The organism is Gemmata algarum (assembly GCF_034097035.1).
GTDB lineage: Bacteria > Planctomycetota > Planctomycetia > Gemmatales > Gemmataceae > Gemmata > Gemmata algarum.
The window spans coordinates 1-57671 of sequence record NZ_JAXBLV010000099.1 but is presented as its reverse complement, the minus strand read 5'-3'; the positions used below and the strand labels follow the sequence as shown (position 1 = coordinate 57671).

43 protein-coding genes, 1 tRNA gene and 1 pseudogene (1 of these 45 running past the window's edge) are annotated in these 57671 nt (G+C 67.8%); 25 read left to right on the top strand and 20 right to left on the bottom strand.

The features are described from left to right. Positions 1 to 1141 carry the 5' portion of a tRNA modification GTPase gene (locus tag R5W23_RS08995; RefSeq protein WP_320686047.1) on the bottom strand. Its footprint begins 65 nt before the window's first position, so the window shows 1141 of its 1206 coding nt (coding positions 1-1141); it begins with the start codon at positions 1139 to 1141; its stop codon lies off the left edge, out of view. A 317-nt stretch (positions 1142 to 1458) separates the two neighbouring features. Further along, positions 1459 to 2040, bottom strand: a complete 582-nt coding sequence (locus R5W23_RS08990; RefSeq protein ID WP_320686046.1) for a putative signal transducing protein — start codon at positions 2038 to 2040, stop codon at positions 1459 to 1461. Positions 2041 to 2118: 78 nt separating this feature from the next. Here R5W23_RS08990 and R5W23_RS08985 point away from each other — a divergent pair, with 78 nt between their 5' ends. The 3 genes from R5W23_RS08985 to R5W23_RS08975 all read left to right on the top strand — a co-directional run bounded on the left by R5W23_RS08985 (position 2119) and on the right by R5W23_RS08975 (position 5711). Continuing rightward, positions 2119 to 3636 (top strand): carboxypeptidase M32, encoded by a 1518-nt coding sequence (locus R5W23_RS08985; protein ID WP_320686045.1) that lies wholly within the window; start codon positions 2119 to 2121, stop codon positions 3634 to 3636. 155 nt (positions 3637 to 3791) lie between these two features. Further along, entirely contained in the window at positions 3792 to 4757 is a 966-nt protein-coding gene (locus R5W23_RS08980; protein ID WP_320686044.1) for a serine/threonine protein kinase, read from the top strand. Positions 4758 to 4859: 102 nt separating this feature from the next. Continuing rightward, entirely contained in the window at positions 4860 to 5711 is an 852-nt protein-coding gene (locus R5W23_RS08975) for a DUF1559 family PulG-like putative transporter (RefSeq protein ID WP_320686043.1), read from the top strand. A 421-nt stretch (positions 5712 to 6132) separates the two neighbouring features. Here R5W23_RS08975 and R5W23_RS08970 read toward each other — a convergent pair whose 3' ends face one another. Further along, positions 6133 to 6369 carry a YqaE/Pmp3 family membrane protein gene (locus tag R5W23_RS08970; protein ID WP_261186201.1) on the bottom strand — a complete coding sequence of 79 codons (237 nt, stop codon included), beginning with the start codon at positions 6367 to 6369 and terminating at the stop codon, positions 6133 to 6135. Between the two features lie 1417 nt (positions 6370 to 7786). Next, on the bottom strand, positions 7787 to 9232 hold the full coding sequence (locus R5W23_RS08965; protein WP_320686042.1) for a c-type cytochrome: 1446 nt from the start codon (positions 9230 to 9232) through the stop codon (positions 7787 to 7789). Positions 9233 to 9346: 114 nt separating this feature from the next. Between R5W23_RS08965 and R5W23_RS08960 the strand changes: the two genes are divergently transcribed. From R5W23_RS08960 to R5W23_RS08950, 3 genes are read left to right on the top strand one after another with little or no spacing between them, the layout of a single operon-like run. After that, on the top strand, positions 9347 to 13264 hold the full coding sequence (locus tag R5W23_RS08960; protein WP_320686041.1) for an outer membrane protein assembly factor BamB family protein: 3918 nt from the start codon (positions 9347 to 9349) through the stop codon (positions 13262 to 13264). Between the two features lie 39 nt (positions 13265 to 13303). Beyond that, complete coding sequence (locus R5W23_RS08955) at positions 13304 to 14353, top strand: AAA family ATPase (RefSeq protein ID WP_320686040.1); 1050 nt, start codon at positions 13304 to 13306, stop codon at positions 14351 to 14353. A gap of 12 nt (positions 14354 to 14365) precedes the next feature. Continuing rightward, the gene (locus tag R5W23_RS08950) at positions 14366 to 15247 is read left to right on the top strand and encodes a DUF58 domain-containing protein (RefSeq protein ID WP_320686039.1); all 882 of its coding nucleotides are present in this window, start codon (positions 14366 to 14368) and stop codon (positions 15245 to 15247) included. 22 nt (positions 15248 to 15269) lie between these two features. Here the strand turns inward: R5W23_RS08950 and R5W23_RS08945 are convergent, their stop codons facing one another. Continuing rightward, complete coding sequence (locus tag R5W23_RS08945; protein WP_320686038.1) at positions 15270 to 16424, bottom strand: hypothetical protein; 1155 nt, start codon at positions 16422 to 16424, stop codon at positions 15270 to 15272. 234 nt (positions 16425 to 16658) lie between these two features. Between R5W23_RS08945 and R5W23_RS08940 the strand changes: the two genes are divergently transcribed. The 10 genes and pseudogenes from R5W23_RS08940 (at position 16659) to R5W23_RS08900 (ending at position 29114) form a co-directional block, all read left to right on the top strand. Then, positions 16659 to 18284 carry a DUF1549 domain-containing protein gene (locus tag R5W23_RS08940; protein ID WP_320686037.1) on the top strand — a complete coding sequence of 542 codons (1626 nt, stop codon included), beginning with the start codon at positions 16659 to 16661 and terminating at the stop codon, positions 18282 to 18284. Next, the gene (locus R5W23_RS08935; RefSeq protein WP_320686036.1) at positions 18284 to 19531 is read left to right on the top strand and encodes a DUF1501 domain-containing protein; all 1248 of its coding nucleotides are present in this window, start codon (positions 18284 to 18286) and stop codon (positions 19529 to 19531) included. The genes R5W23_RS08940 and R5W23_RS08935 overlap by 1 nt, the downstream gene beginning before the upstream one ends. 407 nt (positions 19532 to 19938) lie before the next feature. Next, positions 19939 to 20009, top strand: a tRNA-Gln gene (locus R5W23_RS08930). 245 nt (positions 20010 to 20254) lie between these two features. Continuing rightward, entirely contained in the window at positions 20255 to 20593 is a 339-nt protein-coding gene (locus R5W23_RS08925; protein WP_320686035.1) for an ArsR/SmtB family transcription factor, read from the top strand. Further along, on the top strand, positions 20590 to 21066 hold the full coding sequence (locus R5W23_RS08920) for an SRPBCC family protein (protein ID WP_261186210.1): 477 nt from the start codon (positions 20590 to 20592) through the stop codon (positions 21064 to 21066). Before R5W23_RS08925 ends, R5W23_RS08920 begins: the two co-directional genes overlap by 4 nt. A gap of 1557 nt (positions 21067 to 22623) precedes the next feature. Then, the gene (locus R5W23_RS08915) at positions 22624 to 23580 is read left to right on the top strand and encodes an alpha/beta fold hydrolase (protein WP_320686034.1); all 957 of its coding nucleotides are present in this window, start codon (positions 22624 to 22626) and stop codon (positions 23578 to 23580) included. 237 nt (positions 23581 to 23817) lie between these two features. Continuing rightward, positions 23818 to 23922: pseudogene (locus tag R5W23_RS32605) on the top strand (type 1 glutamine amidotransferase domain-containing protein); the annotation flags it as partial. Between the two features lie 140 nt (positions 23923 to 24062). Then, a complete protein-coding gene (locus R5W23_RS08910) occupies positions 24063 to 24779 on the top strand; it encodes a DUF1295 domain-containing protein (RefSeq protein WP_320686033.1) in 717 nt (238 codons plus the stop codon). A gap of 253 nt (positions 24780 to 25032) precedes the next feature. Further along, positions 25033 to 25647, top strand: a complete 615-nt coding sequence (locus tag R5W23_RS08905) for a sigma-70 family RNA polymerase sigma factor (RefSeq protein ID WP_320686032.1) — start codon at positions 25033 to 25035, stop codon at positions 25645 to 25647. Positions 25648 to 25706: 59 nt separating this feature from the next. Continuing rightward, positions 25707 to 29114, top strand: coding sequence for a protein kinase domain-containing protein (locus tag R5W23_RS08900; RefSeq protein WP_320686031.1), 3408 nt, complete (start codon positions 25707 to 25709; stop codon positions 29112 to 29114). 60 nt (positions 29115 to 29174) lie between these two features. Here the strand turns inward: R5W23_RS08900 and R5W23_RS08895 are convergent, their stop codons facing one another. Beyond that, a complete protein-coding gene (locus R5W23_RS08895; RefSeq protein WP_320686030.1) occupies positions 29175 to 29759 on the bottom strand; it encodes a TetR/AcrR family transcriptional regulator in 585 nt (194 codons plus the stop codon). Between the two features lie 354 nt (positions 29760 to 30113). Between R5W23_RS08895 and R5W23_RS08890 the strand changes: the two genes are divergently transcribed. The 3 genes from R5W23_RS08890 to R5W23_RS08880 all read left to right on the top strand — a co-directional run bounded on the left by R5W23_RS08890 (position 30114) and on the right by R5W23_RS08880 (position 31518). Further along, positions 30114 to 30842: a sigma-70 RNA polymerase sigma factor region 4 domain-containing protein gene (locus R5W23_RS08890; protein WP_320686029.1), complete on the top strand. Its 729-nt coding sequence runs from the start codon at positions 30114 to 30116 to the stop codon at positions 30840 to 30842. Between the two features lie 251 nt (positions 30843 to 31093). Then, the gene (locus R5W23_RS08885) at positions 31094 to 31258 is read left to right on the top strand and encodes a hypothetical protein (protein ID WP_320686028.1); all 165 of its coding nucleotides are present in this window, start codon (positions 31094 to 31096) and stop codon (positions 31256 to 31258) included. Positions 31259 to 31299: 41 nt separating this feature from the next. Continuing rightward, the gene (locus R5W23_RS08880) at positions 31300 to 31518 is read left to right on the top strand and encodes a hypothetical protein (protein ID WP_320686027.1); all 219 of its coding nucleotides are present in this window, start codon (positions 31300 to 31302) and stop codon (positions 31516 to 31518) included. Between the two features lie 55 nt (positions 31519 to 31573). Here R5W23_RS08880 and R5W23_RS08875 read toward each other — a convergent pair whose 3' ends face one another. Then, positions 31574 to 32464 carry an HDOD domain-containing protein gene (locus tag R5W23_RS08875; RefSeq protein WP_261186219.1) on the bottom strand — a complete coding sequence of 297 codons (891 nt, stop codon included), beginning with the start codon at positions 32462 to 32464 and terminating at the stop codon, positions 31574 to 31576. Positions 32465 to 32893: 429 nt separating this feature from the next. On the opposite strand from R5W23_RS08875, the gene R5W23_RS08870 reads away from it, so the two are divergent. Both R5W23_RS08870 and R5W23_RS08865 read left to right on the top strand, forming a co-directional pair. Continuing rightward, positions 32894 to 33337 carry a hypothetical protein gene (locus tag R5W23_RS08870; protein ID WP_320686026.1) on the top strand — a complete coding sequence of 148 codons (444 nt, stop codon included), beginning with the start codon at positions 32894 to 32896 and terminating at the stop codon, positions 33335 to 33337. Positions 33338 to 33375: 38 nt separating this feature from the next. Next, on the top strand, positions 33376 to 34713 hold the full coding sequence (locus R5W23_RS08865) for a Gfo/Idh/MocA family protein (RefSeq protein WP_320686025.1): 1338 nt from the start codon (positions 33376 to 33378) through the stop codon (positions 34711 to 34713). Positions 34714 to 35072: 359 nt separating this feature from the next. Here R5W23_RS08865 and R5W23_RS08860 read toward each other — a convergent pair whose 3' ends face one another. The 4 genes from R5W23_RS08860 to R5W23_RS08845 form a co-directional block, all read right to left on the bottom strand. Then, positions 35073 to 37049, bottom strand: a complete 1977-nt coding sequence (locus R5W23_RS08860) for a PAS domain-containing hybrid sensor histidine kinase/response regulator (RefSeq protein WP_320686024.1) — start codon at positions 37047 to 37049, stop codon at positions 35073 to 35075. A gap of 532 nt (positions 37050 to 37581) precedes the next feature. Next, the gene (locus tag R5W23_RS08855) at positions 37582 to 39036 is read right to left on the bottom strand and encodes a CehA/McbA family metallohydrolase domain-containing protein (RefSeq protein WP_320686023.1); all 1455 of its coding nucleotides are present in this window, start codon (positions 39034 to 39036) and stop codon (positions 37582 to 37584) included. Positions 39037 to 39050: 14 nt separating this feature from the next. Beyond that, positions 39051 to 39908, bottom strand: coding sequence for a sugar phosphate isomerase/epimerase family protein (locus tag R5W23_RS08850; RefSeq protein WP_261186224.1), 858 nt, complete (start codon positions 39906 to 39908; stop codon positions 39051 to 39053). Positions 39909 to 40644: 736 nt separating this feature from the next. Beyond that, positions 40645 to 43185, bottom strand: a complete 2541-nt coding sequence (locus tag R5W23_RS08845) for a TolC family protein (protein WP_320686022.1) — start codon at positions 43183 to 43185, stop codon at positions 40645 to 40647. 334 nt (positions 43186 to 43519) lie between these two features. Here R5W23_RS08845 and R5W23_RS08840 point away from each other — a divergent pair, with 334 nt between their 5' ends. Continuing rightward, positions 43520 to 43729 carry a hypothetical protein gene (locus tag R5W23_RS08840; protein ID WP_261186226.1) on the top strand — a complete coding sequence of 70 codons (210 nt, stop codon included), beginning with the start codon at positions 43520 to 43522 and terminating at the stop codon, positions 43727 to 43729. 115 nt (positions 43730 to 43844) lie between these two features. Here R5W23_RS08840 and R5W23_RS08835 read toward each other — a convergent pair whose 3' ends face one another. Beyond that, positions 43845 to 44267: a holo-ACP synthase gene (locus tag R5W23_RS08835; RefSeq protein WP_320686021.1), complete on the bottom strand. Its 423-nt coding sequence runs from the start codon at positions 44265 to 44267 to the stop codon at positions 43845 to 43847. 132 nt (positions 44268 to 44399) lie between these two features. Between R5W23_RS08835 and R5W23_RS08830 the strand changes: the two genes are divergently transcribed. The 3 genes from R5W23_RS08830 (at position 44400) to R5W23_RS08820 (ending at position 48644) form a co-directional block, all read left to right on the top strand. Then, on the top strand, positions 44400 to 46667 hold the full coding sequence (locus R5W23_RS08830; protein ID WP_320686020.1) for an ATP-dependent helicase: 2268 nt from the start codon (positions 44400 to 44402) through the stop codon (positions 46665 to 46667). Between the two features lie 223 nt (positions 46668 to 46890). Further along, positions 46891 to 47433, top strand: coding sequence for a YceI family protein (locus R5W23_RS08825; protein WP_320686019.1), 543 nt, complete (start codon positions 46891 to 46893; stop codon positions 47431 to 47433). Positions 47434 to 47645: 212 nt separating this feature from the next. Then, on the top strand, positions 47646 to 48644 hold the full coding sequence (locus tag R5W23_RS08820) for a hypothetical protein (protein ID WP_320686018.1): 999 nt from the start codon (positions 47646 to 47648) through the stop codon (positions 48642 to 48644). Between the two features lie 27 nt (positions 48645 to 48671). Here the strand turns inward: R5W23_RS08820 and R5W23_RS08815 are convergent, their stop codons facing one another. From R5W23_RS08815 to R5W23_RS08780, 8 genes are all read right to left on the bottom strand, one after another. Next, on the bottom strand, positions 48672 to 49943 hold the full coding sequence (locus R5W23_RS08815) for a DUF1501 domain-containing protein (protein WP_320686017.1): 1272 nt from the start codon (positions 49941 to 49943) through the stop codon (positions 48672 to 48674). Between the two features lie 56 nt (positions 49944 to 49999). After that, positions 50000 to 51712, bottom strand: a complete 1713-nt coding sequence (locus R5W23_RS08810) for a DUF1549 and DUF1553 domain-containing protein (RefSeq protein ID WP_320686016.1) — start codon at positions 51710 to 51712, stop codon at positions 50000 to 50002. 585 nt (positions 51713 to 52297) lie between these two features. Beyond that, positions 52298 to 53068 carry a TatD family hydrolase gene (locus tag R5W23_RS08805; RefSeq protein WP_320686015.1) on the bottom strand — a complete coding sequence of 257 codons (771 nt, stop codon included), beginning with the start codon at positions 53066 to 53068 and terminating at the stop codon, positions 52298 to 52300. A gap of 193 nt (positions 53069 to 53261) precedes the next feature. Beyond that, the gene (locus R5W23_RS08800) at positions 53262 to 54806 is read right to left on the bottom strand and encodes an NADH-quinone oxidoreductase subunit N (RefSeq protein ID WP_320686014.1); all 1545 of its coding nucleotides are present in this window, start codon (positions 54804 to 54806) and stop codon (positions 53262 to 53264) included. 134 nt (positions 54807 to 54940) lie between these two features. Further along, positions 54941 to 56095, bottom strand: coding sequence for a TIGR02996 domain-containing protein (locus R5W23_RS08795; RefSeq protein ID WP_320686013.1), 1155 nt, complete (start codon positions 56093 to 56095; stop codon positions 54941 to 54943). Between the two features lie 18 nt (positions 56096 to 56113). Then, positions 56114 to 56374 (bottom strand): hypothetical protein, encoded by a 261-nt coding sequence (locus R5W23_RS08790; protein ID WP_320686012.1) that lies wholly within the window; start codon positions 56372 to 56374, stop codon positions 56114 to 56116. Continuing rightward, on the bottom strand, positions 56371 to 56616 hold the full coding sequence (locus tag R5W23_RS08785) for a hypothetical protein (protein WP_010034037.1): 246 nt from the start codon (positions 56614 to 56616) through the stop codon (positions 56371 to 56373). Before R5W23_RS08785 ends, R5W23_RS08790 begins: the two co-directional genes overlap by 4 nt. Positions 56617 to 56695: 79 nt before the next feature. After that, positions 56696 to 56905, bottom strand: a complete 210-nt coding sequence (locus tag R5W23_RS08780) for a hypothetical protein (protein ID WP_320686011.1) — start codon at positions 56903 to 56905, stop codon at positions 56696 to 56698. Positions 56906 to 57671 lie beyond the last annotated feature (766 nt).

Here is a 57671-nt window from a genome sequence, read left to right as displayed (position 1 = left end):
TCATTTCGCCGAGCGGCTCCAGGGCGCCGCGGAGCGCCAGCGCGAGCAGCTCGGGGTGCTCGCCGCGAGCCGCCAGGGCGTCCGCTTCGCGCAAGTGCTCCAGGCACGCGAGCACGTGCCCCCGGCACCGGCTCTGGCTCGGCGCGAGTGACGAGCGCGTCAGCGAGGTCGCGGCGTCAACCAGCGCGGCGCGCAAGGCGTCGGTCCCGCCGGGGGCCACAACCGAGCACGCGATCTGGCGGCCCTCCGAACCCGCGCCCGCCAGATCGCTTTTCGTTCGCACCCGGAGTAGCTCCGCCCCCGTCGCGCGAAGGCGGGCCTCGTCCCGAGCGTCGAACGCGCCCGACTCGTCGCACCACACGATCACGTCCGCCCGGTTCGTTTGGTCGGCCCCGAGCCGCTGCGCCTGCTCCTCGATCGTGTCCCCGGCGTCCTGCCAGCCGGCGGTGTCGATCAGTTCGGCCGGCACGCCCGCGAGGGCGAGCGGCTTCGTGAGGTAGTCCCGGGTGGTGCCGGCGATCGGGCTGACCAGCGCCGCGCCGCCCGTCAGTGCGTTGAACAGGCTGCTCTTGCCCGCGTTCGGTACGCCCACCAGCGCCACCCGCACCGGGCGCCCGGATACGGTGCGGTCTTCGAGCTGCTTGCGCACCGTTTCGAGGTGCTCGACTGCGCCGCACACCCGGGCGACGGTCGCGGCCTGTGTGACGAACTCGATGTCCTCGTCGGCGAAGTCGAGGGCGGCTTCCACGTCGGCGAGAAGGTTCAGCAGGTCCTCACGGAGGGCGTCCAGCGGGCGCGACACCCCGCCCGCGAGTTGCTCCAGTGCCGCCGAGAGGTCGGAGTCGGTGCCGGCCTCGATCACCGCCTGCACCGCTTCCGCCTGGGGCAGGTCCTTCTTACCCGCGAGGAACGCCCGCATCGTAAACTCGCCCGGCCGCGCCGGCCGGGCGCCGGCGGCCAGCAGGTCGCTAATGAGCCGCTCCACCAGCGGGGGCGAACTGATGAGGTGCAGTTCCGCCAAGTCTTGGCCGGTGTATGACTTCGGGCCGGCGAAGAAGTAGAGCACCGCGGGTAGCGGTGAATGCACCCCGCTCAGTTTCAGCACACCGCGGACGAGTCGGCGCGAAGCGGGGGAAGGCAACCTACCCCCCGACCCCCTCCCTGAAGGGAGGGGGAGTTCGAGCGCAGCCCCAAGCGTGTCCGGTGCGCAAGGCGATTCAAAAGGGTTTTCTCTCCCCTTCCCTTCAGGGAGGGGGCCGGGGGGTAGGTTGCCTTCTTCTCCCCCTCCCTTCTTAGGGGAGGGGATTGGGGGGAGAGGTTCCGCCGCGAACACCTTCCCCACAACCGTGCGCGTGCCGGGGCCGCTCACGCGGACGATCGCCCGCGCGCCGGGACCGGGCGCAGAGGACTGCGCCACGATGGTGTCGTCGGGGTGGGGAGCGGCGGGTGCGGTCAGGCTCACCGAAACGCCCCCCCGAACCCACAACACAACAGCGAACCGGTGCAAAACCCCAAACCCGTCAGCAAGCCGCCGACGAGCAGATTGAACCGCCCACGGGGGCTCAGCGGTTCCTCGCTGAACGCGGCGTGAATGAAGTAATACAGCGCGACGAACCACAACGGCGGGAACACCAACCCGAGCCACGCGGCAAAAAACAAAACGCGGGCATATTCCTCACGCGACCGCGCAGGAACGGGCGCTCCGGCAGCGGCAACGGCTTCCGGTGTGGTGCCGGGGGCAGGGACATTCGCGCCCGGTTCGTCGGCCTCATCCGCGGGTTCGTGTCCGGGCGCCGATGGTTCCCTGTCGGCGGGTTCCTTGCCGAACGCCTCGTCCAGCACCGCGAGCGCACGGTCGGCGTCCTCTTCCAGCACCTGAACCTTGATCCCGCCGACCGCCGTGGAGATGTGCCAGAGCATCGAAACCGTTTCTTCGTCCGTAACGACCGCGCGGATGGCGGCGGCCTCCAGCACGTTCTTCGCCTCGTGCGCCTGCCCGGCCGAGTCGAACGTGGCGATCGTGACCAGCTTACCCGCCATTCGATGCCCTCGGTGCTTCGCGCCTCGCTCCGTACACCGACATTACCCGAACGACTCGTGTTCGTACAGGAGCCGCAGATGACCGCCGCCGAAAGCTATTCCGAACTCCTCCGCCGCTCGAAAGAACTCGGCGTCCTGAACTCGTGCGCCGCCGCCCTCGGCTGGGACCATCAAACCTACATGCCCACGAAGGGCGCCGCGCTGCGCGGCGAGCAGATGGCCCTCCTGGCCGCTCTTTCGCACCAGAAGCTCACCGACCCCAAGAACGGCGAGCTGCTCGCGGCCGTCGAGGGGACGGACCTCGTCACCGACCCCGAGGGCGACGCGGGCGCGAACGTCCGCGAGTGGCGCCGCGGGTACGACCGCGCCACCAAGATCCCGCAATCGCTGGTCGAAGAGTTGGCCCGCGTGACCACCCAGGCCCAGCAGGTGTGGGAGCAGGCCAAGAAGAAGAACGACTACGCCAGCTTCCGCCCGCTGCTGGAGCAGGTGGTGAAGCTCAAGCGCGACGAGGCCGCCGCCGTGGGCTTCAAGGACCACCCGTACAACGCGCTGATCGAGGAGTACGAGCCGGGCACGACGGTCGCCGAACTGAAAGTGCTGTTCGCGGGCCTCACGGCCGAACTCGCGCCCCTGGTGAAGAAGATAGTCGCCGCACCGAAGCAGCCCGATAAGGGCGTGCTGGAGCGCGACTTCCCGATCGACCGCCAGAAGGTGTTCGCCGAGGCCGCCGCCGCGGCGATCGGGTTCGACTTCGCCGGCGGCCGGCTCGACACCACCGCGCACCCCTTCTGCTCGGGGTTCGGGCCGGGCGACTGCCGCATCACCACCCGCTACAACCCGAAGTTCTTCAACGAGGCGTTCTTCGGCGTGCTCCACGAGACGGGGCACGCGATGTACGAGCAGAACCTCCCCGCCGCGCACTTCGGCACGCCCCTGGGCGTCGCGTGCTCGTTCGGCATCCACGAATCGCAGTCGCGGTTGTGGGAGAACCAGGTCGGGCGCGGGCGGCCGTTCTGGGAGCACTTCTTCCCCCGGCTGAAGCAAACGTTCCCCACCGCCTTTGCCGACGTGGCGCCCGAGGCGTTCTACTTCGCCGTCAACGAGGTGAAGCCGTCGCTGATCCGCGTCGAGGCGGACGAAGCGACCTACAACCTGCACATCGCGCTGCGGTTCGAGCTCGAGTTGGCGCTGCTGTCGGGCGATCTGAAACCGGCCGACCTTCCCGGCGCCTGGAACGAGCGGTTCGAAGCCCTGTTCGGGCTCCGGGTTCCGGACGACGCGCGGGGCTGTTTGCAGGACATTCACTGGAGCTTCGGCGGGATCGGGTACTTCCCCACGTACACGCTCGGGAACCTCTACGCGGCCCAACTGATGGACGCGGTGCGGCGCGAGTTCGGCCCGGGGCTCGACGACGACTTCCGGCGCGGCGACTTCTCGCGCCTGAAGGGCTGGTTGAACCAGCACGTGTACGCTCACGGGCAGCGGTTCAGGGCCGGCGAGCTGTGCCGCCGCGCGACCGGCGCCCCGCTCTCGCCGAAGCCGTTCCTGTCATACCTGAATGAAAAATTCGGAGGGCTGTACGGAGTGTGCTAAACTTGAAGGCGAGCGGGAGTATTTACAACCGGCTTCCGGCGCGTCCCTCAACCTCTTCCGCAGCGCCGCCCCGCGGTGCGGTGTCCCGAGACCGGTACACGGTTGATCCTGGCCCGGTCGCACTCGGCCAACACGAACGCCCAAGCGCTTGCGAAATGCAGCCTCCGAAGAGCACCGAACCGCTGCCGCCGACCACCGTGACCGAGACCGCGGCCACCGCCGCGACGGACACACGGGCGCACCCGTTCCCGCACCGCGAGGTGCCGGGCGAGGGGAGCGCGCCGCCGCCCGAGGTGGGCACCGTCGTCGGGCCGTTCGTTCTTCAGGAGAAGCTCGGCGAGGGCGTTTCGTGCCACGTGTTCCGCGGCTGGGACCAGTACCGCTCGTCGCCCGTCGCGCTGAAGATCTTGAACTGGGCGAACGTGTACGACCGCACCGCGGCGATGAAGCAGCTCCGCATGGAGGCCGCGACGCTCGCCCGGGTCAAACACCCCAAGGTGGTGCGGTTCATAGACTTCGGCTTCGACCCCCGGTGGCCGTACCTGGTCACCGAGTTCTTCGAGGGCCGACCGCTGGGCGAGCTGCTTCGCGCCGGCGGCGCGCTCCCGCCCGAGTGGTGCCTGTTCCTGATCGGGCAAATGGCCGACGCCCTGGGCGCCGTCTGGCAGGCCGGGGTTGTTCACCGCGACATTAAGCCGGACAACATTCTTGTAGGGCCGAACGGCAGCGCGAAGCTGATCGACTTCGGCCTCGCGAAAGCGGACGTGCTCGCCGCGCGGGAGCGGACCGGTCCCGAGATGGCCGGCACGGCGGCGTACCTCGCCCCCGAGCAGGCCAAGGACGCGAGCACCGTGGACCACCGGGCCGACATTTATTCGCTCGGGGTCACGCTGTACGAAGCGCTCACCGGGCGGCTGCCGTTCGAGGGCCGCAACCGTGTGCAGGTGATCTTCCAACACCTCAACACCGCACCGGTGCCGCCGGCCGAGCGCGTCGAAGGGCTCCCGCCGCTCGTGTCGGACCTGTGCCTGTGGATGCTGACCAAGAACCCGGACGACCGCCCGCAGAATTACGCGGAGCTGCGTCAGGCCCTGGACACCGTCGTCGGCGTCCCGCGCTAACCGGCCCCACATCCCTCTCGCGGCTCACCAACTTGCGCGTTGGTGAGCCGCGAAACGTTTTGTACCCTGTTCGGTGTCACTTCCTCCGAACAGGAGCGTCTCGTGCGTCTTCACCTCACCCGCTCGGCGACGGTCGTCGCCGCGGCGCTGTCAGTCGGGCTGCTCGCGCTGCCCGCCTGCAAAAAGAAGAAGAGCCAGCCGACGGTCGCCGACACTCCGTCCCCTTCGGACCCCGCGCCGCCTCCGGGTCCGACCGGGCAAGTGCCGAACACGGGAAACGCGAACCTGCCCCCGCCGCCGCGTGCGCCGATCTTCCGCACTCAGAACCCGCGAGCGGCCGCAGTTCGGGCAATGGCCGAGAAGAACATGAAAGACGTGGTGATGGCGATCCAGAACTTCGAGGCGGCCCACGGCGCGCTGCCGGCCGGCTACGCCGACAAGGCGGGAAAGGCCGGGCTCAGTTGGCGGGTTGCGATTCTGCCGTTCCTCGAACAGGACCCGCTGTTCCGGCAGTTCAAGTTGGACGAGGCGTGGGACAGCCCGAACAACATCAAGCTGATCGACAAGATGCCCAAACAGTTCGCCCCGCCAAACGAGTCCACTTACGGGTACACGTTCACACGCGGGTTCACCGGCCCGAACACCTGGCTCCCGCCGCTCCAGCGGCCGGCCCTTCCCGGGCAACAGCTTTTCGGGGTGAAGTTACTCAACATCACCGACGGAACGTCGAACACCGCGCTGATCGCTGACGCATGGGACGCTGTCATCTGGACCAAACCCGATGAGATGGCGTTCAGCCCCAACAGCGTTCCCAAGCTCGGCGGCGTGTTCGAGAGCGGCACGATCATCGGCCTCGCCGACGGGTCCACCCACCTCATCCGCAAGAACGCGGACCCGACCCTGTTCCCGCGCCTGATTCAGATCAACGACGGCCAGCCGGTGCAGCTCGATTGACGCTCAAAAACGCAGCGGGGCGCCGGCCGGAAAGTCCGACTGGCGCCCCGTTGCGTTTTGTACGACCGTTATATCACGTTGCTGTCAGCCCCACGGCTCGTCGGTGCGGGGCCGGATCGCTACTCGCGCGTCTGCGTACCACAGTGCTTCGATAGCCGCACCGAATCGCCCACCGATTCAACCCAGTCGGCGGAATCGAGTGGTGCAGACCGTTCACCTTAACAGCGGTCTTCGCGAGCTTGACCTGGGTCCCTCATACACGGCACGGTCCGGGCGGTGTTGTCTGTTTCTTGTGGCACAGACATTCCTGTCTGTGCGGCCTTATCGCGCTGCACAGACAGGAATGTCTGTGCCACAAAGACAAAAAACAAAACGGACGCCAACAGCCGGTTCCTGTATCAGGCGCGCCGGGAGATTGCAGTCAGCGCGCCGTCAGAACCGGCTGGCGGGACGTGGACCGCGCGGCCCGGCTCTCGAGCACCCGCATGAGAGAATCGTACCGCCGGTGGGTGCGGTAGGTCTCGACGACCGAGCGTGCGTGCAGGACGCCGGGAACGTAAAACAGCAGTGTCAGACCAACGTTCTTAAACACCTGGGACGGCGAATCGGTCAGCAGCACCGCGAACGGCGGGCACAGGACAACAAGTAGCGCCAACATGAGAATAGCTCCCTAACCACGAATCCGTTCGACGATGAAAACCCGCACTTGCACTTACACTACCCGACGACCAATGAGTCGCCGCTTAACGATCCCTGAAGGATCGGTGATAAAAACGCCCGGTTCGGAATAACAGGTCGGTAGCGCCATTCTCGGTCGACGGGCGACGAAGACGCCGAACGAGCCGCGTTAGCGACCCAACGGCAACCAGGCGGGTGACGGACACCCTGGTCACAACGCAACCCGCTCTGCGCGTGTTTGTAACGCAGTAGAGGCGAGTGTCTGGTAATACGTTCGCGGGCGGAACAAATTTCGCCCGCTACGCAAGGTTCCGTCAATCGATACCGTCCGCACCGGGCGTCCTAACACCCCGGTCGCGGGTCTCACGAACCTTTCAGGGAAGCAACTATGTCTACGACTTCTTTCGGTGATGCCCAGGCCTTCAAATCGGTGCCACGTGAAAATCCCGACGATCTCGCACGTAGGTGCGTGTCCGCCAACTGATTCGTCAACCCGCGGGGCGAGTTCACACAGGCGCAACTCGCCCTGGAAGCCCGCACCCCAGAACAGCGCGACGCACCCAAGCAGCGCGGAACGCAACCGCTCATCGAGCATGAACGTGAGCGCATCAGGGAACTTGCGCCGCTGTTGCTCGACCAGTCAATTCCACCACCAGTCGTTCACGCTCTCAAACCAGTCAGTCTACGAGCATGAGTTGCGGTACGTCCGCGGCGAATGCCGTCATTCACGGTCCGGCTGCTGGTGTCTGTTTCTTGTGGCACAGACATTCCTGTCTGTGCCACAAGAAACAGACACCAAAGCAGACACCAGTAACCGGTTCATGTATCAGCACCGGCCGGCATTCGCGCGAGCGTGCGGTGCCATCAGTTAGTAGAGGCCGGGCGAAGCCGGTTTGCGAACGAACGTTTCGCCCGACTGGAGGCGGACAGGACATTTGCTGGCGTCCGACTGGTCACGAGCTGGCAAACCGCTGGGTGGTAGCTACCCACGAATCACGCGCCCGGACCTGCGGATACGACCCAGAAGCAAGCCGAAAACGCTCCCAATGGCGCAGAAGGCAGCAGGGCATAACGCATGTGCCCCGTGGGATTTACGGACAGTTGAATTCACGTAAATGGTGATCGCGCCTCGGGCGTCACGCGGGCACCGACGGCTCGACAAAGCCCGCGGGACGCAGTGAAAACTTCCGGAAGTGCAGCCCCGTTGAAAAGTAGTGGGGAAGTATCCGATGTACCGACCAGCTAACCAGTGGCAAATCGACAGGCGGGAAGCCCCCTTCCCGCCCCGGCTTTCAGGCTTCACGGTTCGCTCCGACGCGACACGACGCGCCGGGCAAAGCGGGCAAGATTCCCACGCTCCGCAGAGGACCACAAGCAGAGCGGGCGTCCCCGGGGTATCACTGATCGAACTTGATCTCGGCGTCGCGCTCCTGCATCCGACGGCGGTCGCCGGCGTCACCGAGGGCTTGCAGGAAGTGGACCACGTCCCAGATCTTGTTCGGAGCGCCCGGGGCCGCGTTCGTCACGCGGTCGTGGAAGGCCGTCATGCCCGATGGGGCGATCCCGCCGTAGATCCGCGCGTACAGGTCTTCGCCTTTACGTCCGCCCCGGTACACGCCGAGCGTCAGGTTCCGGGGCTGAACGATCGTGCCCCAGATGTCCCACTTGAGTTGCTGGGCGCGACCGTAGTTCGCGTGGCAGCTCCCGCACCCGAACTCCGGCGAGTTGTACAACCGGTACCCCCGCACCGCCGAGTCGATCCGCTCCTTGTCGGTCATCACCGGTTCCGCCGGGACCGGGATCGGGTGCTTCGCCGCGACGCCCCAGTTGTACAGCACCGCCAGTTCGGTCTGAACGACCAGCCAGTCCATTTCGGCGCCTTCGTAGATCGGGTCGTCACCGCCGGGCTTGATCGCCCGCGCCAGGGCCGCAAATTCGACCTCCCCACGCACGCTCAGGTGGATCACGTAGCTAATCACGTCGTCGAGTTCGGCGGGCGTCAGGGACGGGAACGCCGGCATCATGGTCCCGTCGATGCCGTTGCGGACGGTGCGCACGAGGTCCGAGCGGAGCGGCTTGCCGGCCGCGCCCAGGCCGGCCTTTTTGGGAGCGGTCGCCGGCACGAGCACCGTCGTGTACTTGAACGCGCCCTGGCGGTAGTCCCGGGGCATCGGCCCGGCCTCGATCGCGTAGGCCGCGTCGCCGGCCCCGCTCGGGCCGTGGCACTGCATGCACCACCGCCGGTACAGCACCGCCCCGCGGGCCAGCGCCGCGTCGTCCAGCTTCAGCTCCCGCTTCATCTCGCTCGCGGTCTGCCGGTCGGCTTCCAGCTCCTTGAACTTGGCCTTGGCGAACTGCTTTCGCGCCTCCTTCAAGTTGGCGCCCAGCCCCAGCGCCGGATCGAACCGGACCGTACTGGTCGCGGCGATGTGGCTCAGCGCCGGGACAACGACGGTCGGAGCCGCGGGCGTGCCGAAGTGCGCGTCGAGCACCCGGGCGAGCCGGTCAGCCTGGGCCGGCATCCACACCTCCTGTTCGTAAACGATCGGGTCCAGAATGTTCTTGCCGAACTGCTTCCGCAGGTCGGTGGCCAGGTCGGCGTCGGGCGTGTGGGGCAGCAGCCGAACGCTCTTCAGCGGCGGGAACCGCGCCGCGGACCAGTGCGCGGGGGCGCCGTCGGGGATCTTCACCGCCATCAGGTCGGTGCGCGGCGCGTACCGCGTCGTCGGCGGGGCCGTGGCGGCGGCGGGCGGCGGCGCGTGCCCTTCAGTGGAGCCGCCACAGCCGGTGAACCCGAACGCCGCAACACCGACGCACGCCAGGAACCAACGCGAGTTCGTCATGAGCGGATCGCGGCGACTTTTTCGGCCGCCGGCGCTTGTGCTTTGGGCCGGAATGTCAACAATAAAGCGGTCCCGTCCGACGGGCGGGGCACTCTCGGGGTACGAGCGCATTCTATGAACCGGGCCGCCCGCGCCGCCGCAACACTGGCCCTGCTGACCCTCGCCGGTGCCGCCGCCGCGCAACCGCCCCCGGCCCCTGCGCCCGAATCGGCCGCCGTCCGCGGCGCGTCGGCCCAGACCCGCAAGCGGCTGCTGGAGATCGAGCAGAAGCTGACCGCGGGCAAGCACGCGGACGCGGCCGACGACCTCCAGCGCGTGCTCGACGAGTCGGGCGGCGACCTCATCCCGCCCGAGGTGAGCCAGTCCCACCCGGCCGCGCGGCGGCTGGCCCACCAGCTCCTGAGCCGGCTCAGCCCGGACGTGCTGCGGACCTACCGGGACCGAATCGACCAGCCCGCGAAGCGGCTGCTCGCACAAGCGAAGGAGGGGCGCGACCCGCAGCCGCTCTACCAGCTCCTCGACCGGTACTTCGTTTCGCGCCCCGCGGGCGAAGCGCTGCTGCTCCTCGGCGACCTGCTGTTCGAGCGCGGCGAGTTCCGCGGCGCGGAGGCCGCGTGGCGGCAACTGCTGCCGGACGCGGGCGCCGACCTCGTGTACCCGGATTCGACCGCCGACCCGGCGCTGGTCCGTGCGCGAATCGTTCTCGCGCAGGCGGTTGGCGGGGCGCTCGGCCCCGCAAAAGAGGCCCTCGCGGCGTTCAAGCAGAAGCACCCGAACGCGACCGGCACGCTCGCGGGCAGAACCGGGCCGCTCGCCGACACGCTCCAGGCGGTTCTGGACGGCAAGCCGCAGCTCGCCCCGGAACCGCCGGCCGAGTCGTGGGCCACGTTCGGCGGCGGCCCGGACCGAGCGGGGCGCGTGCCCGGCGGCCTCCCCCGCGACTGGGGGCGGGCGTCGTGGTCCGCGCGCCTGCCCGCGGTCCCGCGGCGCGAGGCCAACAACCCGCCGGCGCGCCAGCCGTTCGGGCACCCCGTCATTGCGAACGGCGAGGTGTTCGTTGCGGACGCCAGTCGCGTATACCGGTTCGACCTCCGGACCGGCAAACCGCGCCCCTACTTCTCTTCGGAGGTGAAAGTAAAGTCGGACCTGCCGGGCTACGCGGTGGACGCCTGCGCGTCGCTCACCGCCGCCAACGGGCGCCTGTACGCCCGGTTCGGTCCGCCGACGGTTCACGCCCCCGAGGACCTTTCCAAGGGGGAACTGGAAGAATCGTACCTCGCGTGCCTGCGGCCGACCGCGGACGAAATCGAGCCGGTGTGGAAGCTGCCCCCGCCCGAGGACCGAAAGGTGCCGGCCGCCTGGGAAGGCGCGCCGCTGGCGGTCGGCAAGCGGCTGTGGGCGGTGTACGCCAAGTTCGAGGGGGGGCGGGTGGTTCACGTCGCGGTCGGCTACGACCCGGTCGGCGACCGAACCCCGGACCGCCCCGCGTGGGCCACCGAACTCTGTGACAGCGCCCAGCCGGTCTCGGGCGCCGGCCGGACGCGCCAGGAGCTGCTCACGCTCTGCGGGCGGAACCTCGTGTTCTGCTCCAACACCGGCGCAGTCGTCGCGGTGGACGCCGCGACCGGACAGCGGGTGTGGGCGTTTCGCTACCCGCGCTCGCGCAAGAGCAACCACGCGGGCGATCCCAGCCCGGCGGTCGCGTTCGGCGGGCGGGTGCTGGTCGCGCCGGCCGACGGCGAACGCGTCTACTGCCTCGACGGCGCCACCGGCGGTGTGGTCTGGGGCTCCGGCCCGACGGAAGGGGCACGCATCCTGGGTGTCGCGCGGGGGCGGGTCATCGTCACCGTGACCGGACCGCTCGCGGGGCTGCGCGGGCTGAACCTGGACACGGGCTCGCACCACCGCGAGGACGGGGGCTGGGTGCAGTGCGGTACGCTTTCTTACGGCCAGGGGGTTGTCACCGACGACGTGATCTTGTGGCCGTCGCGCGCCGGGCTGTACTTTGTCCGTCCCGAAAACGGGCTGCCCACTCCCGGTCGCCCGAACCCGCTGCCCCCACCGCTCCCCACCCTCGCGCGTTCCGAAAACGGGCTGCCCGCTCCCGGTCGCCCGAGCCCGCTGCCGGAGAACCGAACGTTCTTCGGGAACTTGGTCTACGCGGACGGCACCCTGGTCGTGGTCACGCACGCGCAAGTTTGGGGGTACCGGGCCGAGTCGTACAAGATCGTCCCGCGGCCGGACGTGCCGGCGGACCTGTTCCACTGGCTCATCGACCGGTCGGAACGCGATCTGGCCGCGGGCGACACCGCCGCGTGCCTGACGGCCCTCACGGAAGCCGCCACGGGCGACTTCCCGCCCCAGTTGCGCGCGTGGGCGGCGGCCCGGCTGGTGCAACTGTCGCCGCACGCAGGGGAGCTCCCCACGGCCGTGCGCCGCGCACTTCCGCCCGCCCTCATGTCCGAATGGGTGCTCACGGCCGACGGGCTGCCGGTGACGCTCGAAGCCTTCGTGAACGGGCACCTCCGCCGCCCCACAAGCGCGCCGTCGGTTCCCGTAACGAGCGCCCCTGCCGCGCGGTACTCGCCTGCGCTGGCGCCGCAGTCCGAGCGCGAGCACACGTGGCAGGCGCCCTCGGGTCTGTCCCCGTTACTTCCGATCCCGGGCGCCACGGAGCCCCCCAAACGGCTATTCATGGCCGGTGGCGACAGGGTGCTTGGGGTGCCGCTCAACCAGGAGGCCGAAACGGAGCACGCCGCCGCGGAGCTGTTCACTCATGCGTCCGACCTGCGGGACGGCTTTGTGGCGGTCGGCCCGCGGGCCGTCGCCCTGTTCGGCACGGCCCGCGATCCGCTCTGGGTCTTTCGGGCGCCGGTTACGCCGCGGCTCACGCCGGGGCCGCTGCCGTACCAGCTCCGTGCCGGCGCCGACGCGCTCGGGCCGTACCTGTCGTCGTTTCGGCTCGCCGGCTCGTGGCTCCTGGCGCGGCTCGGCGAGTTCCACCTCATCGCCCTCGACCTCGGCGCCCGCCGTGTGGCGTGGGTGCTGGCCGCGACCGGTGACAGCGGGTACGAACCGGTGCTGTTCGCCGCGACGCCCAGGTTCGGGCCGCATTTCGCGACCGCCGATCGGTTCGCGGTCGTACAGCTCTCCGACGGCCAGCTCTGGTTCGTGCGGCTCGACACCGGCCGGCCCGAAACGCAGCCGGCCGCCCGGACCGGAACGGCGCTGGCGAGCTGGCCGCACGCGCCGCTGGAGGTCTCGGGCGGGCGGCTCGCGCTCGCCGACGGGGCGGGCCGGGTGCGGCTCGTGGATCTGGGCGGGCCGAACGACCTCCCGCCGGTCGCCCTCCCCCTGCCGGGTCGCGGCCCGCTCGTCGTGTTTGCGCCGGGCGCTCGCACCAAATGGCGGTTCGCAACGGAACGACTTGAAGGGTTAGCCGGCGACCCGCCCCAGCTGCGCGCGTTCGGCGCCGAACTGTTCGTCGCCGTGCGCCGCAATTACGGGGTCGATCTCGAACCGGTCGGCACGGCCGATGGCCGGCCACTGTGGCACGAGCCCGCGTTCCTGGACGCCGACCGCGTCGACCTGTCCGGCGCCGACGCGGACGCCGATCGCGTTTACGTTCCCGTTGGGAACAAGGTGGTGGCGCTCGCCCGAGAGGACGGTGCGCCGGTGTGGGCGGCCACGGTCCCGGACGCCGGCGAGACCGGATGGGTGGTGCGGGTCGGGAAATCGGGCCTGATCGCGCACCCACGCCGGGCGCCCCCGCGCGAGCCGGTGGCGGATGTGCTGGCGCGGCTGGCGCGGTCGTTCGAGCGGGAACCGTACCTGTGGCGGCTCCCCGGGCTCGCCGCAACGCTGTATGATGCGTGGGTCGATCGCGCGGTGCCCGTGGTGCTGCTCGACCCCGAAACGGGCAAGCGCACGGGCCGCTTCAACATCCCGGCCCGGGGTCCCGGGCTGGCCGTGTGGTTGGGTCCGGACGCCACGGCGATCGCCACCGGCGACCGGATCGTCTGGTTGAAATAGTCACAAGTCGTAACGTCCGAACGCCGGCTGGAGGACAACGTGCCTGTTCGAGCGGAACCTGTCGGCCTGAGCGGCGACGACGCCCACGCGGTCGACCAACTGCGCGCCGCGGCCGAGCGGATCGGCGAAGAGTGCGGCAAGGTCATCGTCGGCCAGAAGGACGTGATGGAGCTGCTGCTCATCGCCGTACTGGCGCAAGGGCACGCGCTCCTGGTCGGGGTGCCCGGGCTGGCGAAGACGCTCATGATCCGCACCCTCGCGGACAGCATGAACCTCACGTTCAACCGGGTCCAGTTCACCCCCGACCTGATCCCGACCGACATCACCGGGACGCGGATGATCGAAGAGGACCCGGAGACGCACCGCCCGGTGTTCAAGTTCCTCCCGGGGCCGCTGTTCGCCAACGTGGTGCTCGCCGACGAGGTGAACCGGACGCCGCCCAAGACGCAGTCGTCGCTGCTCGAAGCGATGCAGGAGCGGCAGGTCACGGTCGCGGGCGTCCGGCACCTGCTGCCCGACCCGTTCTTCGTCCTCGCGACCCAGAACCCCATCGAACAGGAGGGCACGTACCCCCTGCCGGAGGCCCAGCAGGACCGCTTCATGTTCACGGTCAACGTGGGCTACCCGAGCGAGGAGGAGGAGTTCCGCATCCTCGAGTCCACGACCTCCGCGAGCCGCGAACGGCCGCAGCACGTCGTCAACGGGCCGCAGCTGCTGGAAATGCAGAAGCTGGTGCGCCGGGTGCCCGCGGCCGGCTTCGTCATCCGGTACGCGATGCGGATCGCCCGCCTCACCCGCCCCGGCACCCAGGACGGCGAGGCGCCGGACCCGAACGTGCCCGACTTCGTGAAGAAGTACGTGACCTGGGGCGCGGGGCCGCGCGCGGGCCAGAACCTCATCCTCGCGGCGAAGGCGCGGGCCCTGCTGCACGGGCGCACCTACGTGGCGACCGAGGACGTGAAGGCGGTCGCGCGGCCCGTCATGCGGCACCGGATCGTCACCAACTACAACGCCGACGCCGACCGCGTCACGCCCGACGAGATCGTGAACAAGCTGCTCGCGCTGGTCCCGGCGCGTTCGGCCGAATAGGTCACCCGCGCCATGTCGAACCCGCTCGATGCCGCCGTCCTGTCCCGAATCGACCGCCTGGAGATCGAGGCCCGGCAGTTCGTGGACGGGTACCTCGCGGGCAAGCACCGCAGCCCGCGCCAGGGGCTGGCGGTCGAGTTCGCCCAGCACCGCGAGTACGCGCCGGGCGACGACGTGAAGCACATCGACTGGGCCGTGTACGCGCGGACCAAGCGGTACTTCATGAAGCAGTACGAGCAGGAGACGAACCTCGTCGCGTGGGTCGTCGTGGACGCCAGCGGGTCGATGGCGTACGCGTCCGCGGCGCGCAGCAAGTACGAACTCGCCTGCGCGGCGGCGGCGGCGATGGCCTACCTCGTGCTCCAGCAGGCCGACACCGTGGGCGTCAGTTTGGTGGCCAACGGGGTGCGGGCGTTCCTGCGCCCCTCGGGCCAGTCGAACCAGCTCCGCGAGGCGTGTCGGGTGATGGCGGCCGGCCCGTTTCCCGACGGAACCGGGATCGCGCGGGGGGTAGACGAGTTGGCCGGGCGCACCGGGCGGCGCGGGATCGTGTTCGTGTTCAGCGACCTGCTCGACGACGCGCCCGAAATCCTCGCCGCGCTCCAGCACCTGCGGTACCAGAAGCACGAGGTGGTGCTGTTCCACACGCTCGACGCGGCCGAACTCGACTTCCCGTTCCGCCAGACGACGCTGTTCAAGGGCCTCGAGGGGATGCCGGAGGTCCTCACCGATCCGGCCAGCGTTCGCGACGGCTATTTGAAAGCGCTCCACGCGCACATCGATTCGATCGAGAGCGGGTGCCGGCGGCTGGAGATCGACTACGTCCGGCTCCGCACCGACACCGACCTCGGCCACGACCTCGCCGCGTACCTTCAAAAGCGCCACGGGCGGTAGCGGCGCCAGAGCACGCCGGAAGTCACCGCCACGTCACGAACGGCACCGGCAGCAGGAACGCGTGCTGCTCGTACAGGCTCGATACGCCCGCCCAGCCGATGTGTTGCGACACCCACACCGCGAACACATACGCGAGCACCACCGGAACCGCCGCGAACCGGCCGGCCCACCGGGACAGCCAAAACCGCGGCCCCCGGCGGCGCGCGCCGCGTGCATACGCCCACCCGCTCACCAGCCGCGCCGGGAAGATGAACAGCAGGAAGAACAGCCCTTCGACGAAGAACAATTCGCGCGGGACGAGCTCGATTTTCAACACGTACAGCGGCATCGCGAAGAGCAGGTGAACCCACAGCGCGAACGCGAACGCGAGCGGCGCCCGTCGGTACACCGCGCGGACCTTCCGCACCTCGAAGAGCGCGGCGAACCGCCGCGCCCGGGCGAACCGCGTCTGCAAGAACGGTACGTACAGCACCACAACCGAGAGGAGCGCGGCGCCGAGCAGCCCCACGCCCCAGAACTTGTGCCCGAGCCCGAGAAGGAACAGCGGGCACGCGAGCCACAGGAACGCGCCCACGAACCCCCGGAGCCCGAGCCAGAAGTAGTACGGCAGCCGCAACCCGACAGTGAGTTCCCACACCCGGTCTCGTGCCTCCTGGTACATCCCGCCCTGGAACAGCCGGTACGCGAGCCACGGAACGTTGATCGGGTTCAGGAAGTGTCGAACCCGCCCGCCCCAGAATAGCGCGCCGGCCGCATGAAGCACGAACACCACCGCGAAAGCACCGAGTACGATTTCCCACCGCCGTGCGATCGCCCCGTGCGGATCGATGATCCGGGCCGCTTCCGCCTGAAGTGACATCAGGTAGAGCGGGAGCCACATGACACCGCCCGCGAACGCGGCTCCCCCGAACAGGGCCGCCCGGCGGACACCGATGAACCCATCCCGGATGCGCCCGGAGCGGGCCACCCGCCCGCTCGCTTCCAACAGATAGCCCAAAACCAAGAACTGACCGAGCGGCACCGCCGCCAGCACCGCGAGTCCCAAGAGCAGCACCACAGCACCAAAGCACCATTCCGCCCCCGCCCCGGCGAACGAGACCACGCGGAAGAGGGGGCTCGCGTCCCGCTCGGGTTCGGGAGGCAGTTCGAAAGCCGCCTCCGGAATCGGTTCTGCCACAGGCGCGGCGACCGGAAGAGGGTCGTCGGACGTTGGCTCGACCAGCGGCGGCGCGACAGGGATTGCGTGAGCTGCCATTGGAATTGTGTGGGGCAGAATCCGGTTCCTGAAGAACCATCGCTGGTGGTTCGCCGACCGGCGCCCGTATTACCCCCGAGCGGGACCCGCAGTTTCGTGAAACGAGTCCGCGGGGCGGCGGGTACGCACTGTGACCCCTCACGCGGGACATCAGACATGTGGGGCCGAAACGTCCTGTTCGTCGCGGTTGTACTCGGTGCCGCCCTCGCGCTGCGGGCGGGCCTGTTTCCGTTATCCACAGCCGGGCGCAGAATCACCTTCGATGCCGCCCCGGCCGAGCGCCCTGACTTCCGCGTCACGGTTGCGAAGGTGAACCGCGCGTTCCGGGATCAGTGGGCCGAAAAGGGCCTCGAACACGCCCCTCCCGCCGCGGACCTGACTGTGGCCCGCCGGCTCTCGCTCGCGCTCACGGGCAGCGTTCCGTCGCTGGAAGACGTTCGGCAGTTCGAGGAGCAACGGCCCGAAACGCGCGTCGCGGGCTGGGCGCATCACCTTCTGAAGGACCGGCGGTTCGCGGACTACTTCGCCGACCGGCTCGCGCGGGCGTACACCGGCACCGAGGACGGCGCGCCCGTCGTGTACCGCAAGCGCAAGTTTATCGCGTGGCTGAGCGACGAGTTCCTCCAGAACACCTCATACGCCGAGATCGTGCGCCAGATGGTTGCGGCCCAGGGGCTCAACACCGACGTGCCCGCGGTCAACTTCGTGGCGGCGAGTTACGACGACAACAAGGAGGCCCCCGACCCCGAGAAACTCGCGGTACGTGTCAGCCGCGCGTTCCTGGGCCTGCGCATCGACTGCGCGCAGTGCCACGACCACTTCCTCGAACCGACCTGGAAGCAAGCGCACTTCCAGTCGCTCGCCGCGTTCTTCGGGCAGACGAAACACGCGGTGACCAACATCGCGGACACCGGGGCCGGCGAATACGACTTCGAGGACCGCGTTGCGGGCGGTCGACACGCGATCGGTCCCGCCGTACCCTTTCTGCCGGAACTGCTGCCCGCAACCGGCACCCGGCGCGAGCGCCTCGGGGCGTGGGTGACCGATACCAAGAATGTCTACTTCGCTCGCGCGACCGTGAACCGCGTGTGGGCCATGCTGTTCGGCCGCCCGCTGACGCGCCGGGTCGAAGCCCAGACGCTCGCGGAGATGAGCGACGAACAGGCGCCGCCCGCGCTCCGCATTCTGGGCGATGACTTCGCGGCCCACGGGCACGACCTCCGCCGGCTCATCCTGCTCATCTCCTCCCTCGAGGTGTTCCGGCTCGACAGCGCGGCCGCGTTCGAGCTCACCACCGCCCACGACGAAGCGTGGGCCGCCTTCCCGCTCTCGCGGCTGCGCCCCGAGCAGGTGATCGGGAACGTGATCCAATCTGCAAATGTGAAAACCATTAACCAGCGGTCGCACGTCTTCGTGCGCTTGGCCCGGTACTTCGACGAGAAGGACTTCGTGGCGCGGTACGGCGACGTTGACGACGACGAGTTCGCGCGCGCCGGCGGCACCATCCCCCAGCGCCTGCTGATGATGAACGGCGACCTGGTGGACGGCAAGGCGAAGGAAGAGTTGCTGAACGCCGCGGCGCAAATCGCGATGTTCGCACCCGACGACGGCGCGGCGGTTGAAGCGGCGTACCTGGCGGTGCTCACGCGCCGGCCAACACCGAGCGAAAGTCGCCACTTCACGGCCGGGCTTGTGAACACGAAGGGCGACGAACGTAAGCAGCGGCTCGCGGACCTGTACTGGGCACTCTTCAACAGCACCGAACTCTCATGGAGCCACTGATGTCGCCCCTCACCCGGCGCCACTTCCTCGCAACCGCACCTTCGCTCGCGTGGCTCACCCCGCTCGGCACCGCCCTCGCGCGCGCGTCTGAAAAGGTCCGCGCGCCAGCGAAATCGGTCATCGTGCTGTGGATGGCCGGCGGACCGAGTCAACTCGAAACGTTCGATCCGAAGCCGGGCACCCGCATTGCCGCCGGCACCAAGGCCGTTGGCACCGCGGCGAAGGGCGTTCAGCTCGCGGAGGGGCTCGAGCGCCTCGCGGAACAGATGAACCGCGTCGCCCTGGTCCGTTCGCTGTGGAGCCCGGAGGGCGATCACGAGCGCGCCACGTCGATCGTGAAAACGGGCATGCGCCCGGACCCGACCACCACGTACCCGTCGCTCGGGGCGGTGATTTGTCACGCCCTGCCCGACACCACGGTCGATATCCCGCGCCACGTGTCCATTATGCCGAACGAGTGGCCCGCGCGGGGCGGTGCGCTCGGCGCGGAGTTCGATGCGTTCAAGGTGTTCGACCCGAAAGACAAGGTGCCGGACGTGACGCCGCACGTTCCGCAGGCACGGTTCGACCGGCGCGTCGAGGACCTGAAGGTCGTCGAGGAAGCGTTCGCGGCGGGCAGAGGTAGGCGGGCCGCCGCCACCGGGCACCGGGACACAATGGACCGCGCCCGGAAGATGATGGGGTCCGAACAGCTCAAAGCGTTCGACATCTCGCTGGAGCCCGCCTCGGTGCGCAAGGAGTACGGCGACACACCCTTCGGGCGCGGGTGCCTCGCGGCGCGGCGCCTCACGGAGGTCGGCGTGCGGTGCGTCGAGGTGACGCTCGGCGGATGGGACAGCCACGCAAACAATCACCAAGTCACGACGCGGCTGAAGGGCGAACTGGACCCGGCGTTCTCGGCCCTGATTCGCGACCTGAACCGGCGCGGCACGCTGAAAGACACGGTGGTGCTGTGCGTCGGGGAGTTCGGCCGCACCCCGCAGTTGAACGGGTTGGGGGGCCGGGACCACTGGCCGCACAACTTCGCCGCCGCGATCGCCGGCGGCGGCGTGAGGGGCGGGGCGGTGGTCGGCGAGAGCGACCCGAACGGCGGCAAACTGCCCGAGCACCAGCGCCACCCGATCGCGGACCTCAACGCGACCGTGCTCCAAGCGCTCGGGATCGACCGGGAGCACACGCTCCGCAGCCCGATCGGGCGCACGTTCCCGCGCAGCGAGGGCAAGCCCATCGGTGCCGTGCTGACTTGAAGCGACAGGCTCTGACAGAATCAACAAGGCATTAGTACGGCAGCGCAGGGTTGTCGCACGTCGTGATTCTTCAGGCTCTGGGCTAACGAGGGTTCAGGACTTACGACAGCGATCGGGACTGCGAAATCAGGACTTACGACAACCCTGCTTCCGGCTCATCTGGTCGGAACGTTTTTTTGCCGACGAAAATGGACAGTCCTTTTTTCAGGCCTCGACACTCGCTTCGGTCTGGTTATAATTCTCCTCACGCAATCGCCTAACGCTTGCGTACCAGATAGGCGTGAGGCGAGAGCCCGAATCGCGTTTCCAGTCGAACCGAAATCGACCGGATCTCGGCTGACGTGTTTAACAGTGGGGAAAGAGAAGGCTGCAAACTGTAAGGTTTTGGACACGACAAACAGATTTTTTACCCGGTAGTGTAACGGTAGCACAAGAGATTTTGGTTCTCTTTGTCTAGGTTCGAATCCTAGCCGGGTAACTCAAGCACCCCCCGCGGTCACAAAGACTTGCGGGGGTTGCTTGTTTGGCATAACAGCAGAATATCCTGTTGGGTCGCAATAGAATCGCATATCAGGCAATGCACTTTTGTTCAATTTTTCTGAGGTCACAATCAACACACAGCTCAACCAACACGCCAGGTCATAAACTCCCGGCGCGTCACGCCCGGCCGCCTGGCGACGGTTAGGCATTGACCTACCCGACTCCGCCGGTACACTTAGTTCGATGCCTAAGCAATCGGCCCAGCTCACGCGTGTCTTCCAAGCCCTTGCGGACCCGACCCGGTTCGCCGTGGTGGAGCGATTGAGCAAGGGACCGACGCCTACCAGTGAGCTGGCCGCCCCGTTCAAGATGGCGATGCCGTCGTTCCTGCAGCACCTCGACGTGCTACAGGGGTGCGGGCTGGTCCGCTCGACCAAGACGGGACGGGTGCGCACCTACGAACTCGCCCCGGACGCACTGAAGTCCGCCGAGGACTGGCTGGCGAAGCAGCGGACTCTGTGGGAGCGGCGGCTCGACCAGTTGGATGCTTTCCTCCGCGACCTGAAGGAGCCGTCGGAATGAACCCGGACCTCGACCTGTCGTTCGAGCGCGTCGTGGACGTGCCGCCGGAGTTGGTGTGGAAGGCGTGGACCACGCCCGAGTACCTAAAGAGGTGGTTCACCCCGGCCCCGTGGAAGACCGTCCACGCCGAGGTCGACCTCCGGCCGGGCGGGAAGTTCCACACGGTCATGGAGTCGCCGGAGGGGCAGCGGATGCCGCCGAACACCGGTTGCCTGCTCGAGGTGGTGCCGAACCGGAGGCTGGTATGGACCGGGGCCCTGCTCCCGGACTACCGGCCGGCGGACCTGGGTGCCGACGTGCCATTCGTGTTCACCGCAGTCATCGCGATGGAGCCGCACGGGAGCGGGACGAGATACACCGCGACGGTGATGCACAGCAACGCCGGTGGGAAGGCGAAGCACGAGGCGATGGGCTTCGAGCACGGATGGGGCAAGGCGCTCGACCAGCTCGTCGCGCTGATGAAGACGGTGTAGCGGAGGGGTGCGGTGGTGCGACGGCTCACATCGGTGGGCCGTCGGATCTTCCAGAACCTCCGGTACCGACCCGCACCGGCCGAGCTATTTCTTCGCGTCCTTCTTCTCCTCCGCCCTCTTCGGTTTCGGAGCCAGCGCCCCGGCGAGTTGTGCTGATACTCCCAGAGGTACTTCGGTCTCTTGATTGCGTCGAGCTTGGCGAACAGTTCCTCGGTCAGCGGGATCGACCGTGCCTTCCGCCCCTTGCTCTTGTCAGGGCGGAAGTTGAGCCGCCCGTCGCGCAGCTGTGACGACTCGATCCCGCACAGGTCCATCAGCCGGCAGCCGGTGACCGCCTTCGTCTCGCTGAACAGCCGGGGCAGTTCCCAGCCGCGGAACCGCGCCGCTCGCCCGCGTGCGATGACGACACGCCTCTCGATTGGCCCGGCTGAAGGTCACGGCGAAACCGCAATTATTCTGACCACCCGTCCACCTCGTATTGTCCCTATCTGCGTCGGGCTGGCACGGACGGTATAAGCTTCACTCCGATGTGACGCCCGCGTTGCCACGGCGGGTTGCGGGCCGGGGAGTGCTACAGCCCCGGCCCGTCTCGTTTGATGCGGCCGTACACCGTCCGAATACCAAGTCTTCCTGCCGCCACCTTCACCATTGGCATCGCCAAGTGACTCTTCGCCGCCCCAAAGCGGGGATGGAGTCGCCCGATAGTCCAGCCCTTGATGCGACCACCTCGCGCCGGTTGGAGCGGGAAGCTGAGCAACTCCTGCTGAGCAGGCAGTTCTGGTCGTGCTGCGTTTTTTGACGAGCGGCGACCATCAGGCGCGAACGGCGCCCACTCTCTGACGGTTGGCACTCGTTCTCAAACGTTACGAGTGTTCCCGGCGGCCGGTTCGATAGCCCGGAACGGCCACTGATACTGGAAATCGCACAAGTCACACCGCAGATCAGCGCCAACCGAGCGACGACTGGAAGGCACGCCACCGATCGAAATCGTTGTCACGTCCCAACGCTTAGCAATAGTGCGGGCAGCAGAAAAAGAATGCCTCCACGCGGCCATGAATCTAAATGGCAAGCCACTGGTCTTACAGGGGGAAGTTCGGACGAGCCCACGGCGTTCGTTGGCGTGGCTCATCACCAGATAGCCAAACGAATTCGCTCACAAATCCACACGATCACCGCTGCCTCGTGGTGGTTGATCGGTGGTAACGGCCAGCGCCCTGCACCGAGTCGCGGACATCATTGCCCAGCGTTCTGGCCGTGGCGGGCCGTCCAACTTGACGGGACCGATCTGGCACAGTTCGCGAAGGCGGTGCGACACACCGCGGGGCACTTCGGCTGTAACGACGCGATGGCGAACAATGTCATGATGAGCTATTTTGCTAACGGACTGTCTCGTGAAATATCCCAACTGATTTATGTCTCAATTGATGATCGACCGTGAGGTTGCGTAACGGCCCAGCGGAGTTGGCAAACGCGCGATTGGCGAACAATCGCCGGCGGCGTGCCGTGCGCTTCTAATGTTCGGCGCTCTTCAAGCCCGGCTTCTTTTGAGAGGTAATTATGACTCGTTTAACCGTTCTGCTCCTGGCCGCGGTTACCGCATGGCCCCTCGGCGCGCCCGCGGCGGCGGCCGAGCCTCGACCGGTGAAGGTGCAACACAAAACGGTGAAGGTCGGCGATCTCGACATCTTCTACCGCGAGGCCGGGCCGAAGGACGCCCCCGCGGTCCTGCTGCTGCACGGGTTCCCAACTAGTTCGCAGATGTTCCGCAATCTGATCCCGGCGCTCGGCGACAAGTACCGCGTCGTCGCTCCGGACTACCCCGGCTACGGCCACAGCTCGATGCCGCCGCGGGACAAATTCGCGTACACGTTCGACAACCTGGCGAAAGTCATCGACGAGTTCACCGAGAAGGTCGAACTCAACAAGTACGCTCTGTACGTGCAGGACTACGGCGCTCCGGTGGGTTATCGCCTGGCATCCGCACACCCGGAGCGAATCACCGCCATCGTGGTGCAGAACGGCAACGCTTACGAAGAGGGGCTCGACAACGAGTTCTGGAAGCCGGTCAAGGCGTGCTGGAAGGACCCGAACAACAAAGAGAAGCGCGACGCGCTCCGCGCCCTGCTCACCTACGATGCGACCAAGTGGCAGTACACGCACGGGCTGAAGCATCCCGAACTGGTCAGCCCGGACGGGGCCGCTCACGACCAGTTCCTGCTCGACCGTAAGGGGAACGACGAGATCCAGCTCGATATGTTCCTGAGCTACGGCAGCAACCCGCCGCTGTACCCGAAGTGGCAGGAGTACTTCCGCAAGCACCAGCCGCCGGTGCTGATCGCCTGGGGCAAGAACGACAAGATCTTTCCGGCCGAGGGGGCGGAGCCGTACAAGCGGGACCTCAAGACGCTGGAGTTCCACCTGCTCGACGCCGGACACTTCGCCCTCGAATCGCACGGCGACGAGATCGCCGCGCTCATGCGGGACTTCCTCGGCAAGCACGCCGCCAAGAAGTAACGGCCGCGTTCACCGGCGCCCGTTGCCACGCCCCGAAGAAGCGTGACCACGGGTGCCCATCCGCGATCAGACGCCAGAGCGCCCGGCTCTAAAGAGAAACTGACCCATACCCGTTCCGTTGACTCGCGGGCGACCGGCCGGAGCGACGCTCCCGATGCAGGCCGCCGGCTGCTATTACAGCGGCCGGCATCATGAACTAATTTCGTGAATCCGACACATCGAACACGCTGCTCGTGTTTCGATCCCCACATCGTCGAGGATCGCGAACTCATCACCGGCCAGAACCCGCGGTCGGACAAGCCCCTAGCGGCGAAGCTGATCCACGCGCCCGCCCGGGTGGCGGGCGCGGTCTGCCCCCGGGGCGCCCGCTCCGGCCCGACCGACTCCGGCCGGGAGATGTTATCGGGAGGGCGATCGTTACGTTTTAATCACCGGATGGGATGAGCCAGCACAGCGTAACGAACACGACCAGGGGATCTGTCATGAACACGACGGACGAAGAGGGCACGGCGGACGTGAGTGGCGCGCCCACCCGGCACCTTGCAAGTGGCGATGCCACGGGCAACACCACAGGTAACGGCCTGAAGATCGCAACGTACATCAACGCGCACAAGATCCTGGTGCTGCCGGTGGTGGTGGGGTTGATGTGGTACTTCGACAACTGGTCGGCCGAGGCCTACATCTACCTGGCCATGCACGGCACGTACTCGGTTCTGTGGCTGCTGAAGTACTCGATGTTCGCCGACCGGCGGTTCGAGGAGCGTGTTCCCGCGTGGAAGGGAATGCTGTTCATCTTCCTGCCACTGGCGGGCTACTACGTCGCGCCGTACCTGCTCATCAGCGGTCGTGTTGTTGTTCCGCCCGCGGTGATCGCGCTCGCGCTGTCCACCTATATTCTGGGCGTCTTCTACCACTACGGGAGTGACGCCCAGAAGCACTACACCTTGCAGGCCCGCAAAGGGCTGATCCGGGAGGGCTTTTTCGGCCGCACGCGCAACCCGAACTACCTCGGGGAGATTCTGATCTACACCGGCTACGCCGTCATGTCGCTCCACTGGCTGCCGTTCGTGGTGCTCGCCGGCTGGGTCTTCGGCTTCTTTGTGAGGAACATGCGGGCCAAGGACCGGTCGATGTCCCGATACCCGGACTTCGCCGAGTACAAGCGGCGCACCGGCCTGCTGTTCCCCAGGTTATGGTGACCCCAAGGCGTGTGAAAGGGGGTTTTCGCGCGGGCGGCGGTGCTGTTTTGAACGTGGCCGCCTTGCCGCAGCGGCCAAAGGGGGGCGGTTGTGATTACGAAGACAGATGAATCGGCGACGATGACGTTCTCCGCGAGCTGTTAGCCGAACCCGCACGGCCTCTTCTCATTATTGGTGCTCGGGCGCATGGAGGCCGGTCACCCGCGGCGGTATACTCGGGTCCGTCGCCCACGCACCTTAAGAGGGGGCCGCATTGGTCGAAGCAAATACCACGGCCGCGGTCCAGTGCTATTTGGACGAACTGGCCGGCGACACGCCCGCCGAACCGGTCGTCCGGGCGCTGCTCGGGCGGGCCGTTCGCCGGCTGAACCAGTTGTGCGCCACGCTCCTGTACCGCCACTACCCGCGCCTGACCCGGCCGCCCCTCAACTTGCAGTCCAACGAGCTGCTCGGCGCCGTCGTCGAGCGCCTCCTCAAGGCCCTCCGGGAAGCGCGGCCCGCGAGCGTGCGGGAGTTCTTCGCCCTCGCGGCCCAGCACATGCGGTGGGAGCTCAACGATCTGGCCCGCAGCCTGGACGAGCAGCCGGACATGGTCGCGGTCGACGGGCTGGTGCCCGCGCCGCCCGGGAGCGACTCCGGCCTGAGTTCGGAGTGCCGGCGGATCATTGCGGTGATCGACACCCTGCCCCCGGAGGAGCGCGAGGTGTTCGACCTGGTGCGGTTGCAGGGGATGCCGCAGGTCGAAGCCGCGGCGGTGCTCGGCGTCGCCCCCAGGACGGTGAAGCGGCGGCTGGATCGTGGGTTGTTGCTGCTGGCGGAGCGACTGAGTGACCTGCGGCCGAGCGACACACGGCCCGAAACGCCTTGAGAATCGGCCGCGGCCTAGCGCCCGCGACGGGCCGGCCGCCGCCGAAGTGGGAGAGACTCGTGCCCGACGATCCGCGCATTCAACAGTTGCTCGAAGAGTTGCTCGCCACCGACTCCACACCCGAAGCGGTCTGTAAATCGTGTGCCGAGTTGCTGCCCGTGGTCCGCGAGCGGTGGCAGCGGGTGGTCCGCACGCGGGCCGAACTCGACGCCATGTTCCCACCCGAATCCGGCTCCGGCTCGGGCGCCCGCCCGGTCCCAACGGGGGACGTTCCGCTCCCCGATGTTCCGGGCTATGAGGTCGAAGCCGTGCTCGGCGCGGGCGGCATGGGTGTCGTTTTCAAGGCCCGGCACGTGCGCCTCAACCGCGTCGTCGCTTTGAAGATGGCCCTGGCCGGCGCTTACGCCGGGGCGCACGAGCGGGAGCGGTTCCAGCGGGAGGCGGAGTCGATCGCGGCCCTCCGGCACCCCAACGTCGTTCAGGTCCATGACGTCGGCGACTCGGACGGCAAGCCGTACTTCACGATGGAGTACATCGAGGGCGGCAGCCTCGCGGAGAAGCTGGCCGGCACGCCGTTGCCGGCCGGCGCCGCCGCGGCGCTGGTGGCGGACCTGGCGGCGGCCGTACACGCGGCGCACTCCGCCGGCATCATTCACCGCGATCTGAAGCCCGGGAACGTACTGCTGACGGCCGACGGGACGCCCAAGATCAGCGACTTCGGTCTGGCCCGGCGGCTGGGCGGTCAGGCGGGGCTCACCCGCACCGGCGCCGGCCTCGGCACGCCGAGCTATATGGCGCCCGAGCAGGCCCGGGGCACGGCCGCGGCGGTCGGCCCGCCTGCGGACGTCTACGCGCTGGGGGCCATCCTCTACGAAACGCTCACGGGCCGCCCGCCGTTTCGCGCGGAGAGTTCGGCGGAAACCGTCCACCAGCTCCTCAACCAGGACCCCGTGCCCCCGTCGCGGCTCAACGGCAAGGTGCCGCGCGACCTGGAAACCATCTGCCTGAAGTGCCTGCGCAAAGAGCCGCAGTTGCGATACGCCACCGCGGACGCCCTCAACGACGATCTCCGGCGCGTTCTTCGCGGCGACCCGATCGCGGCCCGGCCGGAAGGGCGGACGCGCCGGGCGATCCGCGCCGCCCGCCGGCGCCCCACGCTCGTCGTCGGCGCCGCCGCGGGCGCTCTGCTCGCGGCTCTCGTCCTCGCGGGCGGGGTGTGGCGGCTCTTCGACCGCGCCGTCGTCGAACGGGCGGTGGCGGACGACCTGATGGAGATCGATGACCGGCTGCAAAAACGGTCGTTCGGAGAAGCGCGGGCGGCGATCGAGCGGGCGCAGGCCCGGCTCGGCAGCCGCGAATCGCCCGCGCTCCGCCGGCAACTGCACCAACGGTTGCGCGATTGCGACCTGGCCGACCGGCTCGAGGGGATCAACCTCGATTCGGCAATCGTCATCGACAGCCTAGCCGGATTCGAGCAGGCCGACAAGAACTACGACGAGGCGTTCGGGGAGCACGGGATCGGGCGGCACGGCGACGACCCCGAGGCGGTCGCGGACCGGGTCCGCGCATCGAGACTTCGCGCGACCTTGCTGGCGGCGCTCGACCGCTGGTCCGTCGTGATCCGGACGCCGGGGCGCGTGGAATGGGTTCTTAAGGTGGCGGATCTGGCGGAGCCGGATCGCACCCCCTGGCGCAAGGACGCCCGCGACCCGGACCTGCGCCGCGACCGCAAAGCCCTTCTCGGGCTGATCGCGCGTGCCCGCGTCGAAGAGGAATCGGCGGTCCTGCTCCTGGCGATCAGTTCCGCGCTGCGGGAAAACAACAAGCTCGAGCCCGGCCGCGCGGGGCAGCGGGAGTTCGACCGCATCCGGATTCAGGACAGCGAGCACCAGATCCCGTTCCTCACGCGGGTCCAGCGGGCGCACCCCAACGACCTGTGGGCCAACATCTATCTGGGTTACGCGCTGGTGCTGGGGAACAAGCCGGACGAGGCGGTCCGCTACTTCCAGGCGGTCGTCGCGCTTCGCCCGCGCTGGCAAATCGGTCACCACTCCCTCGGCTTGGCCCTGGGCGCGCCGGCCTCGTCCCGCGGCCCGGAGCGGTTCGAGGAGGCCGGCGCGTACTTCCGGAAGGCCCTGGAGCTCGAACCGAATTCGGCCAAGACCAACCACTCACTCGCCGAAGTGCTCGGGGCCGCGGGGCGGCACGACGAGGCCATCGCGCAGGTCGCAATCGCGTTGCGCTTTAACCAGGATGTGGGCAAGCTCCGTTTTATCTTGGCGGCCAGCCTGAAGGCCAAGGGGCGGATCGAGGAGTGCCTCGTTCAGTACCGGCTCGCGGTCGCACTCGAACCGGACAACCCGCTCGTCCTGAACGGCTACCGCGCGGCGCTGTTGCAGGCGGGCCGGTGGGGCGAGCTGCGCCCCGTTTGGGGCAAATTGTTGGACGGGGACCGGCCGGCCCACAGCGACTGGTACGGGTACGCCGAGTTGTGCCTCTTCCTGGGCGAGGAGGGAGAGTACCGCCGCGCCCGGCGGGCGCTACTGGACCGGTTCGGCGCGAGCGATTTTCCGACGATCGCCGAGCGCACCGCCCGCGCGTGTCTGCTCCGCCCCGCATCGGGCGAGGAGCTGAACAAGGTCGTGGCGCTCGCCGACCGGGCGGCACGAACCGACCCGAAGAAGGCCGGAGCGTTGCACCCGTACTACCAGTTCGTCAAGGGTTTCGCGGAGTACCGCCAGGGCCACTTCGAGCGAGCCATCGCCGTCATGCGCGGCGACGCGTCCAAAATGTCCGGCCCGTTACCGCAACTCGTGCTCAGCATGGCCCTGCACCGGATCAACAAGGAGGCGGAGGCCCGAACGGTGTTCGCCGCGGCGATGCTGACGCACGAGTGGCGCGAGGGCAAAGGGGACATGCCCGACGGCTGGATCCGTCACGTGATCCGGCGCGAAGCGGAGAGGTTGATCGTCCCGAGCCTAGCGGCGCTGGTCGGCGGACAGCAGCGGCCGCGCGACAACGACGAGCGCCTAGCCTTGATCGGTGTTTGCCGGTTCGAGAACCGCTTCGCCGCCCTGGCTCGCATCTACGCGGAGGCGTTCGCGGCCGATGCGAAGTTGGCGGGCGCGCACCGCCTCGCCGCGGCCCGCGTCGCCGTGCAAGCCGGTTGCGGTCACGGGACCGACGCCGGGAGCCTCGGAGAGGCGGAACGGAGGGACTGGCGGGCACAGGCGCGGAAGTGGCTGGGCGAAGACCTGTCTGGAGCAATCACGGTTCTGGACCAGGATTTCAACAAGTTGCGGGCCCTTGTAAATCAGGCGTTCGCGCGCTGGCTCAACGAGCCCGAGTTGGCGGGCATCCGTGACCCCGCCGAGTTGGAGAAACTGTCCGCGGGCGAGAAAGCGGAGTGCCAGGAGTTATGGGCCAAAGTGCGGGCCGTACTCGAGTCGACCTCCAAGCCCAAGTGACGAGCGCGCCGGGTCACAGGGGCTCGTCGCCGAGCGGCGGCACACCCGAAGCGGGCGCGCTCATTTCGCCGGCCGTGCCCCGGCGATGAGGATATCGACGAGTCGCCTCGCGCTCGCCTGCCAGTCCGGCATGGCCGGCACGTGCGCCACGCCCACGATCGCGCCCAGCAGGTCGATGGGGTCCAGGTCCGTTCGAATGTCCCCGCTGTCCGCGGCCCGCTGCACCAAAAACCGCATCGCGTCGTGGATCTGGGTGCGGGACGCCTCGACCACCTTGGGGTGGCACTGGACCAGGGTCGAGAGGGCCTGGGCGATGATCTTCTTGGCCGCGATGTAGTCCACGAACAGGAGGAGCCACGCCCGCAGCGCCTCGGGCGGCGAAAGCCTGAGGGCCAGTTCCTGCCCGGCCAGGGCGAGCTTCTCCACCTCCGTCCGGTACACGGCCTCGAGCAGCGCGTCCCGCGTCGGGAAGTGGCGATAGAGCGTCCCCGGCCCGACCCCCGCCTCCCGGGCGATCTCGTCCAGACTCGCCTCGGCCCCCGACTTGGTGAAAGCCGCCTTCGCCACCTCGAGGATGCGCGCCCGGTTCCGCTCGGCGTCGGCCCGCGGCTTCCGCTCAACCGGTTTGGACGGCTTCTCTGCCATCGAATGCCCCTTGAAAACGGAGATGACCTCCGGTAAAGTTGCGATACGGAGTCCGTCTCCGTTTTAGCAAGCGGTGGACGCCGCTACAACCTCGGACACGAGAACGGGGACTATCACAGCGGAAGAAAACCACCGAGGCAACCCGCGGAGGGCTCAAAACACCATCGTCTCACTCATTCATGGGATAGCCGATAACCGCTTCGGATCGAACACAATGCGCGCCGTTTTCGACTTAGTCGCGCCGCCCGCGCCGGCACAAGACAATTCGCCCGATGTCCGACCGCCCTGGACGTTAGAGCCGATCGGGAGGCGATGCGATTCGGCCACGGCACCTGACCCACGGAGGAAGGGTACATGATGAACACCTTTGGACCTCGCGGGAAGCTCCGGTTCCCTGCCCGAAATGAGGCGGCTCGGGACCCGGGACGGGAGTTCGTGCAGTTCTTCGGTCCCGTCGTCTACGCGGTCGCCCGAAAGCGGGGGTTCGACGACACGGCGGCTGCCGACCTCATGCGCGAGGCGCTGACGCGCGCCGCCCGGGACGCCGGGCGAGGGACGAACGACCCGGGTCACGACACCGTCCGCGCCCGGCTCACCACCGCCACCTCGAGCGCGATGGCGGTCGTTCGCGCGGCCGGTGGCACCGGTTCGACGGCCGCGTTCGAGCCCGGCGGGCCGGGCTTCGATGCCGACTGGGAGGGCGAGTTCCAGCGCCAGCTCGCGCGGAGCGCGATGGACAGCGTGAAGCGCGAGTGCCCGCCGCGCGAGTGGGAGGCGTTCTGGATGGCCGCCGTGGACGGACGGGCCGAAGCCGCGGTGGGGCGAGAGCTCCGGATGACGGCCGGGGAGGTTCACGTCGCGAAGTGCCGGGTGCGGTCGCGCCTCCGTGAAGAAATCCGCCGCCTCCGGCTCGAGACCGCGTTGTGGTGTGGCACCGCGGCACGGAGCGCGGATCAACCGGCGGACCGCACGCCGCCAGATCGCAACCGGAGCGGGCCGCGTGCGTCGATCGCTCCGGCCAATCCCGACATTGAGGATATCGACCGCACCCCTTTACACGTCCCTTGTTGCTCAAGGTGGTGATGAAAGCGCTCCGAACCGGGCAGCGACACGCCGGCCAGCGGCACAAGGCGATTTACGTGACCGAGCCCGATTCGGCGTCCGACAGCGGAGGAAACCGGCGTGCGAACACCCGTTCGACGACGCACCCTGTCCGGCACATGAAAACACACAGTGCATCTCGGGTCCTCAGCAGCCAATAACTGTCGTAAGCACTTGCTCCTGAGCCTGGAATCGTGGTACCGTCGAACGCGCGGCCACACGGAGCACATGACATGCGTCGCTCGTTGACCGTGTTGGCAGCCGCGACCGCTTTGACTTGGCCCCTACCGGTCGTGCCCGCGCACCGGATGAAGTCGGCGCCCGGGCGCGATGACTTCCCGTTCCGGGTCGGCACAACGTGCGACGGCGACGGCGACGGGAAGCGGGCTTATGTATGAGGAGATCGCGTTGCAGTTACGAATGAGAACGGGAGGGCATCATGGCGACCGATGAAGTGCCTCGGCCGAGCCCCGCGAACGTCGCGATGACGCTCCTGCTGTGGGCGGTGCTCACAGTTATCGGGGTCGCGGTCATCGTCTTCGGGTACGGTGCGATCTGCGCGAGCGCGATTTACAACGACCGCGCGCAACGCCACGGAAGCACCGAACGCGCCTACCCGGAGCCCGCAAACGAACCGCAAACGGCCGCGCAACCGTGAACCGTAAAAAGGGGTGATCCGGCCGCGCCCATCCCAACTGGAGCGGCGGAGTGCGTCACGCGATTGCGACCGCGAGATCCGGGCACTCGACCATGCCGACATCGAGCGCCTGTGCGAACGCTTCCACCTTCGGCGCGATCGCGGTCAGGAACGCGCTCAGCGCGGGCACGTCGAGCCCGTGGTCGCGCTGGGCCGCTTCCAGCACCGGCCCCATCAGTTCCGGGTGATCGGTCAGCACGTCAAGGCGCATCAAGCTGTCGGACAGCCACAGCAGGTCGGCACGGTCGCCCAGGGGGCCGGCGGGAAGCCGGTTCGCGTGGTGATGGTGCCGAATCGGCTCGGTCATGTCGGCAGACAGCCCCCACTGGCCGAGCAGTTCCGCCCCGATGTCGGCGTGGTCCGCCCCGAACACCGCTTTTTCGGCCGCGCTGTTGGCGACCTGCGAGTGGGCGCCGGACCGGCCCTGGAGGCCGGTCCACTTGGCGGGGAACGTGCGGCGCAGCAGTTCCGCCCCCACGTCCCGGAGCAGCGCGGCGGCCATGTCCTCGTCCGGCGCCGGCCGGTCACCGGCGATGGCCAGTTCCCGCGCGATGAGGGCGCCGCCGATGGAGGTCAACCAGTAATCGCGCGCGCCGGGGTCGCGGCCGCGCGGCCCGGGCGCCGACAGCGACAGGGCCAAGGCCCGCACGGCGCGGCGCCCGAGCACCTGAACCGCCCGTGTGACACTGGAGACGGGACGCGCCAAGCCGTACACGCACGAGTTCGCGGCGCGCAACAGGCCGGCACAAAGGGCCGGATCGGCGGACAGCAGCGCTGCCAGTTCGGCCGGGTCGCAGTCGGGCGCTTCGGCGAGTTGGTAGACGCGCATCGCCACCGCCGGAACCGGCGGGAGCCGGTCCGAGGTGAACAGCGTCACAAGCAGTGCGCGGCGCTTTTGGTCGGACATGGTATTAGCGGCCGTGCCGGGGCATGAGCTATGGGTGATTTGGTGCTCTACAGATTTAGATCGAACCGCCCGGCCAGTCAAACGAATAGACATTCCGGCTACCGACACGGATTGCGGCGCGAAAATTCGAGTTGAGACCCTAATGGCGGCTCGATTCTCATAATCGCCCCACTCCACCCAAAACCCCAAATCGTCGGCAGTTTTTGGTGCCGCTCCGGGAGCGAATTGCAACCCGGATCGCGAGCGCCGGAGCGCATCGATCCGCAACCACAGCAAAGACCGTTGGACCACGTTTTTTCGTTGCGACGCACCCGTGCGGCGCGAAACAATCGGTCGTACCGCTGAAGTGCGCCGATAACCTCGCTCCAGCGTGAGCCACCATCGGGGCAAGTTTCGCCACCCCCAACGGCCTTCCCCGACAGGACCACCATGACCACCTCCCGCGCGTGGGCGTTTGTCACGGGCACGGCCCTGGCGGCTCTCATTGTTGGTTGTGAAAAGCCGCCGCCACCACCGCCGCCCGACGGCGCGAGTGGCGTTCGCGGGGTGTGCCTGCTCCCGGCGGAACCGGCGGGGGCTGACGGAGAGGTTCCCGAGCGCCGCCGCTGGGCCGACGTTCAGGTCGTTGCGACCAGAACGAACATCAGCAGCCGCGCCCCGGAATGGGACCGCAAGGACCGCACCACCGCGGACGCTTCCGGCGCATACCAACTGGCCCTGAACCCGGGGCCGCATTCCATCTGGGTGCAGGACCCGGCGCGCCTCAAAGACATGGCGATCTCGCCGCTCTTTGCCCAGGTCGAGGGCGGCTCGTTCACCGAATTCGTCACCGACTACGACCAGATCCGAATGACGAACGTGCGGGCCAAATAACCGCCCCCCCTCGCTCCGAATCACACAACGAGGTAGCCATGTCACACGTCACGCGCCGCGACTTCACCACAGCCGCCGCGGCAGCCGCGACCGCGCTCAGTGCCGGTCGGGTTCGGGGCGCGAACGAGCGCATTCGCGTCGGGTTCATCGGGCTGGGCAACCGCGGCGACCAAGTGCTGTCCGCGTTCCTCGAACACAAGGACTGTGAGGTCGCCGCGGTGTGCGACATCTACCAGCCGTATCTCGATTTCGCGGCCCAGAAAATCGGCACCAACCCGCAGCAGTTCCGCGACTACCGAAAGCTGCTCGAAAAGAAGGACGTGGACGCGGTCGTCATCGTCACCCCCGACCACTGGCACGCGCTGATGTGCGTGGAGGCGTGCGCCGCCGGAAAGGACGTGTACGTTGAGAAGCCGCTGTCGCTGTACGTCAGCGAGGGGCGGGCGATGGTGAAGGCCGCCCGCGACCACAAGCGCGTGGTGCAGTGCGGCATCCAGCGGTTGTCCAGCCCGGTGTGCCGGGAGGCCGCCGAAGTGATCCTCTCGGGCGGCATCGGGAAGGTTACGGCCGTGCGGGCGTTCCACGTCCAGAACGAGTGGCCCAAGGGCATCGGGAGCCCGCCGGACGGGAACCCGCCGGACGGGTTCGACTGGGACCAGTGGGTGGGGCCGGCGCCGCTCAAGAAGTACAACAAGAACCGCGCGTTCTACCGGTTCCGCTGGTTCTACGACTACTCCGGCGGGCAGCTCACCAACTTCGGCGTTCACTACCTCGCGCAGATCCAGTCCGCCCTGGGTGCCGACGCACCGAAGGCGGTCGTGGCGCTCGGCGGGAAGTTCGCGGACTACGACAACCGCGAGGTGCCCGACACGCTGGAGGTGCTGTGGCACTACCCCGGCGACACGCTGGTCACGTTCTCCCAGTTCAACGCGACCGGCGCGCCGCCGGCGGCGCGGCCGTGTGAGATCGAGTTCCGCGGCACCAAGGGAACCATGTACTTCCGCACCAACGGGTACGAGATCGTGCCCGAGGTGGTCACCCCGAACGAGTTCGCGGCCCGCACCCCGCTCGACCGGAGCGTCGAAAAGGGCTGGCGCACCGGGGCCAAGCCGCAGATCGAGGCGAAGAAGGTGGACGGCGCGGTCCGCGACGCCGACCACGCCCGCAACTTCCTGGACTGCGTGACGAGCCGCAAGGCGCCGAACTGTGACGTGGAACGCGGGCACCGCTGCACCACCGCGGCGCTGATCGCGAACATCGCCCACCGCACGAAGAGCTACCTGGAGTGGGACGCGACGGCGGAACGGTTCACGAACAACGAGGCCGCGAACAAGATGCTGCACCACGAGTACCGTGCGCCGTACAAGCTCGGCTGACGGCGAACCGGGCGGCTCCCGTTGTCCCGCGCCGTCGCGGCGCGAGGCGGCGGGCCGAATGATCCCGAATCCGGTCGTCCCCCGTTGGGGCGCGTGCCTTGGTGCGCGCTGCGGAGCGCGGGCATCTTACCCGCCCGGGTTACGCGACGCGATCACGACACGCGCGTGTACCGTACTCGTGCGCGTCGCAAGGCGGCCGGGACGGCCGCGCTCCACAGAGCAAGTCAGTTTCCTGCTACACACTTGAAACGACTGGATTTTGTGTGAGTCACCGGCGAACGGGAGGCATCAGCCGCCGGCGGGTATCACGCACCGGACGGCGCGCTCACATGCGTCTCGCAGCGCACAGGAACCCGGCGTCACATCTGGACGAGCCGGCGGACGGCTTTCATCAGGTCTTCGGGGTGGAACGGCTTCTGAAGGAACTCGGTGCGCGCGCCGAGGTCGGCCGTCATGATTCGGCTGTCGGTGAACCCGCTCACCAGCAGGACGGGGAGCCCCGGGGCGAACAGCCGGAGCGTTTTGAGCACTTGGTCGCCAGTCATCCCGGGCATTACCACGTCGATCACGGCGACCTTGATCGCCTCGCGGTTGCGGTGGAACAGTTCGATCCCCGACGCCCCGTCCGCGGCCAGCGCCGGGGCGAACCCGAGTTCCTCCAGGATCGAAGCCGTCACCTCGCGGACGAACAGTTCGTCGTCGATCACCAGCGCGAGGTTCGCGGCGACCGCACCGGCCGGCGGCGGGGGCGGCGCCGCGACCTGCTCCGCCGGCGCGGGCCAGTACACGGTCACGGTGGTGCCCGCGCCCGGCGCGGTCTCGACCCGGATGCCGCCCCGGTGCGCGCGAACGGTCCCCAGCACCGCCGCGAGGCCCAGCCCGCGCCCGGTGAACTTGGTCGAGTAGAACGGGTCGAACATCTTGGCCCGCACCTCGGGCGACATCCCGCGCCCGGTGTCTTGGACAGTCAGGCACACGTACCGCCCCGGGTCCGGCGCGAGATGGAACAGGCCGTTCGGCACGCCGGCGGGCACCTCCTCGGCCGACGTGCGCACGACCACTTCGCCCGCGCCGGGGCCGAGCGACTCGACCGCGTTGGTGACGAGGTTCATCAGCACCTGGCGCACCTGGGTCGCGTCGGCGGGCGCGAGCGGCAGCGCGTCGTCCAGTTCGTACCGGATCGGGGCAGACCCCGCCGGCCCGGCCAGCAGCGGGGCGGCTTCGCGCACCAGCGGCGTCAGGTCGATCCGCGCGGCCCCGCCCTGGTTGCGGCCCGAGTACGCCAGCATCTGCCGGCACACCTCGGCGGCCCGGCGGCACGACTGCTCGATCTGGTCCAGGTACGCGACGGTCGAGGAGTTCGGCGGCAGCCCGCGCCGGGCCAGGGCCGCGCTCCCGAGTACGACCGTGAGGATATTGTTGAAGTCGTGGGCCACACCTCCGGCGAGCACCCCCAGGCTCTCCCACTTGGCCGCGTCGCGGAACTGCCGGTTGAGGGCCTCGCGCTGCTCGTCGGACCGCTTCCGCTCGGTGATGTCGCTGGTCACCGCGACGATCCGCTCCGGCCGTCCGGAATCGTCGCGGAGCACCGTTCCGTGGGTGGCGAACCACCGCGGGCCGCCGTCCGCGGCCGGGACACGGCCGCGGAACTCGTACCGCAGCGCGGCACCGGTGTCGATCGCGTGCTGCCGACCGGCCAGCACCGTCGGCACGTCGTCCGGGTGAATCGCCCGGAGCGCGAACTGCGGGTCCGAATAGTCCGGGCCGCGCGGCAGCCCGTAAAAGTCGGCCACTTCGACGGTCGTTTCCCACCGGTTCGTGAGCAGGTCGAGGTCCCAGGCCAGCATCCGCGCGCCGTCCAGCGCGGCGCGGAGCCGGGCCTGGCTGCGCGCGAGGGCCGTTGCCGTGGTGCGGTACGGGGTCACGTCGAGCGCGAGCGAAAGGGACGAGACCATCCGCCCGTCGCCGTCGTAGAAGATCGAGCTGTGCCACTCGCACCAAACGACCTCGCCCGCCTTGGTGTAGTTCGGGGTGACGGTGACGCTCCGCGGTTGCATCCCGGCCGCCGCGTCGCCCACCATTTGCTCGACCGCGGAGGTGACGCTTTCGTGGACGAACCGCCAGTCGAACGGGCGCTTGCCCAGCACCTCTGCGGCCGACCACCCGAACACACGTTCGGCCTGCGCGTTCCAACCGCACACGCGGCTCTCGTGGTCCCACTCGATGACGATCAGGGGGGTGTTTTCGACGTGCGCGGCGAGGCGCTGGCGGGCGAGGGCGAGTTGGCGCTCGGCCTCGGCGGACGAATCGTGGGGCGGATCGGGCGACCGGGACATCATTCGCTCGGGGCGGTGGGGCGGGGCGTGGGCACCTGCCGCAGAGTAGCGTTTCGCGTGCCAAATCGCCCCGAACTGTCACCACATCCCGCCCCGCCCGGGGACGGCTGCGACGGGCTCCAGTCGTGGCGCTGGCGGAACATTCGCAGCGGCAGCGGGCTCCAGAATAACGCTCTTACGCAGCTTGTACAACAATTTGCTGCCGGGTCGTCGGACTTTAATCACTTCCGGCGGGCGAGTGACCGGCCCGGGCGCACCGCGAGTGTATTACGGGAAAGCGGTCGCATTTATTCACCGCGAGGTCGCGAAATCCGGACGATATCGTATTTTTGCTGTCACGCGAACCGCCTCGTTTAAGGTCGGTCCCACAAGAAACGAACACAATCAACCAGGCTTCGTATCAGTTCGGAACCGAGCGCGTAGCGACCCGGCCGGACTTGACGCGACTTTCATATCTGATGACGGCCCGGGTGATGTCGCGAATGAGGGGTGGGGCGATTGTGCCGCAGGCGTCTGGGCCTTGAGCGTTGCGTTACGACGTGCCCGCCAATCGCTGCGTGGCTTCGGCGCAGCGGTCGAGCAGTGTCTGTTTGCGCTTGGGGTTGGCGAATCGACCGAGGGTCTCGGCCCAGTCGCGGGTCTGCTCGATCAGCGCGACCAGTGCCGCAACGGCTTCGGGCTTCCGCACCGCACTTCCGACCGCAACCGGCGACGTGTGCGCGAACCCGGCAGTTCCCGTCACGCGAGCCGCGACCCAACCCGGTTCGTTAACGGCCGCGGTCGCAGAACCCTCCCCCGCAGCGGCCACGGTGCCGTTTACGATCAGTTCGACGCGGGGCTCACTCGCCTGTGCCCGGGCCGTTGCGGTCGCGCGCGGGCCGTCGAGGACGAGATCGAGCAGCGGCCCGGCGGTAACGAACGTGCGCCCGCGCCGAACCGCCGCCACCCAGGAAGACACATTCCCCCCGGCCCGCGCGCCCGCGGTCGGGTCGGGCGGCCCGGCAGGAACCGCCTCGGCGCCCGAAGAAGCCCGGCCCCCTTCGCCCAATCGCACGTACGTCCGCGTCACCCCGAGCCGAACCGCGTTCGAGTCTTTCGCGCTCGCGCCCACGAGCGGCACGCGCACGCCAGCGTCCCACAGCCGATATACCCACGGCAGGAGCGGCGAGCGCCCGGGCTTCTGAACCACCTCGATCGCGTCCACCTTCCCGAGCACCGCCGCGACCAGCGCCTCCCCCCCGCTGATGCCGCCCGCGGGCTCGAACGCGTCCGCCCACACCACCAGCCCGCCCTTGCGGTGGCACTGGTCCGCCCAGTCGCACACGCCCCAGTCGTCGGGTTCCTCGCCGCCGAAGGTCAGCGGCAGCACCGGGCGGTGCGAGTTCAGCAGTGCTACCTTCCCCAGCACCGGGTGGGCGTTGAACGTGTTCACGTACACCGCAGAGCCGCCCCCGTCCAGCGCCGGGGCTTGCCCGCTGAACGCGGTCAGGTTCGGCACGGTGGCATAGGTGTTCGCGTCGAGCGCCAGCAGCGGGAACGGGACCGCGAGGAGGTTCGCAACGTCGAGGTCTTCGACCCGGGCTTCGAGCAGCGCGGCGTGCGGCGGCAGGAAGTGGCACCGGGTGTCAACGGCCGCCCACCCGTCGGCGCGCGTGTCCGCCCAGCGCGACAGCGCGAACCGCAACGAGATCTGCCCCGCCCCGAGCGTGACCGTTTCGTCGAGCGGCACCCACTCCGGCCCTTTCGCGGCCTGGACCCGGAGCGGAACGCCCGCCGGGAGCGGCAGCTCGCAGGCGCCGTCGGTGTAGAACCACCGCTCGCGGCCGACGCGCAACTGGCCGCCGACCGCCTCGTTGCGCCCGCCCGGGAACTCGGGCGAGAACCCGAGCGGGGCGTACTGAGCCCCGTCCGGCCCGGACACGCGGACCCGTACCGGAAGGGGGCGCGTCGTCGCCGCGTCGGTGACGCGCAGGTGAACCGTGAGCATTGTGCGATTCCGGGTCAGTCGTACTTCGCCCAGGCCTCGTCGAGAATGGTCCGGAACGCCTGAACGGCGTATGGGAACAGGTCCGGGCCGGTGATGCCGCCGGTCGGGCCGCCGCCGCGCAGGTGGGGCTCCATCACCGCGAACCCCTTGTACCCCCGCGCGGCCGCGTCGCGAACGCTGTGCGCGACCTGCCCGTCGCCGGTGCCCGGGATCACCCCGTAGTCGTGCCCGGCCCCGTGCCCGCCCATCTTCCAGTCCTTGATGTGGAAGTGCGCCGTCCACGCCTTCGTCTTCTCCCACCCCTCCACGGGATCGAAGTTGCCGTAAGCGTAGTTGGCCGCGTCGTAGGCGCCCCGCAGCGCCGGGCTGTTGACGGTCGAGAGGATGTCCGCAACGCGGTCCGGGGAGTCGCCGAAAATGCGGTGCTCGTTCTCGTGGTACAGCACCACCCCGCTCTTGGCGGCCAGTTCGGCCTTAACGCCCATGCGGCGGATCACCTCGTCCCGGTGGGCCGGCCAGTTGGCCGGATTGAACGCGGGGTCGTTGCCCGGCGGGTAGTAGCTGAACACCCGGATGCCGCGTGTGCCGAACACGTGACACAACTCGATGGCGCGTTTGAGTTTGTCGAGGTGCGGCTCGAAGGGGGCGTCGATCGCCACCTTGCCAACCGGCGAGCCGATCGCGGACAGGCCCATGCCCTCGCCGTCGAGGAGCGCCTTGAACCCCTTGATCTGGTCGTCGGTGAGCGCCAGGACATTAGTCTTATAGATGGACCGGAACTCGATGAACCGGATGCGGCACGCCTTCAGCACCGCAACCTGCTCGCGCGGGTCGTGCGAGATCTCGTCGGCAAACGCGGACAGGGTGAACATGACGTTTGTACCGAAAGGGTGCGTATGTGCGGTGCCGGTAATGTATGGAGAACGGTTCGCCGGAGTACCGCGAGCGGCGCGCCCGGCTCCCCATCACAAGGCCGACACGCCGCGTGAACCGCACGGTCAACCCGGCAAGCGCATTCGCCCACCGGCGAACCGGCGGGTCGCGTCCGTTTTTGTGGCCCCGACCTTCCGGCCTGGGCCGCGAGGACAGACGCCAGCAACGGAACCGCGAATGCGATCGGCGCCCCAGGTCGCACGGCGCTGTAACGGGGGTTACAGCGCCGCGAATCGCGTTTGGTGGGCGCGGACGGGACGCTCGCTACCGCCCGACGGGCAATTCGCTGCCGGTTCGCTGGGGCATCGCTACCACCGAATCCGGCCCCGTTCCTGCTGGCCGCCCCCTCCCGAATCGACCGAAATCGCCCTGGGAACGAGCGGCAATTACGATGCAAGAGCCTACCATCGCGAAACTTACGAACGAAATAGCCCGGCACCTTGTTTAAGCCCAACAGACCAGAACCGGATGTTAACAGCCCCGCGGGACAGAATTGGAACTTCCAGAAGTGCCACAAAGGGAATTAGCGGTGGGGAAATACCGGAAACGCGGGCGGCCCGGCTGCCGGCGAGCCCACGTCACTCGCGCAGACCAAAGCGTTCGGGGGCGCGAGCGGTCAGCCGCTCGCGCCCCCGAACGCACCACTGCGGGCGTTGTTTACGGGCCGCCCGTTACTTACGGCAGGGTCGGCGGAATCGTGGGCGGTTGCGGGACGGTCGCCCCGCCGGTCGCGGGCGGGGTCGGCAGCGCCGGCGGGTTCCAAACCGGCTCGCTCGCCTTCTTCGTTTCAGGCGGCAGGACCACCCGAGCGTCCGAGCGGGGCTGGTCCCCCGGGGTGCCCGGGGCCGCCGATGCGCCCGTCGCGCTGCGGTACAGAGGGGGCGGTTCGGGAACCAGCGCCCGGCCCTCGGAGCGGAAGTACTCGTCCGGGTTGCTCGCGGCCCCGGTGCCGGCCGGCGGGCTGAACCCGCCGCCGACCGGGCGACTGCCCGCGGGCAGCGGCGGGAGCGGGGCCCGGCCGTTCGGCTGGAAGTCGGCACCGGAGCCGGCCCCGAAGGTCGGGAGCGGGCGCGGCTGGCTCACCGGCAGCGCTCCGATCGGGCCGGCCCCCGGCTGCGCCCGGCCGCCGGGCGGGGTGTCCGATCCCGGCGGCCGGGCCGGGGCCGGGTCGTCGGTCTTCGGCAGGTCCATCGGCAGCGGGTCCCGCTTCTCGGCGAACGGCGGCAACTGGAGCAGCGATGCGGTGCCGCCCGCCTGGGACACCGGGTGCCCGCCGACCGCCGTCCCGCCCGGCGCGACCGGCTGCTCGCGCAGTTTCAGGGCCGCTTCGGTGCGCTCGCGGATGTGGTCCGCGGCCCGCTTCGACACCCACGGCGGCAGTACCCCCTCGCTGACCGACACGCGGTTGTACTGCTGGATAGTGCCCTTGGCGTACTCGAACTGGGCCAGCGCGATGTTGTAGTTCGCGATCGCCTGCGTTTCGGCCGCGACGGCCGCCGCGAGCTGCTGCTGCACGGTCAGGTCGTTGAGGAACTCGGTCGGGTCCGGCCCGCCGATCTCCAGGGCCGCGCGGACCCGGGCGACGTACTTCTGGAGCGACTCCCGCTCGGCCCGGCGCGGCCCGATCACGGTGTACAGCTCGTTCACCCGCCGGTACTGGAGGGTCAGGAACTCGATCGCCCGCAGCTCCTCGTTGCGGAGCTGGAAGTAGCTCTTCTCCATGTTCAACTGGGCCTGCCGGACCAGGGCGTTGGCGTCGCGGAACCCGATCGGCATGTCGAGCCGCACGCCCAGGGTCCAGCTGTTGAACCGGTTGTCGATGAAGTTGCCGAACGCGTTCCCGGGGCTGGCGCCGGTGGGGCCGAAGTCCTCGGCGCGGCCGTCCAGGCGGGTGCCCAGGCCGGCCATGTCGTACTGGGCGAACCCGCGCAGGTCGGGCCGCCGGAGCTGCTTCTGGAGCAGCAGGTCGAGCTGCCGGAACTTCACGTCCTGGCGGGCGATCAGCAGCTCCGGCCGGTACGCGATGGCGTCGTTGGCGGCCTCGTGGAAGTCCGGCTGGTACGGGGCCAGGTTGGGCTCGTCGATGGGCACCAGCCGCGCCCCGTCGTCGCTCCGCAGCCCGATCAGCCCCCGGAGCTGCCGCTCGCTCTCGAGCACCTGCCCGCGGGCCTGGTACACGTTCGCGCGGAACCGCTCGAACTGGGCCTGGACCTGGTCCTGCCGCTGCGGCTTCAGCGCCCCGGCGACCACCCGCAGCTTGGTGTAGCGGTAGGCCTCGAACGCCTGCCGCAGGCCCTCCTCTTGGGCGTACAGGTTGTAGTAGCTGGCGTAGAGGTTCCAGTACGCCGCCTCCACGTTCAGCAGCATGGTGTTCACCAGCTGGTCGAACGTGGCCCGCTGCTGGTCCATCCGGATGCGGGTGATGAGGATGCCCTCGGTCCCCTGCCCGGTGGACTGCAGCCCGGTGATCAGCAGGCTGCCCGGGTGGGTCGGGCTGAGCTGGTTCACCTCGACCCCGAACAGCCGCAGCAGCGGCTGCTCGACGGTGAGCTGCACCCGCGGGGTGTAGTTGGGGTTCACCAGTTGCGTCTGGGTCGTGGCCTGCTGCGAGAACTTGGAGTAGTCGGTGCTGAACGTGATGCCGGCGACGCCGCCGGTGGGCAGCGGCTTGGCGAGCGTGCTGCTGAAGCTCGCCGCGTCACGGGACTGCTGGAACGACAGGAACTGGGCCGCCACCGGCTGGTCGATCTTCTGCCACTGCATCGAGGTGATCCAGCGGGCGTCGAACTTGCTCAGCGAGCGCTCGATCTCCGCGGCCGCGACGGCGGGGTCGATGGCGAACGAGCGGATCGCGTCGGACCCGCCCACGGCGCGACCGGAGAACTGCTGGAGGGCGTCGTTCTTGAACCCGGGGTTGTTGGGCGACTGGCTGCCCACGTTCCCCTGTTCCATTGCCAGCGCGATGCACTCGGACAGCTTCATCATGCGCGGCGGGCGCACGAAGTCGGTCACGGTGTTAACCGGCCCGCCGAGCTTGTCCACCTGCCCCGGCGCGACCGTGCCGTGCGGGTTCGCCTCCAGCGACTTTGGCAAGGCGAGCTGGGCCGCGTCCTTGTAGTCGCCCGGCTCCATAAAGAGCTGCTGCTTGCAGCCACCGGCGGCGGAGATCGTTAGCACCCCGGCGAGCGCTCGCTTGAACCAACGGCTCCGGCTCATGTGTTTTCCCCGCTCCCACCCTGATCCGCCACAGCCCACTCCGGGTCCTCCGCCCGCGGTGCGGGTGGCCCCAAGTCGATCCGGAGGTGCCTTCAAACGAACCAATCGACGGGTCGGGCGGAAGTATTTAGCTAGTTTGTCGGTCGAATCGGAGATTTCTTTTTTTTCGCTTAAGTTCCGGGTAAGTGCCGCGAGGTGGGAAAGGCTCGCGGTTCCGGCAGCCCCGGTGCTCTCGTGCGGCAGGCGAGATTGGGGAACGGCGCGCTTGAGGCGCCACACCGTTCGCGATAGGCTGAGGGGAGTTGCCAGCGACTCCCGCACCGAAGAGGTCATTATGGACCAGCCCGCCACCCCAGAACAAAAGCAGGCCCGAATGACCGAGTTCCTGCGGTTGCTGCCGCTCACGCTGGAACTGGCGGGGTTACCCAAGGCCGACCCGGCCCGACCCTTCACGGGGGACCAGATCGAGGGTCGGGTGATGAGCCTCCGGACCGCGTACAAAGCCGCACGCGCGCTGATCCGGGAAGTGGGAGACGGGATTTAGAAATGCGGAGCGCGGCATTCAGAGTGCGGAGTAAAGGTAGGCGGCCATCGTTGTCGGCCTGTGCCTTTTGTTCTTCATCCCACGCTCCGAACGCCGCGTTCTACATTTCACCGCGTCAGTCGTCCAACGCCGTATCTTCCTGAACCGGCGCACCGGCGACGCGACCGGCGATTGCGGTCGCGGTCGCGAACGAGCGACAGAACGCCATCGTGAGTAGCACCTGGTTAACGCCGCGGCCGGCCTGAAGCTCCCCGATCGCCCCACTCACCACAGCGCGGGGCGCCTGCCCGGGTTCGCAAACCACTTCCACATCGGTCCAGCTCATTCCCCGCTTCCAGGTGGTGCCGAGCGCACGGAACACCGCCTCCTTCGCCGCCCACAGCGCCGCGAACTGCTCGGTGGTCTGCCGGCGCGAGTGACAGAACCGCACCTCGCGGTCCGTATACACTTGCCGCAGGAACGCGTCCGCGTGCTCGTCGAGCAGTTGCCGCACCCGGGCGCATTCCAGCACCTGCGTGCCGAGTCCGAGTATTTCCATCCCCCCCCCCCAGGCTGAGCTTCGCACCGTTCGCGTGAGTCGGTAAAATCCGCGGGACGAGTCCCGCCCCGTCCGGGTCCCAATTGGGACCCGGACGGGGTAGGTCTCTTTGTACTCACCGAAGGATTCGCCATGTCCGACGACGCCGACCTGCTCGCCGATTTGACCCCCGACCAGCGGGCGGCGGTGATGCACGGCGAGGGGCCGCTGTTGATCCTGGCGGGGGCCGGCAGCGGCAAGACCCGCGTCATCACCCGCCGGGTCGCGTACCTGCTGCGGGCGGGGGTGCGCGCCCACAACATCCTGGCGATCACGTTCACGAACAAAGCCGCCGGTGAGATGAAGAACCGTGTGGAGAAGCTCGCGCCCGGCAACCGGGTGTGGGTGAGCACGTTCCACAGCCTCGGCGCCCGGCTCCTGCGCCAGTACGCCGAGCGGCTCGGGTTCGACCGCAACTTCACCATCTACGACACCGACGACCGCAACAAGCTCGTCAAGGACGCGCTGGAGGCGGCCGGCATCGACAACGTGAAGTTCACCCCGGAGCGCATCGCCGGCGCCATCAGTAAGGCAAAGAACCAGCTCGTCACCCCGCCGCAGTACGAGCGCACCGCCACCGACTTCTTCCAAAAGACCGTGGCCGCCGTGTACCCGCGGTACGAGAAGCGGCTCCGCAGCGCCAACGCGATGGACTTCGACGACCTGTTGTACCTGCCCGCGATGGCGCTCAAGCAGAACGAGGAGCTGCGCGCCGAACTGGACTCGCGGTTCCGGTACATCATGATCGACGAGTACCAGGACACGAACTCCGCGCAGTACCAGATCGTCAAGCAGCTGAGCATTAACAACCCGAACGTCTGCGTGGTGGGGGACCCCGACCAGAGCATTTACAAGTGGCGCGGCTCGGACATCAAAATCATCCTCGACTTCGAGCGCGACTTCCCGAACGCGCGCACCATCACGCTCGCGCAGAACTACCGCAGCACGAAATCCATCATCCGCGCCGCCAGCGTGCTGATCGACCACAACAAGCAGCGCAAGAAAAAGGACCTGGTCACCGACAACCCGCAGGGCGAGCCGGTCAACGTCATCACGTTCGACAACGGCCTGGACGAGGCCGAGGGCGTCGTGGTGCGGATCAAGGAGGCCGTAAAGGCCGGCACGTTCAAGTACCGCGACCACGCCATCTTCATGCGCATCAACGCGCTCACGCGGTCGCTCGAGTCCGCGTTCGTGAAGCACGGCGTCCCGTTCCAGATCGTGAAGGGGCTGGCGTTCTTCGAGCGCAAGGAGAACCGCGACGTGCTCGCGTACCTGCGGCTGCTGACCAACCCGCACGACGGCGTGAGCTTCCTGCGCGTGGTGAACGCGCCGGCCCGGGGCATCGGTAAGGTGTCGCTCGACAAGCTGCAATCGTTCGCCGCGAGCCAAGAGATCGGGCTCCTCGCCGCCGCCGGCCAGATCGCCAAGATCACCGAGATCAAGGGCAAAGCGGCGACGGGGCTGCGGGACTTCCACCGGCTCATGACCGACCTGCGGTCCAAGATGGTCCAGCCCCCGCACGAGCTGGTGCGGCTGGTGCTGGACAAGTCGGGCTACGAGGCGATGCTCCGCGACTCGACCGACGAGGAGGACGCGGACCGGCTCGCGAACGTGTCCGAACTCGTCACCGCCGCGAAGCAGTTCTGGGACGAGGACAACTCGCGCACGATCACCGACTTCCTGGAGCAGATCACGCTGGCGTCCGACACCGACGGCTGGGACGAGCAGGCCGATCACGTGTCCGTGATGACGCTGCACGCGTCAAAGGGGCTGGAGTTCCCGGCGGTGTACATCCTCGCGGTGGAACAGGGGCTCCTGCCGCACGAGCGCAGTCTGGCGAACGACGAGGAGATCGAGGAGGAGCGGCGGCTGTGCTTCGTGGGCATGACCCGCGCCATGAAGGAGCTGTACCTGTGCCACGCGCGGATGCGCGAGTTCCGGGGCCAGCTCAACTACTGCATCGTGAGCCAGTTCATCCAGGAGCTGCCGCGCGACGTGCGGTTCATCGACCCGTCGATGGCGCGGAACGTGGCCCGCACCGCGGCGGACGAATGGCGCGTCAAATCGAGCGCCGCGGCCAAGGACTGGGCGGACACCGGGCTGCGGCCCCTCATCCCGCCCGCCTCCCGAAAACCGAACCCGGGGCTGAAGCCGACCATCCCCGACGCGCCCGACACGGGTTTGGCCGTCGGGGTACTGGTTCAACATGAGGAGTTCGGAATCGGCAACGTGGCGGAAGTGTCCGGGTTCGGTGCCCTGCGCAAGGTGCGTGTGCGGTTCGCCGCCCACGGGGTGAAGTTGTTCGTCGGCGACAAGATCAAACTGAAGGTGATTGTCCGCAAAAAGGCGGAGGAATGAGACGACCGCTAGCCCTGCCTGCTGACGCGGGGCTAGCGGCGCCCGCCGCCCCTTCGCTGCGCGTGGCCGTTGGGACATCTCGCGTCCGCTCGCATGTAAGCCCGTTACCATCGGGCCGGTAGTCCCTACACTTCCCTCGACCGCCCACATCAACCGCGGTCGCGAAGGAGCCGGCCAGAGTGGCCGGCGAACGTCCCGTTCTTTCACGCGGAGAAACCGACCCATGCCGAAGAGCCTCGTCGCCGTCGCGCTGCTCGCAGCCCTCAGCGTCACCGCGGCCGCCGCGGACACCAAGTACGCCCTCACCGGCGAGAACACGAAGGTCACGTTCGTCGGCAAGAAGCCGGACGGCAAGCACACCGGCGGTTTCGGCAAGGTGTCGGGCACCGCAACGGTTACCGACGGCGACCCGAGCAAGCTGGCCGTGACCGTGGACATCGAAACGGAGTCGCTCTACTCCGACGACGCGAAGCTCACCGGGCACCTCCGGAACGCCGACTTTTTCGACGTAAAGAACCAGCCGAAGGCCACGTTCAAATCGACCAAGGTGGAGAAGGCCGCGGCCGGCTACACCGTGACCGGCGACCTCACCCTGCTCGGTAAGACGAAGCCGGTGAGCTTCCCGGCCACTATCACCGAGAAGGACGGCAAGTTGGAGGTGAGCGCGGAGTTCGCCATCGACCGCACCCAGTGGGGCATGAACTACGGCAAGGGCAAGATCGACGACAAGGTCGACCTGGGCATCAAGGTCGAAGCCAAGAAGTGACCCGGTCGCCGCCGGGCGCCGTTTTGTGAAACGGCACCCGGCGCAACGCGCGATCGGTCCGTGCGCCTCGAGCGCAACCTTACAGTAAGCACACAGTCTCCCAACAACTCGACGCCGCACCACACGAAATAGCAGGTAACACCCCCGCGCGCCACCAACGGTGGCAGCACTCGGGCGCCGCGCGCCCGGGCACCTAAACCTCAACGCGACCTATGCCCCCGCCCCCACCGATCAAAGACGTTCTCGACGCGATATCACTCTGCGTGCTGCCGGGCGCCGGTGCGGCGGCAGTCGTGACGTGCGCGTTCCTGGTTGTGGGACGGTGGCGGGCAGCCGCGCTCGGCTCGGCGGTCGCAGTTGTGTTCGCCTTTATGGGCGGGAACTTCACGCTCGCGAATCTCAACACCGAGCAGCCGGCGCCGACCTGGGAGAACACGTCGCGCCTTTTGCCCTGGCAGCCGGGTGCGGAGGCGCCGGGCTACCAGTGGCTCGCACGGGCCGCACTTGTGCTCGTCGTGACCGGGCTGCTCACGCGCTGGCTCGGGCTGGCGTTGGCACGTGTGCTACCGGAGCGGGTGTGGTGGCTCGCGAACGTGGCGGTGTGGTGGCCCCGGCTGTGGGCGATCGGCATCGTCAGCGGGTGGCTCGTACTCGGCAACGCCGCAGCCGACCCACAATGGGCCGGGTTACGGTGGCAACTCGCCGGCGCCGCGGCGCTCGTGTGGCTGGTCCTCGACGGAGTCTCCCGCGGCGGCGCGAGCGGCGAACTCTCCGCCCAACTCGCGGCGGTGTTCTTCGCGGGCTCGGCGGTACTGCTGTATTCGCACAATGCGAAGTTCATGGAACTGGCGGTAGTGCTCGGGTCCGCGATGTTCGGAATCGCGGTCGCAGTGCTCACGAGACAACACCTCGACGACGCGCCGAAGGCGCTGGCGAGCGGCGCGGTCCCCGCGGCGGCGCTCTTCCTGCCCGGGCTGCTGCTCGGTACGCGACCGTCGCACGCGGAGAACAAGGTGCCCGACCTGTCGTTCTGGCTCATCGCGCTCGCGCCGCTGGTGCTCGCGCCGTTCCTGATCCCGCGGGTGAGCCGCCAGAACCGGTGGGTGCTGATCGTTCTGCGAACGCTCCTGATCCTGACACCGCTCGTGATCGCGGTCGTACTCGCCGGGCAGCACGAAAAGTTCCCATACGAGGAAGAGCCGGAGTGGTAACCGGCCCTCCCCCTTCCGGAACTGGGCTCACGCAACGTCCTTCGTGAACGGCTTCGGCTTCTCCACGATCTGAATCGGGCGCCCGGTCGGGGTCTCGTTCTTCTTCGTGTGATCGATGCCGAGCAGTTCGCACACCGTCGCCAGGAAGTCCTGCGCCGTGGTCGGCCGGTCCTCGACGCTGGCCCCTTCCTTGTCCGTCTTACCGAGCACCTGACCGCCCTTAAGCCCGCCGCCGAACATCGCCAGACTCCACGCCCGCGGGAAGTGGTCGCGGCCCGGCTTCGCGCCGCGGGTGTTGATGTTCGGGGTGCGGCCGAACTCGCCCATCCACACGATCAGCGTGCTGTCCAGCAGTCCTTTCTCCTTCAGGTCGGTCACCAGCGCGGACAGCGCCGAATCGACCTGCCCGGACAGCGACTTCACGCGCTCGAAGTTGTCCTGGTGGGTGTCCCAGCCGCCCAGCGACACCTCCACGAACGGCACGCCCACTTCGATCAGCCGCCGAGCCATCACAACGCCGTCCGCGAACCGGCCCGAGCCGTACTTCCCCTTGGTCCCGTCGCCCGCGATGTCGAACGCCTTCGCCTCTTTCGACTGCATCAGGCGCACGGCGCGTTCGTAAGTGGTTTTGTGGTCGGTGATGGAGTCGGCGCTCTGCTCGCGATGGAAGGCCTTCTCCATCTGCTCCAGCAGTCCGGTGCGGTTGCCGAGTTGGGCCGCGGACACGGCCGACTTGAGGTCCTCCACGCCGCGGGCGGGATCGGTGACCAAAAGCGGCTGGTGCTTCGGCCCGAGGAACCCGGAGCCGTAGCTGCGCCCGCCGATCGCGACGTAGTTCGGCACCGTGTTGTCGGCCTTGCCCATTTCCTGCGAGACGATGGACCCGAGCGACGGGTACACGACCCCACCCTGCCCCTCGCGGAAGCCGGTGTGCATGTAGTACTTGGCCCGGGGGTGCGCCCCCTCTGGCGTCGTCATCCCGCGCACGACCAGACCGTGGTTCATCACCTGCGCCACCTTCGGCAGATGCTCGCTGATCTCCACGCCCGGGGCGGCCGTCTTGATCGGTTTGAACTCGCCGGCGCCCTTGCTGTCGGGCTTCAGGTCCCAGGTGTCCTTGTGGCTCGGGCCGCCGTCCATCCACAGCAGGATGCACGACTTCGCCTTGCCCTTGCCGCCGGTCGGGGCCGCCCTGGCGAGCAGCGGGAGCCAACCGGACAGCGCGGGGGCGAACACGCCCGACGCGGCCAGTTTCATCACGTCGCGCCGGCTCTTCTCTTGCAGTTTGGTCGAGAACATGGTCGCTCCGGGATAAAGATTGCGTTCGATGCGCCGGCCCCGCGAGTTACTCGCGCTCAGCGCACCAGCGTGAATTCGCTACTGTTGAGCACGGCCCAGAGGATGTCGCCGTAGGCGGTCGGGGTGCCGATACGGGTTACGTAGACGTTCAAGTTCTTCACCTCGTCCGAGGTCGGGCGGCGCGACAGGCACGCGAGGTAGATCCGCTCGAACGCCTCCTCGGGCCGCCCTACCTGTCCGATGACAGCACGAGCCGCGGCCGGGTTGTTCGTGATCGGGGCGTTCATCAGTTTGAGCGCCTGCGGGATGCCGGCCTCGTAGTCGAGCGCGCTGGTCGAGTCCGCCCCGGCGAGGAAGAAGTTCACGAACTGATCGCGGGCGCCGAGTCGCACACCCTTTTGCGCGCCTTGCCCTTTCGCGCCCTTCTTGTCCATCACGGCCGCGTTGTTCCCCGTCACTTGGGCCAGCGAGTCGTAAAGCTGTTCGGGCGACATCACCTTGACCGCGGGGTGGCTGTACAGTGTGTGGTCGGCCTTATTCTCCGCGGTGGGTTTGCTCGTGCGCTGGTACGTCTCGCTCAGACAGATCGCCTTGATGAGGTACTTCAGGTCGAACTCGGCGGCGGTCGAAACGTGGTGGGCGAGTGCGTTGAGCAGGTCCGGGTGTGTCGCCTCGTTTTCCGGGAGCATGTCGTCCACCGGGTTCACAAACCCGCGGCCGAACAGGTGCGCCCAGGTGCGGTTCACCAGCGCCTTCGCGAAGAACGGGTTGGTCGAACTCGTCATCCACTTCGCCAGTGCGGGCCGGTACGGGTCCGCGGCGCCCAGCGCCGGTTGCTCGCCGCCGAGGTACCGTGCCGGTACCGTCTTCGCCGACTCCGGGAAGAAGTCCTTCTGCCGGGTCGTCACCCGCCCCTCCTGAACGCCGATCTGGGTGTTGTCGCCGCCCTTATTTGCGTTCTTCGGGTTGTCCGCCTTCACCTTGCTGTAGAACGCCGCCATCCCCCAGTACTCCGTCTGCTTCCAGGAGGTGAACGGGTGGTTGTGGCACTGCGCGCACTGGAGCTGGATGCCCAGGAAGTGCTGCGACGTGGTGTCGGTGAGCTTGTCCACCGACCGGTTCGCGAGGAAGTACGTGGTCGCCGGGTTGTCGGCGACGGTGCCGGTCGCGGTCACCAGCGCGGTGACGAGTTTGTCCCAGCCCGGGTTCGCGTTGAACTGCTCCTCCAGCCACTTGTAGAGCGGGTCCTTCAGTACGAACCGGTTGGCGCTGTCGCGGGGGAACAGTTTGGCGGCCCAGATGTCGGCCATCCGGCGGCCGAAGTGCGGGTCGGCGAGCAGTTCGTCGATCAGCCGGGCGCGTTTATCGGGGCTCGTGTCGTCGAGGAACGCCTTCGCGCGAGCGGCGGTCGGGATCACCCCGGTGATATCGAGCGACACGCGGCGCAGGAACTCGTCGTCGGTGCTCCGGGCCGAGGCCGCGAGCTTCGACGCCACGAGTCGCTTGTTGATCTCGTCGTCAATCACCCGCGCCAGCGCCGCCGCGTCCTTCGTTTTGGGCGTCGCGACGGTGATAACGACCGGCTTGACCTCGACCGGAACCGCGGGCTTCGCAACGGCAGCCGGCGGCACGGCAGCGGGCGGATCGGCCTTCTTGTTCTTCTTGCCCTTCTTGTTGGCTTTGTCCTGCGCGTCGGCGAGTGTCAAATCGCCAGCGAGAGCCACCAGGCCGGCGGTGAGCGCGAACAGTGCCAGCGAGCGAAACCGCATGGGACACCTCCGACGGGGCGAAGCAGCGATACCGGATCAAACCCCCACAAACTGGTACAAGTTCCGCGACGAATCCGCATCAGGCCATGACCGGTGAGACCCGATCCGGTCACGAGCGTGCCTCCAACCGGGCGATCGACACATCGAGTATTTCCCCACCCGATTTCTCAACATCGGACTTCCGGAAGTTTCTTCCCGGCTGAAGTTGCAGTTCTCACGAGGAGCACGCAGGAGCTTCTCACCCGTAAAGCCGAACGGAAATCGCAACAAAAGCCCATCGTAAACAGTATCGGGATAAGTCGTTACACTTTGCCGACGGCGTCCCCGAAGCCGTTCTCTCCTCGCTGCGTGAGTTGCTCTCGAGGGGTAAAAGTCCGTGATTGAACGGTAGCAGCGACCCAGCGACCCGGTAGCGAATTGCCAGTCCGAAGCCAGCGAATGTCCCGTCGGCGCCCCGTCAGTTACGACCGGCCCGGCGAGGCTGTAACGGGGGTTACAGCGCCCGCAGATTGCGAACAGCGGAGAGCATTCGGGCACCGCTTCTGTCACCGCCGGTCGTGCAGTCGGCGCCCACGGCTGACGGCATCAGATGACGAACAGCGTCTTCGCGTTCCGCGTGGTGTGCTCTTCCAGTTCCGCAACGCTCACGCCCTTCACCTGGGCCAGAAGCGCGGCGGTGTGGGCCACGTGCGCCGGCTCGTTGCGCTTGCCGCGGACCGGTTGCGGGGCGAGGTACGGGCTGTCGGTTTCGACCAGCAATCGGTCGAGCGGCACCTCCTTCGCCACGTCCCGAAGGTTCTGCGCGCTGGGGTATGTGACCATCCCGGCAAATGACACGTACAGCCCGATTTCGAGGCACGCGCGCGCGGTGTCGATGTCCCCGCTGAACGAGTGCATGACCGCGGCCAGCGGGCCGTTCTGCTCCTGACCGCGGAGCACCCTCACAACATCCGCTTCGGCCTCCCGGCAGTGGATCACGAACGGCTTGCGCAGCCGCCGGGCCAGTTCGATGTGCCGCGCGAAGTAGTCTTCCTGCACGTGAAACGGCGCCCGGTCCCAGTACCGGTCGAGTCCGGTTTCGCCGATCGCAACGACGCGCGGCTCGCGCTCGGCGAGTTTCACGATCTCGTCCCAGTCGCCGGCGCCGGCCTCGGCGGTGTGGTTGGGCTGAATGCCGACGGCCGCGACCACAAGAGGATACTTGTTCGCGATCTCGACCGCCGCCCGCGACGACTCCAGATCGATCCCCAGACACACGATCCGCTCCACGCCGGCCGCCGCGGCGCGGTCCAGCACCGCCGGCAGGTCGTGGCGGAACTTCTCGTCGAACAGGTGCGCGTGCGTGTCGATCAGCATCGGTGTTGGGTCGGTGTGCGAGGGAATGGCGTCTTGTCACGGAACCATCTAATACATGATCCGGCTGATTGCGCCGGCTTCTTGTGGCACAGACATTCCTGTCTGTGCAGCTTTGCGATCCCGCACAGACAGGAATGTCTGTGCCACAAAGACAAAATCCAGAACAGACACTCGAACCGAACCGTGAATGCGTTTACTTCACGCCGAACGCCGCAGCGGCGCGAGCGGTTTCGGCCGTCAGCGGGTCCCACACGACGCCGGCCGCGATCAGGGCCGCCACGAGGGCCAGAAGGAGGAGCGCCGCGCCGGGCGGGCACGCCACGGGCGCGGCCCCGGGTTCGGGGTCGTCGAGCAGCATGGCCCGAACGACCTTGAGGTAATAGTACGCGCTGAGCGCGGTGTTCACCGCCCCGACGCCCAGGAGCACGAAGAACAGCGTACCCAGCCCCGGCGAGCCGCTCGCGTGGGTCGCATCCGCTGCGGCGTACACCGCGGCGAACACCTGGAACTTCCCCGCGAACCCCGCGAGCGGCGGCAACCCCAGCAGGCTCGCCAGGAACACCGCGAGCGCAATCGCAAGGAGCGGGTTCCGACGCACCAATCCGCGATACGCGCTGAGGTCTTCGCTACCGGTCGCGTTGCGCACCAGCGCGACCACGCCAAACGCCCCCAGGTTCATCGCCACATACGCGCACAGGTAGTAGAGCACCGCCGCAGCGCCGGCGGAACTTGTCACCGCCAAGGCCATCAGCATGTAGCCCGCGTGCGCGATGGTGGAGTACGCCAGCAGGCGCTTCAGGTTCGTTTGGCCGAACGCGACGAGGTTACCGAACGTCGCGGTGAGCATCGCGACCACCGCGACCATCGCCCCGAGGTGCGCGGGAACCGCCGCTGTGTCCGGCTGTGCGGCGTGGAGCGTGAGCAGCACCCGCCCTACCAGTCCGATGGCAGCCGCCTTCGATGCCACCGACAGGAACCCGGCGACTTCGGCGGCGGCGCCCTCGAACACGTCAGGGCACCAGAACTGGAACGGCACCGCCGCGAGTTTGAACCCCAACCCCACAGACACGAGCGCCAGACCCGCGAGAACCGGCAAATCCGGCCCGCGCTGGGCGATCCCCGCGGCAACGTCGTGCAGCGTTCCGGTGCCGAACACGCCCGCAAGGAGCGTGAGCCCGTACAGCATCACCCCGCTCGCCGCGGCGCCGTAGACAACGTACTTCAGCGCGGCCTCGCTCCCGGTGCGCCGGCCCTTCAGGAACCCGGCCAGTGCGTACCCCGGTAGGCTCGCCATCTCGACCGCGATGAACACCATGAGCAGGTGCCCCGCCGACGCCATCAGCGACATCCCGAGCGTGCCGCCGATGAGCAGGACATAAAAGTCGGCCGAATCGTCGCGGTCCGGAATACCGGTGGCGAGCGTGAGGAGCGCGGTGACTAGCGCAGCCGCAAGCACGATCAGGCGAACGAAGCGGCCCCACGAGTCCGAGACCAGCATCCCGGCGAAGTACGACCCGCCCACGGCCGACTCGTACACCTGATACCCGCCGGCGAACAGGCTGACCGCGACCGCGATCACCGCCAACCCGCCGAGGTGAACACGGTCCAGCGCGGGAAGGAGGCGCGCGACCAGGAGAACGACGATCCCGACGCACAGGCTCAGTTCGGGCAGGAAGAGCAGCAGGTCGCTTTCCAGCGCGGACTGGAGTTTGACGATGTCGTCGTGCGTGGGGAACATGCCGCGTCGTTCCTGGCGGAGGGGAGAAGCGTAACCTACCCGCGTGCCGGCGCAACGGGAAGTGCTTCGGTACTTGCGCTCCGCCGATCTCAGCGGCACGCACAATCACCCGCGCCCTGCAATCAGACGTGGTGTCAGATACGCCCGAACTCGACCTTCCGGCCGAACCGCTCGCGGAGCTTCTTTTCGGCCGACTCCGGCACGGCGGAATAGAGCGCCAGGAACTTGATCTTCGTCAAGTACTTCGACCGGCACAGCGCGTTCGCGCCCGGGGTGCCGATCCACGTCTTGACGAGGTTGAGCCGTTCCAGGTTCGCAAAGACTCGCGCACGGGCGAGCCGTTGAACGGCAGCGGCGGTAATGTTCGTATTACGGAAATCGAGTTCGCGCACGCTCGCAAGGTGTGATGATGCGGTCAGCGCTTCTACGCCGCTGTCGTTAATGCTCGTGTTGTCGAAGCTGAGCACTTCAATGTGCGTGAGGTGCTTCGCCCCCATCAAAATGCCCGCGGCCTCGGAGGTGACGCCCGCGCTCCCGTCTACCAACCAGGCGGTCATCCGCGCGCCCAGCGGAGAGCGGGCCAGCATCTCGTAAGTGCCGTCGTTGATTTCGTTGCCGTACAGCCGAAGTCGTTTAAGGCATGTGAGCACTGGCGAGTGGGCCAGCACTCGAACACCTTCGGTCGTGAGGCGGTTCTGGGTAAGGTCGAGCTCTTCGAGCCGAGCAAGGTTGGGTGACGCGGCGAGCGCCGCAGCGGTTTCGTCGCCGAACGAGATTCGAGTTTCCCCCCAACCGCCCCCGCACAAGTTGAGACGGATCACCGTGCGAACTAATGGCTCGTTAATCAGCGCCCGCACGTCGGCGTCGTCGAACTTGCGGACCGATAGGCCGGTGATTGGGTTGAGCGCCAGAACTGCTGGGGCACGGGCGCGCAGGTCAGCAAGGCTCTCAAACGACATCCAGTTACGAAAGCCACGCTCCCAACCGTCGTAGCTGAGTTCGCGCCAGTATTTGTCGTTCTTGGTGCCTGCGGCGTCGAACACGGGCGCCGCCCACTCTGCGCCGTACTGCTTTTGGAGCCGCTTGGCGGTGGCGAGCAGTTCTCGGCGCGCTCCACTCTCGCCCCGCCGCGGTGGGCGAGCCAGTTCGATTTGGGCGCGGATGAACTGCGCCCGAGCGGTGTTACCCTCACCGCCCTTCTCTTCCAGATAGTCGGCGTAGACGAGCCGCGCGGTGTCGTCGTCCGGGTCGGCGGCAACGGCGGTCAGCAGCGCGGCTTCGGTGGACACGCGAACGCCCTCACGCGATCAGTTCCCGACCCACTTCACGGCCGCAACGTACACCACCTTCGCTCCGTCGTCGATGAAGAACGCGACGCACAGCGGGCGATGGAACCACAACCGGATGTCAGCCCGCTCGCGCGACTCGCCCAGGTCGAACGGCCGGTCGCGGAGCAACCGGTTGATGATGTCCGCCAGCTCGGCAATCGACTCCTTGAGAAACGCTCGCGTCCACAACCAGCGCAACCGTGCCTCCGCGAGCGGCAACCAGCGCACGGTATAGTTCATCGCCCCTCCCGCAAATCGCGGAGGATGTCTTCGAGCGGCCGGCCGGGGCCGGTCTGATCGAACGCTTCCCTCAACTCTTCTTCCGTAAACGGCTCCTCAATCGGGATGCCCATCAGCCGATCCAGCGCGGCCGGCGACAGCGCGTAGGCGATGACCGCCCCGGACTCGTCGCACAGTTGCACCGGTTGGCCCAGCCCGCTCAGTTTGGCCCGCGTCGCGGCGTCGAGAATCACCTTGCTCATGTGTCACCTCCTCCACGCATGATACCACCCGCGGCGGGTCAACAGAACGGGGGACCGAAGCCCCCCGTCGCGAACCGCGTCACGCTTTCAGGGCGTCGTCGTGCCGGCCCCAGCTCGGCGGCAGGTCCGCCTTCCGGCAGTTCGCCAGCGCCGTCTTCGCGCCGGCGAACTTGTCGGCGTCGTTGCCCTCCCACTCGGGTGGTGGCGTCGCGCAGTCGAGGCAGGCGTGCACGAACAGACAGGCGGCGCGCTTCACCACGGCCAGGAGAATCACTTTCAGGTTCGGCACGGCCCAGACAATCTCTTAATTGAATGAATGCGCAAGCACCTGCACCCGAGGAGCCCGGCGTATGGGAAGGGGTTGCCCGTATGGAATCGCGAGCGGCGAGACGGGTGAGGTGCCAGCGGGACGAGGCGGACGAACGGGCGCACTGGAACCTGACTGAGTAAAAACAAGGACCTTGACCGTGAGCGACCAGATGAGTATCCTTCCGGATATGGTATATTAGTCAATCAATCTCTAGCATGTGATACACTTGCCATCGGGTGTCGTGTTCAGATGATCTTCCCGCGCGCCGTTACCGTGTTATTGCGCGCCCCGTGGAGTGGTCCGCCGTGCGAAACACGGCCTGTTACCACGCTCCTGCGCGTCGTGTGAAGGCAGTCTTCACGCGGTAACGACAAAAGCGGTAAAGGGTTCGGTTCCCGGCGCGTGGTGCGCTGGGGGAAATGGTTCCGTGTTCGTGTGCGAAGCCTCGCCCACAAACACGGGATCGGTAACGGAGAGGCCGGACCGTACTGAACAAGGATGATGGGTTCGCACGGAAGCGATGAGCAATGGGTTAAGAGGTGTTGCTGTTTATGGGAATTTCGACGATGCTGACGTTCCGTATCACCGCCGCCGTCGGGTTGGCGGTCGCCCTTGCGGCGCTCGTGCCCGCGACAGCGCACGCAGGTGAAGACGCAAATGAAGTCTCGCCGCCCGAAGGCTCGAAGGTCGAGCTCACCGGCGCCCCGACCACTTCGACCACCATCCAGGCGACCGGCACCTACGC

Excerpts from the sequence above, each read along its gene's own strand:
- R5W23_RS08990 (WP_320686046.1), bottom strand. The coding sequence starts at position 2,040 with ATGGCGGGTAAGCTGGTCACGATCGCCACGTTCGACTCGGCCGGGCAG.
- R5W23_RS08985 (WP_320686045.1), top strand. The coding sequence starts at position 2,119 with ATGACCGCCGCCGAAAGCTATTCCGAACTCCTCCGCCGCTCGAAAGAA.
- R5W23_RS08980 (WP_320686044.1), top strand. The coding sequence starts at position 3,792 with ATGCAGCCTCCGAAGAGCACCGAACCGCTGCCGCCGACCACCGTGACC.
- R5W23_RS08970 (WP_261186201.1), bottom strand. The coding sequence starts at position 6,369 with ATGTTGGCGCTACTTGTTGTCCTGTGCCCGCCGTTCGCGGTGCTGCTG.
- R5W23_RS08965 (WP_320686042.1), bottom strand. The coding sequence starts at position 9,232 with ATGACGAACTCGCGTTGGTTCCTGGCGTGCGTCGGTGTTGCGGCGTTC.
- R5W23_RS08960 (WP_320686041.1), top strand. The coding sequence starts at position 9,347 with ATGAACCGGGCCGCCCGCGCCGCCGCAACACTGGCCCTGCTGACCCTC.
- R5W23_RS08950 (WP_320686039.1), top strand. The coding sequence starts at position 14,366 with ATGTCGAACCCGCTCGATGCCGCCGTCCTGTCCCGAATCGACCGCCTG.
- R5W23_RS08940 (WP_320686037.1), top strand. The coding sequence starts at position 16,659 with ATGTGGGGCCGAAACGTCCTGTTCGTCGCGGTTGTACTCGGTGCCGCC.
- R5W23_RS08935 (WP_320686036.1), top strand. The coding sequence starts at position 18,284 with ATGTCGCCCCTCACCCGGCGCCACTTCCTCGCAACCGCACCTTCGCTC.
- R5W23_RS08925 (WP_320686035.1), top strand. The coding sequence starts at position 20,255 with ATGCCTAAGCAATCGGCCCAGCTCACGCGTGTCTTCCAAGCCCTTGCG.
- R5W23_RS08920 (WP_261186210.1), top strand. The coding sequence starts at position 20,590 with ATGAACCCGGACCTCGACCTGTCGTTCGAGCGCGTCGTGGACGTGCCG.
- R5W23_RS08915 (WP_320686034.1), top strand. The coding sequence starts at position 22,624 with ATGACTCGTTTAACCGTTCTGCTCCTGGCCGCGGTTACCGCATGGCCC.
- R5W23_RS08910 (WP_320686033.1), top strand. The coding sequence starts at position 24,063 with ATGAACACGACGGACGAAGAGGGCACGGCGGACGTGAGTGGCGCGCCC.
- R5W23_RS08895 (WP_320686030.1), bottom strand. The coding sequence starts at position 29,759 with ATGGCAGAGAAGCCGTCCAAACCGGTTGAGCGGAAGCCGCGGGCCGAC.
- R5W23_RS08890 (WP_320686029.1), top strand. The coding sequence starts at position 30,114 with ATGATGAACACCTTTGGACCTCGCGGGAAGCTCCGGTTCCCTGCCCGA.
- R5W23_RS08885 (WP_320686028.1), top strand. The coding sequence starts at position 31,094 with ATGCGTCGCTCGTTGACCGTGTTGGCAGCCGCGACCGCTTTGACTTGG.
- R5W23_RS08880 (WP_320686027.1), top strand. The coding sequence starts at position 31,300 with ATGGCGACCGATGAAGTGCCTCGGCCGAGCCCCGCGAACGTCGCGATG.
- R5W23_RS08875 (WP_261186219.1), bottom strand. The coding sequence starts at position 32,464 with ATGTCCGACCAAAAGCGCCGCGCACTGCTTGTGACGCTGTTCACCTCG.
- R5W23_RS08870 (WP_320686026.1), top strand. The coding sequence starts at position 32,894 with ATGACCACCTCCCGCGCGTGGGCGTTTGTCACGGGCACGGCCCTGGCG.
- R5W23_RS08865 (WP_320686025.1), top strand. The coding sequence starts at position 33,376 with ATGTCACACGTCACGCGCCGCGACTTCACCACAGCCGCCGCGGCAGCC.
- R5W23_RS08860 (WP_320686024.1), bottom strand. The coding sequence starts at position 37,049 with ATGTCCCGGTCGCCCGATCCGCCCCACGATTCGTCCGCCGAGGCCGAG.
- R5W23_RS08855 (WP_320686023.1), bottom strand. The coding sequence starts at position 39,036 with ATGCTCACGGTTCACCTGCGCGTCACCGACGCGGCGACGACGCGCCCC.
- R5W23_RS08850 (WP_261186224.1), bottom strand. The coding sequence starts at position 39,908 with ATGTTCACCCTGTCCGCGTTTGCCGACGAGATCTCGCACGACCCGCGC.
- R5W23_RS08845 (WP_320686022.1), bottom strand. The coding sequence starts at position 43,185 with ATGAGCCGGAGCCGTTGGTTCAAGCGAGCGCTCGCCGGGGTGCTAACG.
- R5W23_RS08840 (WP_261186226.1), top strand. The coding sequence starts at position 43,520 with ATGGACCAGCCCGCCACCCCAGAACAAAAGCAGGCCCGAATGACCGAG.
- R5W23_RS08835 (WP_320686021.1), bottom strand. The coding sequence starts at position 44,267 with ATGGAAATACTCGGACTCGGCACGCAGGTGCTGGAATGCGCCCGGGTG.
- R5W23_RS08830 (WP_320686020.1), top strand. The coding sequence starts at position 44,400 with ATGTCCGACGACGCCGACCTGCTCGCCGATTTGACCCCCGACCAGCGG.
- R5W23_RS08825 (WP_320686019.1), top strand. The coding sequence starts at position 46,891 with ATGCCGAAGAGCCTCGTCGCCGTCGCGCTGCTCGCAGCCCTCAGCGTC.
- R5W23_RS08820 (WP_320686018.1), top strand. The coding sequence starts at position 47,646 with ATGCCCCCGCCCCCACCGATCAAAGACGTTCTCGACGCGATATCACTC.
- R5W23_RS08815 (WP_320686017.1), bottom strand. The coding sequence starts at position 49,943 with ATGTTCTCGACCAAACTGCAAGAGAAGAGCCGGCGCGACGTGATGAAA.
- R5W23_RS08810 (WP_320686016.1), bottom strand. The coding sequence starts at position 51,712 with ATGCGGTTTCGCTCGCTGGCACTGTTCGCGCTCACCGCCGGCCTGGTG.
- R5W23_RS08805 (WP_320686015.1), bottom strand. The coding sequence starts at position 53,068 with ATGCTGATCGACACGCACGCGCACCTGTTCGACGAGAAGTTCCGCCAC.
- R5W23_RS08800 (WP_320686014.1), bottom strand. The coding sequence starts at position 54,806 with ATGTTCCCCACGCACGACGACATCGTCAAACTCCAGTCCGCGCTGGAA.
- R5W23_RS08790 (WP_320686012.1), bottom strand. The coding sequence starts at position 56,374 with ATGAACTATACCGTGCGCTGGTTGCCGCTCGCGGAGGCACGGTTGCGC.
- R5W23_RS08785 (WP_010034037.1), bottom strand. The coding sequence starts at position 56,616 with ATGAGCAAGGTGATTCTCGACGCCGCGACGCGGGCCAAACTGAGCGGG.